This is a genomic window from Saccharothrix sp. NRRL B-16348, from assembly GCF_001280085.1.
Classification (GTDB): domain Bacteria; phylum Actinomycetota; class Actinomycetes; order Mycobacteriales; family Pseudonocardiaceae; genus Actinosynnema.
The window spans coordinates 1-56,793 of sequence record NZ_LGED01000209.1 but is presented as its reverse complement, the minus strand read 5'-3'; the positions used below and the strand labels follow the sequence as shown (position 1 = coordinate 56,793).

General features: G+C 72.3%; 54 protein-coding genes. 30 read left to right on the top strand and 24 right to left on the bottom strand.

The genetic code is table 11. From position 1 onward, the window contains the following. Nucleotides 1-46: 46 nt before the first annotated feature. Nucleotides 47-1,930, top strand: a complete 1,884-nt coding sequence (locus ADK67_RS26290; RefSeq protein ID WP_053719178.1) for an ABC transporter ATP-binding protein — start codon at nt 47-49, stop codon at nt 1,928-1,930. Between the two features lie 62 nt (nt 1,931-1,992). On the opposite strand, the gene ADK67_RS26285 is transcribed toward ADK67_RS26290, so the two are convergent. Together ADK67_RS26285 and ADK67_RS26280 are read right to left on the bottom strand one after the other, a co-directional pair. Continuing rightward, nucleotides 1,993-3,564 carry a penicillin-binding transpeptidase domain-containing protein gene (locus ADK67_RS26285; RefSeq protein WP_082403814.1) on the bottom strand — a complete coding sequence of 524 codons (1,572 nt, stop codon included), beginning with the start codon at nt 3,562-3,564 and terminating at the stop codon, nt 1,993-1,995. Nucleotides 3,565-3,625: 61 nt separating this feature from the next. Beyond that, nucleotides 3,626-4,366, bottom strand: a complete 741-nt coding sequence (locus ADK67_RS26280; RefSeq protein WP_157620843.1) for an SIS domain-containing protein — start codon at nt 4,364-4,366, stop codon at nt 3,626-3,628. A gap of 105 nt (nt 4,367-4,471) precedes the next feature. Here ADK67_RS26280 and ADK67_RS26275 point away from each other — a divergent pair, with 105 nt between their 5' ends. Both ADK67_RS26275 and ADK67_RS26270 read left to right on the top strand, forming a co-directional pair. After that, nucleotides 4,472-5,236: a DeoR/GlpR family DNA-binding transcription regulator gene (locus ADK67_RS26275; protein ID WP_082403812.1), complete on the top strand. Its 765-nt coding sequence runs from the start codon at nt 4,472-4,474 to the stop codon at nt 5,234-5,236. Further along, the gene (locus ADK67_RS26270; RefSeq protein WP_157620842.1) at nt 5,229-6,401 is read left to right on the top strand and encodes an MFS transporter; all 1,173 of its coding nucleotides are present in this window, start codon (nt 5,229-5,231) and stop codon (nt 6,399-6,401) included. The genes ADK67_RS26275 and ADK67_RS26270 overlap by 8 nt, the downstream gene beginning before the upstream one ends. A 452-nt stretch (nt 6,402-6,853) precedes the next feature. Here ADK67_RS26270 and ADK67_RS26265 read toward each other — a convergent pair whose 3' ends face one another. After that, the gene (locus ADK67_RS26265) at nt 6,854-8,986 is read right to left on the bottom strand and encodes a transglycosylase domain-containing protein (RefSeq protein WP_053719175.1); all 2,133 of its coding nucleotides are present in this window, start codon (nt 8,984-8,986) and stop codon (nt 6,854-6,856) included. A gap of 134 nt (nt 8,987-9,120) precedes the next feature. After that, nucleotides 9,121-9,498 (bottom strand): hypothetical protein, encoded by a 378-nt coding sequence (locus ADK67_RS26260; protein WP_157620841.1) that lies wholly within the window; start codon nt 9,496-9,498, stop codon nt 9,121-9,123. Between the two features lie 302 nt (nt 9,499-9,800). On the opposite strand from ADK67_RS26260, the gene ADK67_RS26255 reads away from it, so the two are divergent. Together ADK67_RS26255 and ADK67_RS26250 are read left to right on the top strand one after the other, a co-directional pair. After that, entirely contained in the window at nt 9,801-10,619 is an 819-nt protein-coding gene (locus tag ADK67_RS26255; protein WP_082403807.1) for a lysozyme, read from the top strand. Between the two features lie 22 nt (nt 10,620-10,641). Continuing rightward, nucleotides 10,642-11,265 (top strand): hypothetical protein, encoded by a 624-nt coding sequence (locus tag ADK67_RS26250; protein ID WP_053719173.1) that lies wholly within the window; start codon nt 10,642-10,644, stop codon nt 11,263-11,265. Between the two features lie 4 nt (nt 11,266-11,269). Here the strand turns inward: ADK67_RS26250 and ADK67_RS26245 are convergent, their stop codons facing one another. The 4 genes from ADK67_RS26245 to ADK67_RS26230 are packed head-to-tail and all read right to left on the bottom strand — an operon-like array spanning nt 11,270 to nt 13,563. Then, on the bottom strand, nt 11,270-11,818 hold the full coding sequence (locus ADK67_RS26245) for a hypothetical protein (RefSeq protein WP_157620840.1): 549 nt from the start codon (nt 11,816-11,818) through the stop codon (nt 11,270-11,272). 27 nt (nt 11,819-11,845) lie between these two features. Continuing rightward, nucleotides 11,846-12,508, bottom strand: coding sequence for a nucleotidyltransferase family protein (locus ADK67_RS26240; RefSeq protein ID WP_053719171.1), 663 nt, complete (start codon nt 12,506-12,508; stop codon nt 11,846-11,848). A gap of 4 nt (nt 12,509-12,512) precedes the next feature. Next, nucleotides 12,513-12,698: a response regulator transcription factor gene (locus tag ADK67_RS26235; protein ID WP_053719199.1), complete on the bottom strand. Its 186-nt coding sequence runs from the start codon at nt 12,696-12,698 to the stop codon at nt 12,513-12,515. Between the two features lie 37 nt (nt 12,699-12,735). Next, the gene (locus tag ADK67_RS26230) at nt 12,736-13,563 is read right to left on the bottom strand and encodes an alpha/beta fold hydrolase (protein ID WP_053719198.1); all 828 of its coding nucleotides are present in this window, start codon (nt 13,561-13,563) and stop codon (nt 12,736-12,738) included. A 238-nt stretch (nt 13,564-13,801) separates the two neighbouring features. Between ADK67_RS26230 and ADK67_RS26225 the strand changes: the two genes are divergently transcribed. The 7 genes from ADK67_RS26225 to ADK67_RS26195 all read left to right on the top strand — a co-directional run bounded on the left by ADK67_RS26225 (nt 13,802) and on the right by ADK67_RS26195 (nt 22,546). Continuing rightward, a complete protein-coding gene (locus tag ADK67_RS26225; RefSeq protein ID WP_053719170.1) occupies nt 13,802-15,049 on the top strand; it encodes an SAM-dependent methyltransferase in 1,248 nt (415 codons plus the stop codon). 178 nt (nt 15,050-15,227) lie between these two features. Continuing rightward, nucleotides 15,228-15,926 (top strand): RNA polymerase sigma factor ShbA, encoded by a 699-nt coding sequence (gene shbA, locus ADK67_RS26220; RefSeq protein ID WP_082403805.1) that lies wholly within the window; start codon nt 15,228-15,230, stop codon nt 15,924-15,926. A gap of 22 nt (nt 15,927-15,948) precedes the next feature. Then, nucleotides 15,949-17,073 (top strand): PfkB family carbohydrate kinase, encoded by a 1,125-nt coding sequence (locus ADK67_RS26215; RefSeq protein ID WP_082403803.1) that lies wholly within the window; start codon nt 15,949-15,951, stop codon nt 17,071-17,073. A gap of 425 nt (nt 17,074-17,498) precedes the next feature. Next, nucleotides 17,499-19,613, top strand: coding sequence for a transglycosylase domain-containing protein (locus ADK67_RS26210; protein ID WP_231648363.1), 2,115 nt, complete (start codon nt 17,499-17,501; stop codon nt 19,611-19,613). Between the two features lie 291 nt (nt 19,614-19,904). Beyond that, nucleotides 19,905-20,846 (top strand): M23 family metallopeptidase, encoded by a 942-nt coding sequence (locus tag ADK67_RS26205; protein ID WP_053719169.1) that lies wholly within the window; start codon nt 19,905-19,907, stop codon nt 20,844-20,846. Between the two features lie 162 nt (nt 20,847-21,008). Next, entirely contained in the window at nt 21,009-21,959 is a 951-nt protein-coding gene (locus ADK67_RS26200) for an LLM class F420-dependent oxidoreductase (RefSeq protein ID WP_053719168.1), read from the top strand. Nucleotides 21,960-21,961: 2 nt separating this feature from the next. Continuing rightward, complete coding sequence (locus ADK67_RS26195; RefSeq protein WP_082403801.1) at nt 21,962-22,546, top strand: TetR/AcrR family transcriptional regulator; 585 nt, start codon at nt 21,962-21,964, stop codon at nt 22,544-22,546. Between the two features lie 6 nt (nt 22,547-22,552). Here ADK67_RS26195 and ADK67_RS26190 read toward each other — a convergent pair whose 3' ends face one another. Continuing rightward, nucleotides 22,553-23,017, bottom strand: coding sequence for a peroxiredoxin (locus tag ADK67_RS26190; RefSeq protein ID WP_053719167.1), 465 nt, complete (start codon nt 23,015-23,017; stop codon nt 22,553-22,555). A gap of 109 nt (nt 23,018-23,126) precedes the next feature. Between ADK67_RS26190 and ADK67_RS26185 the strand changes: the two genes are divergently transcribed. The 6 genes from ADK67_RS26185 (at nt 23,127) to treZ (ending at nt 32,761) form a co-directional block, all read left to right on the top strand. Further along, nucleotides 23,127-24,050, top strand: a complete 924-nt coding sequence (locus tag ADK67_RS26185) for a LacI family DNA-binding transcriptional regulator (protein ID WP_053719166.1) — start codon at nt 23,127-23,129, stop codon at nt 24,048-24,050. 128 nt (nt 24,051-24,178) lie between these two features. After that, complete coding sequence (malQ, locus tag ADK67_RS26180) at nt 24,179-26,071, top strand: 4-alpha-glucanotransferase (protein WP_053719165.1); 1,893 nt, start codon at nt 24,179-24,181, stop codon at nt 26,069-26,071. A gap of 88 nt (nt 26,072-26,159) precedes the next feature. Continuing rightward, nucleotides 26,160-26,498 carry a hypothetical protein gene (locus ADK67_RS26175; RefSeq protein WP_053719164.1) on the top strand — a complete coding sequence of 113 codons (339 nt, stop codon included), beginning with the start codon at nt 26,160-26,162 and terminating at the stop codon, nt 26,496-26,498. 49 nt (nt 26,499-26,547) lie between these two features. Then, a complete protein-coding gene (gene glgX / locus ADK67_RS26170; RefSeq protein WP_053719163.1) occupies nt 26,548-28,671 on the top strand; it encodes a glycogen debranching protein GlgX in 2,124 nt (707 codons plus the stop codon). Nucleotides 28,672-28,925: 254 nt separating this feature from the next. Then, nucleotides 28,926-31,013, top strand: coding sequence for a malto-oligosyltrehalose synthase (treY, locus tag ADK67_RS26165; RefSeq protein ID WP_053719193.1), 2,088 nt, complete (start codon nt 28,926-28,928; stop codon nt 31,011-31,013). Beyond that, nucleotides 31,010-32,761, top strand: a complete 1,752-nt coding sequence (gene treZ, locus ADK67_RS26160; RefSeq protein WP_053719162.1) for a malto-oligosyltrehalose trehalohydrolase — start codon at nt 31,010-31,012, stop codon at nt 32,759-32,761. Before treY ends, treZ begins: the two co-directional genes overlap by 4 nt. On the opposite strand, the gene ADK67_RS26155 is transcribed toward treZ, so the two are convergent. After that, nucleotides 32,721-33,224: an ANTAR domain-containing protein gene (locus ADK67_RS26155; RefSeq protein ID WP_053719161.1), complete on the bottom strand. Its 504-nt coding sequence runs from the start codon at nt 33,222-33,224 to the stop codon at nt 32,721-32,723. The two genes, treZ and ADK67_RS26155, sit on opposite strands and share 41 nt — an antisense overlap. A gap of 462 nt (nt 33,225-33,686) precedes the next feature. Here ADK67_RS26155 and ADK67_RS26150 point away from each other — a divergent pair, with 462 nt between their 5' ends. From ADK67_RS26150 to ADK67_RS26140, 3 genes are all read left to right on the top strand, one after another. Beyond that, nucleotides 33,687-33,869, top strand: coding sequence for a CsbD family protein (locus ADK67_RS26150; protein WP_053719160.1), 183 nt, complete (start codon nt 33,687-33,689; stop codon nt 33,867-33,869). After that, on the top strand, nt 33,853-34,485 hold the full coding sequence (locus ADK67_RS26145; protein ID WP_053719159.1) for a UdgX family uracil-DNA binding protein: 633 nt from the start codon (nt 33,853-33,855) through the stop codon (nt 34,483-34,485). The genes ADK67_RS26150 and ADK67_RS26145 overlap by 17 nt, the downstream gene beginning before the upstream one ends. 370 nt (nt 34,486-34,855) lie before the next feature. Continuing rightward, complete coding sequence (locus tag ADK67_RS26140) at nt 34,856-35,584, top strand: SDR family NAD(P)-dependent oxidoreductase (RefSeq protein ID WP_053719158.1); 729 nt, start codon at nt 34,856-34,858, stop codon at nt 35,582-35,584. Nucleotides 35,585-35,737: 153 nt separating this feature from the next. On the opposite strand, the gene ADK67_RS26135 is transcribed toward ADK67_RS26140, so the two are convergent. The 5 genes from ADK67_RS26135 to ADK67_RS26115 all read right to left on the bottom strand — a co-directional run bounded on the left by ADK67_RS26135 (nt 35,738) and on the right by ADK67_RS26115 (nt 40,210). Continuing rightward, entirely contained in the window at nt 35,738-36,253 is a 516-nt protein-coding gene (locus ADK67_RS26135; RefSeq protein WP_053719157.1) for a lytic polysaccharide monooxygenase auxiliary activity family 9 protein, read from the bottom strand. Nucleotides 36,254-36,620: 367 nt separating this feature from the next. Continuing rightward, nucleotides 36,621-37,109: a hypothetical protein gene (locus ADK67_RS26130; RefSeq protein ID WP_053719192.1), complete on the bottom strand. Its 489-nt coding sequence runs from the start codon at nt 37,107-37,109 to the stop codon at nt 36,621-36,623. Between the two features lie 68 nt (nt 37,110-37,177). Continuing rightward, a complete protein-coding gene (locus ADK67_RS26125) occupies nt 37,178-38,068 on the bottom strand; it encodes a DUF4231 domain-containing protein (protein WP_053719156.1) in 891 nt (296 codons plus the stop codon). Next, a complete protein-coding gene (locus tag ADK67_RS26120) occupies nt 38,065-38,700 on the bottom strand; it encodes a hypothetical protein (RefSeq protein WP_053719155.1) in 636 nt (211 codons plus the stop codon). Before ADK67_RS26120 ends, ADK67_RS26125 begins: the two co-directional genes overlap by 4 nt. 79 nt (nt 38,701-38,779) lie before the next feature. Further along, on the bottom strand, nt 38,780-40,210 hold the full coding sequence (locus tag ADK67_RS26115) for an aldehyde dehydrogenase family protein (protein ID WP_053719154.1): 1,431 nt from the start codon (nt 40,208-40,210) through the stop codon (nt 38,780-38,782). A gap of 158 nt (nt 40,211-40,368) precedes the next feature. Between ADK67_RS26115 and ADK67_RS26110 the strand changes: the two genes are divergently transcribed. Both ADK67_RS26110 and ADK67_RS26105 read left to right on the top strand, forming a co-directional pair. Continuing rightward, on the top strand, nt 40,369-41,637 hold the full coding sequence (locus tag ADK67_RS26110; RefSeq protein WP_053719153.1) for a PucR family transcriptional regulator: 1,269 nt from the start codon (nt 40,369-40,371) through the stop codon (nt 41,635-41,637). A 54-nt stretch (nt 41,638-41,691) separates the two neighbouring features. Further along, nucleotides 41,692-42,180: a hypothetical protein gene (locus ADK67_RS26105; protein ID WP_053719152.1), complete on the top strand. Its 489-nt coding sequence runs from the start codon at nt 41,692-41,694 to the stop codon at nt 42,178-42,180. A 60-nt stretch (nt 42,181-42,240) separates the two neighbouring features. Here ADK67_RS26105 and ADK67_RS51180 read toward each other — a convergent pair whose 3' ends face one another. Next, entirely contained in the window at nt 42,241-42,408 is a 168-nt protein-coding gene (locus ADK67_RS51180) for a hypothetical protein (protein WP_157620839.1), read from the bottom strand. A 184-nt stretch (nt 42,409-42,592) separates the two neighbouring features. Between ADK67_RS51180 and ADK67_RS26100 the strand changes: the two genes are divergently transcribed. Beyond that, nucleotides 42,593-43,936 (top strand): serine/threonine-protein kinase, encoded by a 1,344-nt coding sequence (locus ADK67_RS26100; protein ID WP_053719151.1) that lies wholly within the window; start codon nt 42,593-42,595, stop codon nt 43,934-43,936. A gap of 109 nt (nt 43,937-44,045) precedes the next feature. Here the strand turns inward: ADK67_RS26100 and ADK67_RS26095 are convergent, their stop codons facing one another. From ADK67_RS26095 to ADK67_RS26065, 7 genes are all read right to left on the bottom strand, one after another. Further along, nucleotides 44,046-45,002: an LLM class F420-dependent oxidoreductase gene (locus tag ADK67_RS26095; protein ID WP_053719150.1), complete on the bottom strand. Its 957-nt coding sequence runs from the start codon at nt 45,000-45,002 to the stop codon at nt 44,046-44,048. Nucleotides 45,003-45,010: 8 nt separating this feature from the next. Beyond that, a complete protein-coding gene (locus ADK67_RS26090; protein WP_053719149.1) occupies nt 45,011-45,658 on the bottom strand; it encodes an HAD family hydrolase in 648 nt (215 codons plus the stop codon). A gap of 9 nt (nt 45,659-45,667) precedes the next feature. After that, the gene (locus ADK67_RS26085) at nt 45,668-48,106 is read right to left on the bottom strand and encodes an NACHT domain-containing protein (protein ID WP_053719148.1); all 2,439 of its coding nucleotides are present in this window, start codon (nt 48,104-48,106) and stop codon (nt 45,668-45,670) included. 11 nt (nt 48,107-48,117) lie between these two features. Then, on the bottom strand, nt 48,118-48,858 hold the full coding sequence (locus tag ADK67_RS26080) for an alpha/beta fold hydrolase (protein WP_231648361.1): 741 nt from the start codon (nt 48,856-48,858) through the stop codon (nt 48,118-48,120). A gap of 187 nt (nt 48,859-49,045) precedes the next feature. Then, nucleotides 49,046-49,966 carry a sensor histidine kinase gene (locus tag ADK67_RS26075; protein WP_053719147.1) on the bottom strand — a complete coding sequence of 307 codons (921 nt, stop codon included), beginning with the start codon at nt 49,964-49,966 and terminating at the stop codon, nt 49,046-49,048. 43 nt (nt 49,967-50,009) lie between these two features. Beyond that, entirely contained in the window at nt 50,010-50,516 is a 507-nt protein-coding gene (locus tag ADK67_RS26070; RefSeq protein WP_082403799.1) for a GNAT family N-acetyltransferase, read from the bottom strand. 10 nt (nt 50,517-50,526) lie between these two features. Then, entirely contained in the window at nt 50,527-50,898 is a 372-nt protein-coding gene (locus ADK67_RS26065; protein ID WP_157620838.1) for a hypothetical protein, read from the bottom strand. A 51-nt stretch (nt 50,899-50,949) separates the two neighbouring features. On the opposite strand from ADK67_RS26065, the gene ADK67_RS26060 reads away from it, so the two are divergent. Beyond that, on the top strand, nt 50,950-51,198 hold the full coding sequence (locus ADK67_RS26060; RefSeq protein WP_053719144.1) for a hypothetical protein: 249 nt from the start codon (nt 50,950-50,952) through the stop codon (nt 51,196-51,198). Nucleotides 51,199-51,257: 59 nt separating this feature from the next. On the opposite strand, the gene ADK67_RS26055 is transcribed toward ADK67_RS26060, so the two are convergent. Next, nucleotides 51,258-52,055: an SDR family NAD(P)-dependent oxidoreductase gene (locus tag ADK67_RS26055; protein ID WP_053719143.1), complete on the bottom strand. Its 798-nt coding sequence runs from the start codon at nt 52,053-52,055 to the stop codon at nt 51,258-51,260. Between the two features lie 100 nt (nt 52,056-52,155). On the opposite strand from ADK67_RS26055, the gene ADK67_RS26050 reads away from it, so the two are divergent. From ADK67_RS26050 to ADK67_RS26030, 5 genes are all read left to right on the top strand, one after another. Then, a complete protein-coding gene (locus ADK67_RS26050; RefSeq protein WP_053719142.1) occupies nt 52,156-53,112 on the top strand; it encodes a Ppx/GppA phosphatase family protein in 957 nt (318 codons plus the stop codon). Continuing rightward, the gene (locus ADK67_RS53875) at nt 53,084-53,779 is read left to right on the top strand and encodes an STAS domain-containing protein (protein WP_231648360.1); all 696 of its coding nucleotides are present in this window, start codon (nt 53,084-53,086) and stop codon (nt 53,777-53,779) included. Before ADK67_RS26050 ends, ADK67_RS53875 begins: the two co-directional genes overlap by 29 nt. A 6-nt stretch (nt 53,780-53,785) precedes the next feature. After that, nucleotides 53,786-54,226 (top strand): DUF4383 domain-containing protein, encoded by a 441-nt coding sequence (locus tag ADK67_RS26040; protein ID WP_053719141.1) that lies wholly within the window; start codon nt 53,786-53,788, stop codon nt 54,224-54,226. Next, a complete protein-coding gene (locus ADK67_RS26035) occupies nt 54,210-54,848 on the top strand; it encodes a hypothetical protein (RefSeq protein WP_053719140.1) in 639 nt (212 codons plus the stop codon). The genes ADK67_RS26040 and ADK67_RS26035 overlap by 17 nt, the downstream gene beginning before the upstream one ends. A 192-nt stretch (nt 54,849-55,040) precedes the next feature. Beyond that, on the top strand, nt 55,041-56,621 hold the full coding sequence (locus ADK67_RS26030) for a S8 family serine peptidase (RefSeq protein ID WP_053719139.1): 1,581 nt from the start codon (nt 55,041-55,043) through the stop codon (nt 56,619-56,621). Nucleotides 56,622-56,793 lie beyond the last annotated feature (172 nt).

The following is a 56,793-nucleotide window of genomic DNA, read 5'->3' as shown; positions in this document are numbered from 1 at the left end:
CACCCGAACGGGAACGTCGAGCGGGCTGGGGGCGTTACCGTCTGTCGTGGACGGTTCCTGGGGATTGATGCGCAGCGCGATGCGGGCGTCGGACGTGCCAACGGCGGTGCGGCGGGGGACGTTTCGGCGGGTGTTGGGGTTCGCTGGGCCGCACCGGGCGAAGTTGGTCGTGTTCCTGCTGCTGACGGTCGTGTCGGCGGTGCTCGCGGTCAGCACGCCGGTGTTGGCGGGACGCGTGGTGGACGCGATCGTCGGTGGCCGGGACGTGTCGGTCGTCGTGTGGTTGGCCGTGGTGATCGCCGGGATCGCGGTGGTGGACGCGGGGCTCGGGTTGGTCGAGCGGTGGCAGTCGGCGCGGATCGGGGAAGGTCTGATCCACGACCTGAGGCGCGCCGTGTACGAGCACGTGCAGCGGATGCCCATCGCGTTCTTCACCCGAACGCGCACCGGCGCGTTGGTCAGCCGGCTGAACAACGACGTGATCGGCGCGCAGCGGGCGTTCACGTCGACGCTCTCCGGCGTGGTCACCAACGTCATCCAATTGGGGCTCTCGCTCGGCGTGATGTTCACCCTTTCGTGGCAGGTGACCGCGCTCGCCCTGGTGCTGCTGCCGGTGTTCGTGATCCCCGCGCGGCGCATGGGCAACCGGATGGCGGACCTCCAGCGCGAGGCCTCCACGCTGAACGCGGGCATGACCACCCAGATGACCGAACGGTTCTCCGCACCGGGCGCGACGCTGGTGAAGCTGTTCGGCCGACCGGAGGCTGAGACCGAGGAATTCGGCGAACGGGCCGCGCGCGTCCGCGACATCGGCGTCCGCACGGCGATGGCGACCCGCTGGTTCATGACCGGCCTCACCCTGGTCTCCGCCCTGGCCCAAGCCCTGGTCTACGGCCTCGGCGGCTACCTCGCGCTGACCGGCGACCTCGCCGCGGGCACCGTCGTCTCGCTCGCGCTCCTGCTGACCCGCCTCTACTCGCCGCTCACCGCCCTCGCCAACGCGCGCGTCGACGTGATGACCGCGCTCGTGTCGTTCGAACGAGTGTTCGAAGTGCTCGACCTGAAGCCGATGATCGCCGAACCGGACCACCCGCGCCGCGTGCCCGACGGCCCGGTGTCCGTCGAGTTCGACGACGTCCGCTTCGCCTACCCGGCGGCCGACAAGGTCTCCCTGGCCTCATTGGAATCAGTGGCCACATTGGACACGCGCGGTGGCGAGGAAGTGCTGCACGGCATCAGTTTCCGGGCCGAGCCGGGCCAGCTCGTGGCGCTCGTCGGATCGTCCGGCGCGGGCAAGTCGACCATCGCCTCGCTCGTCCCGCGCCTCTACGACGCGGACTCCGGCGCGATCCGGCTGTCCGATGTGGACGTGCGGGAACTGGCGTTCGAGTCGATCCGGAAGACCGTCGGCGTCGTCACCCAGGACGGTCACCTGTTCCACGACACGATCCGCGCGAACCTCGGCTACCCGCGACCGGAGGCGACCGAGGACGAGCTGTGGGACGCGTTGCGCCGCGCCCGCCTGGACCACCTCGTCGAATCGCTGCCCGACGGCCTCGACACGGTGGTCGGCGAGCGCGGCTACCGGCTGTCCGGCGGCGAACGGCAGCGGCTCACCATCGCCCGGCTGCTCCTGGCCCGGCCACGCGTGGTCATCCTGGACGAGGCGACCGCGCACCTGGACTCCGAGTCGGAGGCCGCGGTGCAGGTCGCGCTGACCGAGGCGTTGCGCGGCCGGACCGCGTTGGTGATCGCGCACCGGCTGTCCACGATCCGCGCGGCCGACCAGATCCTGGTCGTGGAGGCCGGGCGCGTGGTGGAACGCGGCACGCACGCCGAACTCCTGGCGGCCGAGGGGCGCTACGCCGAGCTGTACCGCACGCAGTTCGACGAAACGCCCGCCGTCGAGGACCTGGAGACCGCGGTCTGAGCCCTTGAGGGCGCGTCATTCTGGAAAGACGCGCCCTCAAGGCCCGCCCTCGGAGCCCACTCTCAGAGCCCGCCCAGGAACGTGCCGGTGGCGGCGACCGCGACCTTGGACGAGCCGCCGTTCACCACCAGCACGGCGAACGCCAGGTCACCCCGGTAGCCGATGAACCAGCCGTGCGACTGCGTGCCGTCACCGAACTGGGCGGTGCCGGTCTTGCCGCGCACGCCGCCGTAACCGGCCAGTTCCCGCGCCGTGCCGCCGGTGACGACCTCGCCCATCATCGAGCGCAACGCGTTCGCGACCCCACCGGGCAACGCCGCCGGCGCCTGGCCCTCGGTCGGGATCTCCCGGATCAGCTGCGGCACCGGCGTGCGCCCGTTGGCGACCGTCGCCGCGACCAGCGCCATGCCGAACGGCGTCGCCTGCATCTCGCCCTGGCCGATGCCCGCCTCCACCCTGGCCGGCACGGACTCGGCGGGCGGGATCTTGCCGGTGTTCGTGGTGATGCCCGCGACCGTGAAGTCCGACGTCAGCCCGAAGTACGCGGCGGCCTGCGGCAGCGCCGTCGCGGGCATGTCCGCCGCCAACTGGCTGAAGCTGGTGTTGCACGAGGCCGCGAACGCCCGGTGCAACGGCACCGTGCCCAGCTCGAACGAGTCGTCGTTGGTGATCTGCCGGGTGCCGATGGTCGCCTTCCCGGGGCACGCCACCGGTGTGTCGGCCGTCGCCAGACCACCTGTCAACGCCGCCGTCGCCGTGACGACCTTGAACGTCGACCCCGGCTCGTAGTGGCCGTAGAGCGCGAGCGGGTCGTTGCCGGTGGCCGCGTTCTGCGCCACCGCCAGGATCTCGCCGGTCGACGGCTGGAGCGCCACCAGCATGGCCGCCTGACCGCCCACCTGGTCGACCGCGACCTGCGCGGCGGCCTGCGTCTTCGGGTCCAGCGTGACCGTGACCGACTTGGCGGCCTGCGCCTTCTGCTCCTGCAGCACGGCGACCGCGACCCCGGCCTGGTCCACGACGGAGACCTGCCAACCGGGCGTGCCGTTCAAGGCGCCCACGGCCTGGCGCACCGAGTCCAGCACCACCGGCGCGAAGCCCGGCGGCACCGGTTGACCCGTGCGGTCGACCAGCGCGCCGTCGGCGGACGTCGTGGTGTAGGCCAGGCTCTGGCCCTCGGCGAGCTGCGGGTGCAGCACGGCCGGCGACCAGCGCACGCGCCACTGGTCGTCCGCCAGCCGCAGTCCGAGCTTGGCCGCGTGCTTGAGCGGCACGCCGCCCGGCAACGTCCACGTGACGTCGGCGTCGACCTCGGTCGTCGTGGCGTCGTCGGTGACCTGCGGCAGCCGGCCGAGCTGCGCGTGGAACGTCGCGCCCGGCATCCCCTGCTGGGTCCGGGCGATCACCGCCCCCGCCGCGTCCGCCGCGTCGGTGAGCGCCGCCGCCTGTCCCGCCTGACCGGACGCCAACGCGGTGAAGAACCGCTGGGCGACGACTCCCGGAGCCACCCGATCGGGTTTTTTCTCGGCCACCGGATCGTCGCCCGGCCACAGCACCAGCACGCCCGCGACGATCACCGTGACCGCCGCGGCGCCCCCACCGGCCAACACCCAGCGCTTTGTCCTCTTGTTCACGAGTTCCCCCTTTAGCGACCGGAGATTAACCCGGACGTGTGGAGAATTCGTGAACGTCGACTCAGCCCAGCTGCGGCACCCGCGTCTGGTACTTGCGCAGCAGGTCGGCGTTGGCCGCGTCGCCGCCCTCGACGTTCGCGCTGCGCCACAGCGGCAGCGGCACGTCCGCCTCGGCGGCCTTGTCGAACAGGCGCACCATCAACAGGTTCCACAGGAACGCGGTCGCGATCGTGGACACGGCGGCGGTGACGGGGTCGGCGAGCGGGTAGGTCGCGTCGCCGGGCGGCACCAGGTTGTCCAGCACCACGGTGGCGTTCTCGGCGAGCGTGGTGCCCGCGCGGCGCGGTGCGAGCGCGCTCGCGGCGACCGACGTCACCGCGACCACGGGGCAGCCGGCGTCGGCCGCGAGCACCGCCAGCTCCACCGGGTACGGGTTCACCCCGGAGGTGGAGAAGACGAACAGCACGTCGTGCGCGGCCAGGCCCGCTTCGCGCAGCACCTCGGCGGCCAGGCCGGAGCGGCGTTCGGCGGACGTGCTGCTCACCGCGCCGTGCATGGGCAGCAGTTCGGGGTGGTAGATCGGGCGGACGCAGGCCAGGCCGCCGGCGCGGTAGAACGTCTCGGCGACCGCGGCGAGGGAGTGGCCCGCGCCCGCCGTGAGCACCATGCCGTCCGCGCGGACGCTCGCCAGCACCAGCTCGGCCACGTCGTCCAGAGCGGCCGCGTTCTGCTGCTCCACCCTGGTGAGGTGGGTGCGCACGACGTCGCCGTAGTCGGTGTCGGTCACGGGCTCGGTCGTCATGCGGTCCTCCAGTGGTCTATACCAAATGCGGTGCTGGTGCCCAGTCCTACCGGATCGTCCCATCACCCGCCAGGGTGTTGACCACTGAACATATGTGGTGTTCAAATGAACGCCATGGATGTGTCGTGGCGTCACGAGAAGATCCTCCACCGCTTGCGGGGCGGCGAGCGGGTGTCCGTCGGGGTCCTGGCGGACCTGGTGGGCACGTCGGAGATGACGGTGCGGCGCGACCTCGACGTGCTGGAGCGGGAAGGGCTGCTGCGGCGCGTGCGCGGTGCGGCGGTGAGCATGTTGACGGGGGAGGAGACGCCTTATGCGGCACGGGCGCGGCAGCGGTTGGAGGCGAAGCGGCGGATCGGGGCCGCGGTCGCCGCTCTGCTGGACGACGGCGAGACCGTGGTGCTCGACGGTGGCAGCACCACGGTGGAGGTGGCGCGGCGGCTGGTCGACCGGCGGCTGACCGTGCTGCCGCTGTCGTTGCACGCGGCGGACGAGTTGCGCGGCGCGGAGCAGGTGCGGATGGTGTTGCCGGGTGGCGACATCCGGCCCGGTGAGCTGGCGTTCGTCGGGCCGCTGACCGAGCACGCGTTCCAGGTGATGCGGTTCGACACGATGGTGCTCGGCAGCTGCGGGTTGAGCGCGCGCAACGGTGTGTCGGCGCACGACCTGGCCGAGGGCGCGGTGAAGAAGGCGGCCGTCGAGGCGTCGGCGCGGGTGGTGGCGGCGATCGACAGCTCGAAGTTCGGGCGCACCGCGTTCGGCCGGGTGTGCCCGGTGGAGGAGATCGACGTGCTGGTCACGGATTCGGACGCGCCGGAGGAGGAGGTGAGCCGGATCCGTGAGGCGGGGGTGGAGGTGAGGCTTGTCTGACGCCGTCGTCGGGCACGGGGTGCCGCGTCGTGCGCGGGTGGCGACGGCGGTCGTGTTCGCCGTGCACGCCGCCGTGTTCGCCGCGTGGACGCCGCACATACCGGCGGTGAAGGACCGGTTGGAGCTGAACGACGGCACGTTGGGGTTGACGCTGCTCGGCGCGCCGGTGGGTTCGGTGGTCGCGATGCTGCTCGTCGGGCGGTGGGTGGCGCGGTGGGGCAGCAGGCGGGTCGTGCTGGCGATGTTCCTCGGGTACGGGGTGGCGTCGCCGTTGCTCGGATTGGCTTGGGAGCCGTGGGCGTTGTTCGCGGGGCTCGCGGTGTGGGGCGCATTCCAGGGTGCGCTGGACGTGGCGATGAACTCGCAGGGCATCGCGGTCGAGGCGGGGTACGGCCGGCCGATCCTGGCCGGCTTCCACGCGTGGTGGAGCTTCGGCGGGTTCGTCGGCGTGGGGTTGGGTGCGCTGGCGATCGCCGTCGGGCTGGACCTGACCGCGCAGATGGTGGTGGTGACGGGTGTGGTGCTGCTGATCGCGGTGCCGTTGACGCGGGCGATGCTGGGCGACGACCACGCCGTGGACGAGCACCGGCTCGGGCTGCCGTGGCGCGACCGGCGGGTGCTGCTGCTCGGCGGGGTCATGTTCGCGGGGTTGTTGTGCGAGGGCGCGGTCGGCGACTGGGCGGCGTTGTACTTGCGCGACACCGTCGGCGTGTCCGCGGAACGCGCGGGCTGGGGTTACGCCGTGTTCGCCGCGATGATGTTCGTCGGGCGCGTGATGGGCGACCGGTGGGTCGTGCGGTTCGGCGCGGCGCGGGTCGTGGGCGGCTTGGCGGCGGTCGGTGCGGTCGGGCTGGCGGTGGCGTTGGTGGTCGGCGGGTTCTGGCTCGCGCTGGCCGGGTTCGGCGTGTTCGGCTTGGGGCTGGCGTGCATCGTCCCGGTGGCGTTCAGCGCGGCGGCGGCACAGTCCGAGGCGCACGCGGCACAGGCGATCGCGGGCGTCGCGACGGCCGGCTGGGCGGGCTTCCTCCTGGGGCCGCCGCTGATCGGGCTGGTGGCGCACGCGAGTTCGCAGGGCTGGGCGCTGGCCATCCTGCCGGTCCTGTGCCTGGGCGTGGTTCTCGGCGCGAGGTCGTTGGGCGGAGGGCGGCAGGTGGGCGCGAAGTAGCCGGCTCGGGCCGTTGCGCCGGTGCGGGCCAGGTGCGCCGATGCCTGCCGGGTCCGGCCAGGTCCCGCAGTGTCGGCAGGTCCGGCGAGGTCCGGCGGGGTCAGCCAGGTCCAGCGGGGTCGGGCAGGTCCAGCGGGTCAGCCAGGTCCCGCGGGCTCGGGCAGGTCCGGCGGGGTCCGGCCGGGGGTGGCTGGCTGCGGTCAGGTGGCCGGGGGTCGGCGGTCGTCCGGGGTCGGCCTGGTTCGGGCTGGCCGAGTCCGGGGCGGCGGCGGGCGGCGGGCGTGGGTGGTGTGGGTGGTGTGGTCGGGGGCTGGTGGGCGGCGGGGCGGGGTGGTTCGGGGCTCGGTCATATCAACCGATGTGCGGTAACAGTGTTTCCGTACATTTTCGGGCCATGATCACCCGATGGTGTGACGGCGGTGTGCCTGGGCCTTGAGGTCGTGAGGCCGCCGTCAGGGGCGAAGATAGCGCGGTTCCACCGGGGGTAGGGGTTTCTCCGGCAGGTTGGCGTGGGCCTTCATCATGAAGTCGAACCACGTGCGCGCGGGCAACGTGCCGCCGTAGATGTCGCCCTCCCCGCACAAGCGGGGTGCGCCCGTCTTCACGCAGATGCCCCGTGGTGACGTGCTGTCGTTGAACACCTGCACTGCACCGGCGTAGTCCGGGGTCGCGCCGAGGAACGCGGCGGACTTGTACTCCTCCGTCGTCCCGGTCTTGCCCAGCGCCGGCCGAGTCCACCCGAACTGCTTCGCGGCCGCCGCCGCGGTGCCACGTCCCTGGTCGTCCTCGCTCATCCCGACCGCCAGGGCGTTCGCCAACGGCTCCTCCACCACCTGCTCGCACGGCGGCTCGGCGTACCCCACGTCCTTCCCGTGCCGGTCGGTGATCTTCACGATCGGCGTCGGCCGGCACCACACGCCACCCGACATCACGGTCGCCGCCACGTTCGCCAGCTCCAGCGTGCTGGTCGGCGCCGGCCCCAGCGTGAACGACGCGTTCCCCGCCTTCTTGTAGAACTCCGACTGTGTGACCCGCAGCTCCTTCTGCTTCGACTTCGGGTCCGGCGGCACGCCCGCGATGTTCGTCGCCATCGTGTCCCTCATCCCGAGCCGGTGCGCCATGTCGACCACGGCGTCCAACCCGACCCGCTCCTCCAGGATCACGAACGCCGTGTTGGGTGACGTCGCCAACGCCTCCTTCAACGTCATCCGCGGCGGGTAGCTGCCGTCGTGGTTGCGCAGGCAGTACCAGTACGTGAACGGTTCGCCGGTGCCCGGGCACCCCGGCGCGCCACCGCGGTACACCCGTGACGTGTGCGAACCGGGCGACTCGACGATGCTCTCGATCCCGAGCCGGCCCTTCTCCAACGCCGCCGCGGCCGTGAACACCTTGTACACCGACCCCGCGCCGAACTTGTTCTCCACCGCGCTCGGCAGGTCGAACTGCGTCTGGAACTTGGCCTTGTCCAGCCCGTAGTCCCGGTTGGCCACCAGCGCCACCACGTCGTGCCGCTCCTTGCCCGGCCGCACGACCGCCGCCGTGTTCGCGATGCCCTCCGTCGTCTTCGGCACCTGCGCCTCGGCCGCCTGCTTGGCCTGGATCGTGAGCGCGCGGTCCAAAGTGGTCTGGATGGTGTAGCCGCCGACCTTCAGCTCGTTCAGCGAATAACCGTTGCTGGTCAGGTGGTTCACCACGAACGAGCAGAAGAACCCGAACTCCGGCCCCGACCCGACGCACCCGGTCGACAGTGGACGGACCGGCTCGGCCAGGCCCAGCGGCGCGCGCTTGTGCACCTCGGCCTGCTCGCGGGACAGCTTGGCGTTGTCCGTCATCTGGTCGATGACCATGTTCCGCCGCTCGATCGCCTTGTCCGGCCGGGCCTCCGGGTCCAGGAACGTCGGGCTGTTCACCATCCCGGCGAGCATGGCCGCCTGCGGCACGGTCAGCAGGTCCGGCGTGGTGTTGAAGTACGCCTGGGACGCCGCCGCGATGCCGTAGATCGTGCCGCCGAACGGCACCACGTCCAGGTACCGCGACAGGATCTCGTCCTTGCTGAGCTGCGCCTCCACGTGCATCGCGATGCGCGCCTCGCGCAGCTTGCGGGCGATCGTCTGCTCCTGCGCCTCCTTCTGCCCGGCGACGTCCTCCCGCTCCAGCACGTGCACGAGGTGGTTCTTGACGTACTGCTGCGTGATCGTGGACGCGCCCTGCGAGACGGTGCCCTCGGACTGGTTCCGGAACGCCGCGCGCAACGTGGCCAGCCAGTCGACGCCCTTGTGCTCGTAGAACCGGCGGTCCTCGGCGGACACCAGCGCGTCCTTCATGACCTGCGCGACCTTGTCCGGCGGGGTGAGCACGCGGTACTGGTCGTAGAGGTAGGCGAACGGGACGCCGTCCTTGTCGGTGATGGTCGTCATCAACGGCGGCGGCGAGTCCAGCATGCTGAGCGAGGTGGCGGCGACGTGGTCGCTCATCCGGTTGGACACGAGACCTACGGCGCCGACGACCGGGATCGCCATCCCGGCGACCAGCAACCCGGCCACCATGCAGAGGCCGATGAGTTTCGCGAGGGACGCGGTGCGCATGACTGGGGAATGACGCTCGGACGGGCGGCGGAAACACGAACCAACCGGGTTCACCGCAAGTACGGACAATTGCCGACCGACGTTTAACCCCGCTTAGTTCACCCGTTCGTGGACGATTCTACTCAGCGTGTGTGCTACGCGGCGTCGGAGCGGTTGAACGCGGCGCTGGCGAGGTCGGCCGCGTGCCGCATCGCGGCGGCGTGCAGCGCGGTCAGCGACAAGGCGTCCGCCTGCGCCGCCGGGTCGCCCTCGGCGGGCTCCAGCCTCGACTCGGCGGTCACGTAGACGACGCACTCGGCGGCCACGCTCAGCCGGCGCGCGAGGAACGCCACCGCCCTCATCAGCCGTTCCGCCTCGGCCTCGGTGATCGGCACGACCCGCGGCGGTTCGGCGTCGACGTCCTCGTCGACCTGCTGCCGACTGGCCCGGCACGCGAGGCCGCGGTCCCACAGGCCGGCCGCCTCGTGCAGTGATTCGATGAACGGCTCCCAGTCCACTCGGGTCGAGGTCATGGTTCTCACCTTCTGTACGTGGTGCTCACCGGGTGAGTGCCCCCGGAAGTGTCGCTTCATGCCGGATTTCCCCGGTGGTCGGGGGAATCGATCATTACCCACGTGGACCGGGTGGTCACGTGGCGTGCCGCTAAAGACGGCTTCTGTCATTCGTTCAGGTGGAAACGACTTCTTCAGGTTGTCCGGGCACCGGTGGTGGTAGCCGTTCGAGCAGAAGTCACGGCCGCGAGCAAGGCGCGAGCCGCCGCGGGCCGTCGAGCCGAGCACGGCTCCGCCGAGGCGGAGGAAGGGGAGGAAGTCCAATGCCGGCGCGATCCCACAGGTGGCCGTACCGCACGACCGCGTCCGCGGTGGCGCTCCTCTGCCTCGCCGCCCTGCACGTCCCGACGACCGCGGCCGATCCGCGGCCCGACGGCCCCGCCGACCACCACGCGGGCTCCCAGATCGCCAAGCACGAGGGCGCGCACCCGGTCGACGCGGCCGAACTCGTGCGCACCGGTCCCACGGTTCCCGGCATCGACGTCAGCAGCCACCAGGGCGACGTCGACTGGCCGCACTGGTGGAACCAGGGCGTGCGCTTCGCTTACGTCAAGGCCACCGAGGGCACCGGTTACGTCAACCCGAAGTTCGGCCAGCAGTACGGCGGCTCGTACCAGGTGGGGATGGTCCGCGGCGCGTACCACTTCGCGCTGCCCGACAAGTCCGACGGCGCGGCGCAGGCGAACTACTTCGTGGACCACGGCGGCGGCTGGGCATCCGACGGCCGCACGCTGCCCGGCGCCCTCGACGTCGAGTACAACCCGTACGGCGACGACAAGTGCTACGGCCTCGCGCCCGAGGCGATGGTGGCCTGGGTCCGCCAGTTCAGCGAGACCTACCACGCCCGCACCGGCCGCTGGCCGATGATCTACACGTCCACCACGTGGTGGGACAAGTGCACGGGCCGTCTCGGCGACTTCACCGCGACGAACCCGGTGTGGGTGGCCCGGTACGCCGACAGCGTCGGCCCGCTGCCGCACCGCTGGTCGGTGCACGCGATCTGGCAGCACACGTCGACCCCGATCGACCAGAACCTGTTCAACGGCACCATGGACGACCTCGTGGCGCTGGCCCGGGGCTGAGTCGTCCGGAACGGCGGCAGCCATGCACATCGACAAGTCCCAGGGCAGGTCCTTCCCCGTGCGGTGGCGCGGCTACGACCGGCGTGAGGTGGACGGGGAGCTGGCCCGCTCGCGGCAGGAGGTGGCCCGCCTGCGCGAGGAGCTGGAGGTGCTCCGGCTGGACCGGGACGGCGCCGTGGCCACCGCCGACGACCTGATGCGGGAGCTGGAGGACGCGCGCAGCGAGCTGGGCGAGTACCGGGTGCTGCACGCCGGTTACGCGAAGGACAACGCCGTGTCCGGCTGCATCCGCTACCTGATGCACGTGGCCAGGCAGAAGGCGGACGCGTTCGAGACCGACGCGCGGGAGCGCAGCGAGCAGATGCTCAAGCGGGCCGAGGAGGTGGCGCGGCAGCAGGCCGTGCTGCTCGACGAGACCGAGCAGGAGACGCAGCGGCGGCTCGCCGAGGCCGAGCAGCGGGCCCGCGAGATCGTGCAGGAGGCGACCGCGGAGGCACGGGCCCTGCTGGCGGGCCACGTGGACGGGCCGGACCGCTGGACCGCGGACACCGAGCCGCGGCTCGACGTGCCGCTGCCGCGGATCATCTCCGGCCCGCTGCCCGTCGTGCAGCCGGACGCCGAGGAGCAACGCCCGACGTCGGCCTGAGGGGTCAGTACGACACCTTGGCGCACGACCCGTCGCGGGTGGCGCCGTCGACGTCGATCACCACTTGGCCCGGCCGGACGTGCCCCGTCACGCACGCCCGGTCGCCCAGGTGCAGGGTGTAGGCGACGCCGGGCGGTGTGGCGCCGTCGGCCGACGGCGGGAACGGCTGCACGTACACGTCGTTGGCCGGGTAGCCCGCGCCGGTGACCGCCTCGCGCGCCGCGGTCAGCCCGAACTCGCCCAGGCCGCACAGCCGCTCCAACGCCGGCCGCACCCGCCCGGCCGCTTCCAGCGCGGCCGCGTGGTCGCGGGCCGACAGCGGCAGGCGCAGCTTCCTCCGCCGGTCCTCCTCGGCCGGGTCGAGCGGCAGTTCGCGGACCTCGACGCGCAACGACGTCGGCCCGACCGGCTCGCCCACGTCCGCCACGGTGTACGTGGTCGCGCAGGCGGCGGTCGGCCTCGGCGCCGCCTGCTCAGCCGGCGTGCGCGCCCCGCACCCGACCGCCAGCACGCCCACCGCCACCACGAGCGCCCCACCCAGGAGAAGCCCCATGCCGCCGACCTTGGCACAACGCGCGCCTCACCGGGGGAGGTCTCGCGGGTGATCCACGTCGTCGCCGTCGGCCACGTCGCCGCACGGCACGTCGAGCGCGCTGTGCGTACGCAGGTAGTCCCGTGCGCCGGCGTCGCCCACCGCCGAGGCCGCCACACCCGCCCAGTGCTCCGAGCCGATCAGCACGGGGTGGCCGGGCGCGCCGTCGTACGAGGCACGCGCCAGCGCCGTTGGTGATGCCAGCGCCCGCAGCCGCTCGACCGCCGCCGCCGTGACGCCCGGGGTGTCGACCGGCAGCACGACGACAGCGCCGATGTCCGCGCCGACGCCCGGACCGTCGGCAGCGCCGACGTCAGGACCGACGACACGGCCGGCGTCGGCATCGACCCCCGAGACGACCCCAGTGCCGACGCCCGCGCCGGTCAGCGCGGCCAGACCGGCGCGCAGCGACGAGCCCATGCCGGTGGCCCACTCGGGGTTGTCCACCACGACGCAGCCGTCCAGCGCCGCCCGCGCGCGCACCGACGCCGCCGAGGCGCCGAGCACCACGACGACCGGCGCGCACCCGGCGTCCCGCAGCACCGCCGCGGCCCGGTCGACCCACAGCACGCCGTCGTGCGACACGAGCGCCTTCGGCCCGCCGAACCGCCGCCCGGCGCCCGCGGCGAGCAGCAACCCCGCGACCCTCATGCGGTCACACTAGGGCTTGGTGCCCCCTCAACTCGGCCCGGCTGGCCACCGCCAGCTTGCGGTAGACCCTGGTCAGGTGCTGTTCCACGGTGCTCACCGTGATGTGCAACCGCATCGCGATCGCCCGGTTGCTGTGGCCAGACGCGGCGAGGGTCGCGACCCTGCGCTCCGAGTAGGTCAACTCCGTCATACGCGAGAACACGTGCGGCACCGCGGCAGCGGTTCAATCAGGACGAGAAGTGCTCCAAAAGGAGTGCCGTCAACGCCTCCGGCGCCTCCTCCGGCACCCAGTGCGACACGTCCTCCAGCATCTCGAACCGGTACGGGCCGGTCACCCAGTCGCCCGTGCTCAACGCCGCCGTCGACCCGAACGCCACGTCCTCCGTGCTCCACACGTACATCGTGGGCACGGACACCTTCCCGGCCTTGCCGCCCGGACGCCCGGCGCGGTACCAGTTCAGCGCGGCCGTCAGCGCGCCCGGCTCGGACAGCCGCCGCACGTACTCGTCCACCCGGCTCGGCGGCACCCGCCACTCGAACATCTGCCGCAACGCCGCGCCGTCGTCGTCCAGCATCCGCTTCTCGGTGTTGCTGTTGCGCCACTCGGTCATGTAGCCGGACCGCAGGTGCTGGTCCTCGTCGGTGCGCACGGCCTCGGCGAACGCGCCGGGGTGCGGCGTGGACACCACCGCGAGCTTCCGGAGCCGTTCGGGGTGGTCGGACGCGGTCCACCAGGCCACCGCGCCGCCCCAGTCGTGGCCGACCAGGTCGAACACCGACCAGCCGAACGAGTCCGCCACCGCCAGCACGTCGCCGACCAGCGCGTCGACGCCGTACTCGGTCGCGCGCTCGGGCCGCACGCCGGGGGAGTAGCCGCGCTGGTCGAACGCCACCGCCCGGAAGCCCTCCCGGCCCAGCACCGCCACCTGGTGCTCCCACTCGACGGCGGCCTCCGGGAAGCCGTGCAGCAGCAACACCGGCCTGCCGTCCTCGGGGCCTGCCGCGATCGCGTCGAAGTCGCCTTCGTCGGTCCGCACGCTCAGCTGTTCGATCACGGTGATCCTCAGTCCCATCCCTCGGCCGGTGCACGTGTTCCGGTGCGCATTCTCGCGCGCGTCGGCACGCCGAAGTCGCGGCGGGCCGACGCTCCGGCACCGGCTTGCCGGAGCCGCCCGCGGTGCCACCATGAAAGGGCGCCGGCCACGCGTGGGCGGGCGTCACCACCCGTCGACGGCCGCTGACGATCCACGGCGTTGTGGGCCACACGCGCGCCGGCAGTCCCAGGAGTGCCCGATGATGCCCAGAACCACCCGGCGTGCCCTCGACCTGCCCCGCCCCGGCCAGGGGATCTGGCCCGGCCTGTGGAGCCCGCCCCGGTCGGTCGTGCGCGCTCGGGTCGCCGAGTCCCTGTTCCGGCGGGCGGTGCGCACGTTGCCGGTGCGCGTGGTCCTGCCCGGCGGGCACGTGCTCGGCGCGGGCGGTCCGGGCGCGCCGGACATGCGCGTGCACCGGCCGGACGCGTTCTTCAGCCGGCTCGGCGTCGACGTCAAGATCGGGTTCGGCGAGGCGTACATGGTCGGCGACTGGACGTCGACCGCGCTCGCCGACCTGCTCTCCGCGTTCGCGGCGAAGCTGACCACGCTGATCCCGCCGCGGTTGCAGCCGCTGCGCCGCTGGGTCGAGCGCCGCCACCCCGTGTCCGACCGCAACGACGCGGCCAACTCGCGGCGGAACATCCACCGGCACTACGACCTGTCCAACGACCTGTTCCGGGTGTTCCTCGACGACACCATGACCTACTCGTCGGCCTGGTTCGACGGCTCCGACGGCACGCTGTCCGACGCGCAGCTGCGCAAGATCGACGGCGTGCTGGACTACGCGGGCGTGCGCCGGGGCAGCCGGGTGCTGGAGATCGGCACGGGCTGGGGCGCGCTGGCGATCCGGGCGGCGCGGCGCGGGGCCACCGTCACCTCGCTGACGTTGTCCGCCGAGCAACGGGCGCTGGCCGTGCGGCGGGCGGAGGAGGCCGGCGTCGGCGACCGCGTCACCGTGCACCTGCGCGACTACCGGGAGGAACGCGGCCGGTACGACGCCGTGGTGTCGGTCGAGATGATCGAGGCCGTGGGCGCCGAGTACTGGCCCGCGTACTTCTCCGCGGTCGACCGGGCGCTGGTGCCCGGCGGCCGGTTCGGGCTCCAGGCCATCACCATGCCGCACGACCGGATGCTCGCGAGCGCGTCCAGCTACACCTGGATGCACAAGTACATCTTCCCCGGCGGCCTGATCCCGTCCGTCCGGGCGATCGAGGACAACGTCCGCGAGCACACCGCGATGCGGGTCGTGGCGAGCCGCGAGTTCGGCCGCGACTACGCCGAGACCCTGCGCCGCTGGCGGGAGCGGTTCCTGTCCCGGTGGGACGAGGTCGCCTCGCTCGGCTTCGACGACACGTTCCGGCGCATGTGGGAGTTCTACCTGGCTTACTCCGAAGCGGGGTTCCGGGTGGGCCATCTGGGTGTCCACCAGTTCGCCGCGGCCAAGTAGAGGGCGTTCCCACTGCGCCGAACGGCTCGTTTCGCCGTCACAGCCGGGTGCTGTCACGACCACGCTGCGTCGGATCGTGGTCAGCTTTGGCGTGTCCGGTATCAGGAGCCCCGCTGCGTGCTCCTCATCAGTGAGCCGGGATGGCCGGAGGTTCGTCAAAGGGTGAGGAGGTCGCCGGATGGTGCAGCACGCATCCGTGCGAACCGACGTCGAGGTGGGGGTCGGCGCGGTCCGCTACGCCGCAGACGTGCCCGGTCGTCCGGAGGTCAGGCTGGTCGTCGGCGAAGGCAGGCGACCGGTGACCGCCCAGTGGCTGGCCGAGGCCGAGCTGTCCGAACTGGTCGACGAGGCGCTGGTCGGGGACCCGCGCGCGATCGGCCAGCTCCTGGCGCGCATCCAGCCGCTGGTGCTGCGCTACTGCCGGGCCAGGGTGGGGTCGAGGGAGCGCACGCTCGTCTCGGCCGAGGACATCGCCCAGGAGGTGTGCCTGGCCGTGGTGTCGGCGCTCGGCAAGTACCACTACGAGCCGGGCTCGTTCCTGGCCTTCGTGTACGGGATCGCCGCGCACAAGGTGGCCGACGCGCGAAGACGCGCGGTGCGCAGCCGGGCCGAGGTCGTGCCCGAGCTGCCCGACACGCCGACCCTGGAGGACGGTCCGGAGCAGCGGGCCATGACCGGGGAGCTGATCGGGCACATCACGCAGCTGCTGCAGAAGCTGCCGGACCGGCAGCGCGAGATCCTGGTGCTCAGGGTCGCGGTGGGGCTGTCGGCGGAGGAGACGGCGGCGGCCGTCGGCTCGACCGCGGGCGCCGTTCGGGTCGCGCAGCACCGTGCGCTGGCCCGAATGCGAGAGATGTTCGCGGCTGTCAACGGCTGACGCGGACTGGCATCGTTGGGACATGGCCGCCACGCCTCCGCTCGTGCCTCCGCTCGTGCCGCCGTCGGACCAGGCTCCGTCGGACCCGGCTCCGGCACCGTCGCCCGCACCCGGACCGGGGTCCGCGCCGGCGTTCGACGTGCTGCTGTCCGGGACCGTGTTCCTGGACATCATCTTCACCGGACTGCCCCGGCCGCCCGCGCCGGGCACGGAGGTCTGGGCCGAGGGGCTCGGCTCGTGCCCCGGTGGGATCGCCAACCTCGCCGTGGCGCTGAGCAGGCTGCAACTGCGGACCGCGCTGTCCGCCGCGTTCGGCGAGGACGTCTACGGCGACTTCTGCTGGGAGGTCCTGGCCGAGCAGGAGGGCGTCGACCTCACCTACTGCCGCCGGTACTACGGCTGGCACTCGCCGGTGACCGTCTCCATGGCGATGGACCGCGACCGGTCGATGGTGACGCACGGCCACCGGCCGCCCGTGTCGGCCGACGAGATCCTCAACCCACCGCCCCCGACGCGGGCGTGCTTCGTGCACGTGGGCGCCGAGGACGAGCGGTGGGTGACGCAGGCGAAGGCGCAGGGGGCGCTGCTGTTCGCCGACATCGGGTGGGACCGGACCGAGCTGTGGGCGCCCGAGCTGCTGCGGCGGCTGGAGCAGTACGACGTGTTCCTGCCCAACGACGCCGAGGCCCAGCGGTACACGCGGTGCGACACGCCTGAGCGCGCCGCGATGGCGTTGGCCGAGCACGTGCCCGTGGTGGTGGTGACGCGGGGCGGTGGCGGCGCGGTGGCGGTCGACTCGTCCACGGGCGAGGTGGTGGACGTGCCGGGGCTGAACGTCGCGCCGCTGGACTCGACCGGCGCGGGCGACGTGTTCGGCGCCGGGTTCGTGCTCGGGACGCTGTCCGGCTGGCCGCTGGCGGACCGGGTGCGGTTCGCGAACCTGTGCGCCGCGCTGTCGGTGCAGCACTTCGGGGGCTCGCTGTCGGCGCCGGGGTGGGTGGACATCGCCACGTGGTGGCGGACGGTGTCGCGGCGGCCGGACGAGGAGCTGAAGGGGTACGGGTTCCTGGAGGACGTGGTGCCGAACCACACGGGGGTCGAGGTCCGGCGGGCCAGCGCGACGATCCGGCTGCGCGCGTCGAGCTGATCGCCGCTGGGACTGATCGCCGCCCAGGCTGATCACCGCCGGGTTTGGTCGTGCCTGGGTTGATCGCCGCCCTTGGCCGTCGCCGACACGCCGGAGCGCTCGCCGAGACCACCCGATCGTGATCTTGCCGGCGACGAACACGTGTTCGATCATTTGATCGTGTCGCCGTACCGATCGGACCCCGTGCCGAGGGGGCGTGCGGGCCGCCCGCCTGGCGTGAGGCTGATCACCCTCCCGTGCCTGGCGGCGTCCTCCGTCCGGCCCAGCGGGGTTTGACCACGGTCTCCGGTGGGCAGGAGTAACTTCGACGAGCGTCGTCGAAGATCGCGCCGAAACTTCTGCTCCTCGCGGAGCAACCCGCGGTGCTCTTCGTGCGACTTAGTCAGTGGGGGTTCCCGCGGGTTGTGGAAGGGGTTGCTGGTTCAGTGTTCGCCGCGCGCGCGACAGGTCTGGTCAAGTTGGTGGGGTTGTGCCTGATGGCGGGCGTGCTCGTCGCGGCGGTGCTGTTCCCGGTGGTCGGCGGCCTCGGCCTGGCGTCCAACCGGGCCGCGGACACGGTGGACCAGACCTCCGGTGAGTTGACCAAGGCCGAGCTGCCCCTCGTGACCACCGTGCTGGACATGCACGGCCAGCCGATCGCCTACCTCTACGACCAGTACCGCGTGCCCGTGCCGTCCGAGGGCATCGCGGACACCATGAAGGCCGCGATCATCGCGATCGAGGACAAGCGGTTCTTCGAGCACAAGGGCGTCGACTGGCAGGGCATCGCCCGTGCCGCCGCCAAGGCCGGCGTCGAGGGCGAGACCACCCAGGGCGCCTCGACGCTCACCCAGCAGTACGTGAAGAACTACCTCGCCTTCGTGGTCGGCAAGGGCTCCGAGGAGGCGTACGAGAAGGCGACCGAGGTGACGCTGGGCCGCAAGATCAGCGAGGCCCGGATCGCGACCCAGCTCGAGCAGAAGATGAGCAAGGACGAGATCCTCACCGCCTACCTCAACGTCGTCCCCTTCGGCAACGGCGCGTACGGCGTCGGCGCGGCGGCCCGCACCTACTTCGACACCACCCCGGACAAGCTGACCGTGCCGCAGGCCGCGATGCTCGCCGGTCTGGTCAACGAGCCGAGCAGGCTCAACCCGGGCTCCGACGTGGACGCCGCGATCAAGCGCCGCAACACCGTGATCGACCGGATGCGGGACAACGGCGCGTTCGGCCCCGACGCGCGGGTCGCCGAGGAGAAGGCCGCCGAGTACAAGGCGACCGACATCGGCGTCGTGCCCGACCTGAAGCTGCTGCCCAACGGCTGCGTCGGCGCGGGCGACGGCCCGGTCTACGGCTTCTTCTGCCGCTACCTGATCGACTACCTGGAGAAGGCCGGCCTCCCGACCGACGAGCTGCTGCGCGGCGGGTACACGATCACCACCACGATGGACCCGGTCGCCACCCGCGCGGCCAAGGACGCGGCCATGGCGCAGGTGCCCAAGACCCAGCCGGGCATCGCCAACGCGATGGCCGTGGTCGAACCGGGCACGGACAAGCACCGGGTGCGCGCGCTGGCCGCCAACCGCGACTTCGGCAACAACGCCGACGCCGGGCAGAGCGCCTACTCCATCCCCGCCGAGGTGACCAAGTTCGGCGCGGGCTCGATCTACAAGGTGTTCACCGCCGCGTCGGCGCTGGAGCGCGGCGTCGCGCGCATCGACCAGCAGATCGACGTGCCGAAGACCTACACGTCGAAGGTCTACAAGGACGGCAACAAGCCCTACACGGTCAAGAACGCGGGCGACTACAAGGACAAGATGACCTTGACCGAGGCGTTGGCCCAGTCGCCGAACACCGCGTTCATCATCCTGGAGGAGAAGGCCGGGCTGAACAACGTGGTCGACATGGCCTACCGGCTGGGGCTGCGCGAGTCGATGCAGGGCGTCAACAACGAGGGCAACCCGCTCAAGGCCGACGGCTCCAACGGCCCGTCCCAGGGCGACGTCTACAAGCGGGACAACAGCGGCTCGTTCACCCTCGGCGCGGGCCCGACCAGCGTGTTGGAGCTGTCGAACGTCGCGGCGACGATCGTGAGCGGCGGCAAGTGGTGCCCGCCGACGCCGGTGGAGAAGGTCGTCGACCGCAACGGTCGGCCGGTGCCGTTGAAGGAAGCGCCGTGCGACCAGGCCGTCGCGCCCGAGGTGGCGAACGCGCTGGCCGTCGGCATGAGCGCGGACATCAAGCCCGGCGGCACGGCGGCGGGCGCGGCGTCCGGCTGGAACCGGCCGATGATCGGCAAGACCGGCACCACCGAGAACCACTGGTCGGTGGCGTTCATCGGCGCCACTCCGCAGTTCGCCGGAGCGGTCATGACGTTCACCGATGGGGTGGCGCCGCAGGTGATCTGCCACGGCACCCCGCCGAGGCTGTGCGGCAACAACGGCTCGGGCGGCGTTTACGGTGGTCAGGTGGCTGCGCCGACGTGGTTCAACGCCATGCGGGTGATCCACGAGGGCAAGCCGCCGGCGCCCCTGCCGCCGGTCGACCCGCGCTACCGGTAGTCGACCTTCGTCACGGGTTACGTCACGCCCAAAGTTGCGTCTGACCTGGGGTTTTATAACGACCAGATACGGAACTTACGGTTACTCGAACACGCTGAGTGACGATCAGTGGGGTGTGTCACCAAAAAGCACTAGTCGTAGTGCCGAGGCTTGCCCTTTCTTGTTACATCGGGTTACGGTCCCCGCCGCATGTCACGGTTCGGTCACCATAGGGACACGGCGTCGCTCCCCGAAAGCGGCGCCAGCCTGGATCCCCCGCCAGGTGTCCCTGTGACCGGGCCGTGCTCCCCGATGCAGGAAGGCACTACCTTGGCACGGCACACGAAAGCGGACGGTCGACGCGCGTTCCTCGCGCCCCGCACCCCGTCCCGCAACCGCTCCCATCGCGCTGAGTGCGATCGGAAACCCGTCAGCGGCCGCGTCGCGGCCGTAGTGGTCGCGGCAGGCGCCCTCGCCACCGGCGTGGGCGCCGCCGGCGGCGGGTTCGACGCAGGCGACACCCGGTTCCTCCCGGTCGGCGCCAGCTCCGACCTCGCCGCGGCGCTCGTCCACAGCTCGGCGCCCCGACAAGCCGACGTCCGCACGGTGCACGCCGTCGAGCCCGCGCTCGAAGCGGCCAAGCTGATGCGCTCCGAAGGGCTCTTCGCCCGGCAGCACGTCGACCAGGCGATCCGCCACGCGTCCGAGGGCTACGCGGCCCGGCAGGCCGAGCTGAAGCGGCAGCAGGACGCCGCGGCGGCGGAGCAGGCCCGCATCGACGCCGAGAACGCCCGGATCGCCGCGGAGCAGGCCCGCGTCGCCGAGCAGAAGGCCGCCGAGGAGGCCGCCGCGGCGGCGGCCAGGCGTCCGACGGTCGCCAAGCCCGCCGAGGGCTCGTTCACGTCCGGCTTCGGCGCCCGTTGGGGCACGACGCACTACGGCGTGGACATCGCGAACTCCATCGGCACCCCGATCCTGTCCGCGATGGACGGCGTCGTCGTCGAGGCGGGCCCCGCGTCCGGCTTCGGCCTGTGGGTGCGCGTGCAGCACAACGACGGCACGATCACCATCTACGGCCACGTCAACGAGACGCTCGTGTCGGCCGGTCAGCAGGTCCACGCGGGCCAGCAGATCGCCACCATGGGCAACCGCGGCCAGTCCACCGGCCCCCACCTGCACTTCGAGGTGTGGATCAACGGCTCGCAGAAGATCGACCCCGTCGGCTGGCTGGGCGAGCGCGGCATCTCCCTCTGAGACCCGTGCGCTGACCCCGCGCCACCGAGCACTTCGTTCTGCCCCGCCGGGCTCCCCGACCGGCGGGGCAGAGCCACGTCCGGGTGCCTTGCTGCCCGCGGGCATACCGACTGGTCGGTACCTGCGGTACGGTGGCGGTCGGACACCTTCAGGGAGGCGATCGTGGGTCGTTGGGGAATCACCCTGCCGCTGACCGGCGTGCCGGTGCTCGACCACCGCGCGCTGGTCGCCGAACTGGCCGATCTCGGCTACACCGACGTGTGGTCGGCCGAGACCGCGGGCACCGACGCCTTCACGCCGCTGGCGCTCGCCGCCCAGTGGTCCGACCGCGTCCGGCTCGGCACCGCCATCACCCCCGTCTACACGCGCGGACCGGCGACGCTGGCGATGAGCGCCGCGACGCTGGCCGAGGTGTCCGGCGGGCGGTTCGTGCTGGGCATCGGGTCGTCCTCGCCCGCGATCGTCGAACGCTGGAACGGCGTGCCGTTCCACGAGCCGTTCAAGCGCACGCGGGACACGCTGCGGTTCCTCAAGGCCGCGTTGGCGGGCGAGAAGGTGACCGAGGAGTACGAGACGTTCTCCGTGCGCGGCTTCAAGCTGGAGCGCGCGCCCGGGCACCGGGTGCCGATCATGCTGGCCGCGCTGCGCCCCGGGATGCTGCGGCTGGCCGGGCGCGAGGCCGACGGCGCGATCACCAACTGGCTCGGCGCCGACGACGTGCCCAAGGTCCGCGCCGAGATGAACGGCGGCGAGCTGGCCGCCCGGATCTTCGTGTGCCCGACCGAGGACGCCGACGCGGCCCGCGCGCTGGGCCGCATGCTGATCAGCACCTACCTGACCGTCCCCGCGTACGCGGCGTTCCACGACTGGCTCGGCCGCGGCGAGGCGCTGCGCCCGATGCACGAGGCGTGGGCGGCCGGTGACCGGCGAGGCGCGGGCGCGCTCATCCCCGACGAGGTGGTGGACGCGCTGATCGTGCACGGCAGCGTGGACGAGTGCCGCGCGCACGTGGCCAAGTACGCCGCCAACGGCGTCGACACGCCCGTGATCGCCCTGCTGCCCACCGGCGCGGACCAGCTCGACCTGGTGCGCGCGCTGGCGCCAGGGGCCTGACCGTGGCGCGGCGGACCGGGGCGACGCCCGAGCGGATCGTGGGCGCGGCCGTGCGGTTGTTCGCCGCCAAGGGGTTCGACGCGACGACCGTGCAGGAGGTCGTCGAGGCCGCCTCGGTCACCAAGGGCGCGCTCTACCACTACTTCGGGTCCAAGGACGACCTGCTGTTCGAGATCTACCGCGCGCTGATCGGGCGGCAGATGGCCGACCTCGACGGGATCGTGGCGGCCCGGCTCGACGCGGCCACCACGGTGCGGCGGATCGTGGTCAGCCTGGTCGAGACGACCGCGGAGAGCGTGGACGAGACCGCGGTGTTCGTGCGCGAGATGCACCGGCTCGACGCGGACCGGATGGCGGCGTTCCGGTCCGAGCGGCGGCGGTACCACGAGACGTTCCGGTCGGTGGTCGAGCAGGCGCAGCGCGACGGCGGGTTCAGCTCGGCCGTGCCCGCCGACACGGTGGTCCTGATCGCGTTGGGCGTGGTCAACCAGCTGCCGACCTGGTACCGGCCGGACGGGCCCAAGTCGCCGACCCAGCTGGGCGGTGAGATCGCCGACTTCGTCCTCGCCGGGCTGCGGCCCTCGTAGCGGCGGTCAGCTCCCGCGCTTGGCCCGTTCGCGCAGCGCGGTCAGGGCCTTGTCGGCGTGCGCGTTCATGGCGAACTCGGATTTGATGACTTCGATCACGGTGCGGTCGGTGTCGATGACGAACGTGTGCCGCTTCACGGGCAGCGGCCCGAACCGGCGCTTCACGCCGAACTCCGCGGCCACCGCGCCGTCGCCGTCGGACAGCAGCGGGTAGTCGAAGTCGTTCAAGGTGGCGAACTGGTTCTGGCGCTGCACCGAGTCCGGGCTGATGCCCACCCGCTGCGCCCCCACCTCGGCGAACTCGGTCGCCAGGTCGCGGAAGTGACAGCTCTCCGCGGTGCACCCGGCGGTCATCGCGGCGGGGTAGAAGAACAGCACCACGGGACCGTCGGAGAGCAGGTCGGACAGCGTGCGCGACGTGCCGTCCTGGTCGGTCAGGGTGAAGTCGGGTGCCTGGTCGCCGGGCTTCATGGCAGTCCTTCCGCAGGGTGTCGATCACGTCTCGCAGGGTGCTCGCGACGAGGCAACCGTACGGTTCTCGCTAATCTCGTACCAGGCCGGGAGGTGTGAGTTGACGAGCATGTCCGACGTGGCGCGGGCCGCCGGGGTGTCCGCGGCGACGGTGTCGCGGGCGCTGCGCGGCGAGCCCGGCGTGTCCGACGCGACCCGCCGGTACGTGACCGAGGTCGCCAAGCGCATGCGGTACGCGATCGCGCGGGACGCGTCGAGCCTCGCGGGCGGGCGCCGGTACGCCATCGCGGTGCTCACCGCGGACGTCGGCCGTGGCGACCTGCTCGCGGGCGCGGAGGGCGCGTTGCGGCAGGCCGGGTACGACGTGCTGCTCTACGTGCTGCGCGACGCCGACGCGCGCAAGCGGTTCTTCGAGGAGCTGCCGCTGGCCCGGCGGGTCGACGGCGTGCTGGCGCTGGCGGTCAACCTCACCGACGCCGAGGACGCCGCCCTGGCGGGCCTGGACGTGCCCGTGGTCGCGGTGTGGGACGACGACCTGCGCGAGGCGCTGCGGCTGGCCGTCGGCCACCTCACCGGGTCGGGCCACCGGGACGTCGCGCTGGTCCTGGCCGGCGACATCGACGAGTCCTACGACGAGGTGCTGGTCGCGCGGGGACTGCCGGTCCGTCCCGAGTGGACGCTGTGGTCGTCCTCGACGGTGGCGGGCGGCGAGCAGGTGGTGGACGCGCTGCTGGACGGCGAACGCCTGCCGACCGCGGTGATCAGCACGAGCGGCGAGGTGGCGCTGGGCGTGTTCCTGCGGCTGCGCCGCGACGGGCGCGACGTGCCCGGCGACGTGTCGATCGTCAGCCTGGAGGGCACGGACCTGGCGCGCGCCGTCGGCATGACCGCGGTGGAGGGCGCGTGGCGCGAACGCGGCGAGCACGCCGTGGAGGTGCTGCTGGCCAGGCTGCGCGGCGAGGACGACGAGACCGAGCCGCCGTCGGTGCAGCTCGTGGTCCGCGAGTCCACCGGGCCGGCGCGCGAGCGCTGAACGCCCCGGACGCAGGTTTGGACGTCACTCGGCTGGGTTATTAACCACGGGCAACTTCCTGCAACCTTTGGGTGACCACCTGTCACCGCCCTGGATTCACACCGACGGGGAAGGCGAAGCTGTCCGACGTGGACGACGAGCTCGCGGCACTGGCCGAGGCCCACGGCGTGGCCACCCACTACGAGGACGCCGGTCAACGCCGGGCCGACGTCGACCCGGACGTGGTCGTCGCGGTGCTCGCGCAGCTGGACGTGGACGCCTCGACGCCGGAGGAGGTGCGCCGCGCCCTCGCCGCGCCGAAACCGCCCCCGAGCACGGTCGTCCTCCGCGAGGGCGACGTGCTGGACGAGGACGGGACGGTCGAGCTGGAGGACGGCGGCCGGGTCGGGCTGCCCGCCGCGCTGCCGCTCGGCTACCACCGGCTCGGCCGACGGACCGTGATCGTCGCGCCGCGCAAGCTCCCGCCCGTGCCCCGGTCGTGGGGTTGGATGCTCCAGCTCTACGCGATGCGCTCGGCCGAGTCGTGGGGCATGGGCGACTACGCCGACCTGGCGACCCTGGCCCGGCGCAGCGCGGCGGAGCTCGGCGCGGGCGTGCTGCTGGTCAACCCGGTGCAGGCGATCAGCCCGACCCTGCCGGTGGAGCGCTCGCCGTACTCGCCGTCGAGCCGACGCTTCGCCAACCCGCTCTACCTGCGGATCTCCGACATCCCGGCCTACCGGGACGCCGACGCGGCCACACGTGCGGAGATCGACGCGCTGCGCCCGCCCAACGACACCGAGCTGATCGACTACGACGCCGTGTGGACGGCCAAGGCGAAGGCGCTCGAACTGCTCTGGCGGCACGAGGAGCACCGCGCGCCCGAGGGCGACCTGCTGGACTTCGCCCGGTTCTGCGCGCTGGCCGAGGCGCACGGCCCGGACTGGCGCGAGTGGCCCGCCGAGCAGCGGGACCCGGCGACGGCCACCGCCGACCCCGGGCGGGTGGCGTTCCACGCGTGGCTGCAGGAGCTGTGCGAGCAGCAGTTGGCCGCCGCGCGCCGGGCCGCCCACGACGCGGGCATGCCGGTCGGCGTCGTGCACGACCTGCCGGTCGGCGTGCACCCCGGCGGCGCGGACACGTGGGCGGTGCGGGACGCGTTCGCCGCGGACGTCACGGTCGGCGCGCCGCCGGACGCGTTCAGCCGCCTCGGCCAGGACTGGGGCCTGCCGCCGTGGCGGCCCGACCGGCTCGCCGAGCAGGGCTACGAGCCGTTCCGGGCCGTGGTGCGCAGCGTGCTGCGGCACGCGGACGGCATCCGCATCGACCACGTCGCGGGCCTGTGGCGGCTGTGGTGGATCCCGCCGGGCGAGCCGCCCAAGCGCGGCACGTACGTCCACTACGACCCGGACGCGATGCTGGCCGTGCTGACGCTGGAGGCGCACCGGGCGGGCGCCGTGGTCGTGGGCGAGGACCTGGGCACGATCGAGCCGAAGGTCACCGAGGCGTTGCACGAGCACGGGATCCTCAGCTCGGCCGTGCTGTGGTTCCAGCGCGAGTACGACCTGCCGGACCACCCGCTGATCCCGCCGGAGAAGTGGACCGCGTCGGCGATGGCGAGCATCTCCACCCACGACCTACCGACCGTGGCCGGCTTCCTCGCCGCCGAACACGTTCGGGTGCGAGCCGACCTGGGTCAGTTTGACGGGCCCGTGGACGGGGAATATCAGGCAGCCGAGCGAGAGCGCGCCGAGTTGCTCGAACTCCTCAAGCAGGAAGGCCTGCCTGCCGATGACTTGGTTACCGCGTTCCACGCCTTGCTCGCGAAGGTCCGTTCCGTGCTCGTGCTGACATCGCCGCAGGACGCGCTGGGTGAGACACGCCAGCCCAACCTGCCCGGCACCACCGACCAGTACCCGAACTGGCGCATCCCGCTGCCCGTCGCGCTCGCCGACCTGTTCGACGACCCGGGCGTGCGGCGGGTGGCGGCAGCGCTGGCCGGCGGTCGTCCGTCCGCGGTGGACGGGCCCGGTGCGCGATGAAGCGAAACGTGCACGTCACAGCGCGCGGCCCCGCCGCGGAGTATCGTCAGCCAGTCACCCGCGCCATGGTTGGAGGTGGCAGTCACCCGTGAACACCGACTTGATGTCCCGCACCGGGCTGGTGCCGGAGCAGATGGTTCCCCAGAGCAGCCCGGCGGGCCCCCTGGAGACGGCCGTCGAGAAGGTCCTGGTGGACGTCCGGCCGTCGAACCTGGCCGATCCGCTCGCCGGGGTCCAGCAGGCCGAGGAGTCCCTGAGGGACGCCCTGCGGCGCACCGACGCCGGTTCGGACCCCGCGCTGGCGGAGGCGGTGGCCTGCGCCAAGGCCGCCTGCGAGCACCTGCGCTACTGCGAGCTGCAGGAAGCGAGGCTCCTCCTCGTCGCGGCACGCGGGCAGCTCGTCAGGTCGCACGCCGGCCGGACGTGACCTAGAACGGTAGGGGTCGGTTCGTCCCAGTTCGTCCGGAGGAAACCCTGTGCGGCCCTGGCCCGGAACTCCCTACCCGCTCGGCGCCTCCTACGACGGCGTCGGCACCAACTTCACCCTCTTCTCGGAAGTGGCCGACCACGTCGAGCTGTGCCTGTTCGACGAGGACGGGACCGAGACGCGCGTGAGGCTGCCGGAGGTGGACGGCTTCGTCCACCACGGCTACCTGCTCGGCGTCGGTCCCGGGCAGAAGTACGGCTACCGCGTGCACGGGCCGCACGACCCCGAGCGCGGCCTGCGCGGCAACCCGAACAAGCTGCTGATCGACCCGTACGCCAAGGCGATCACCGGCGACGTCGACTGGCACGAGTCGCTGTTCGGCTACCGGTTCGACGACCCGGACGCGCGCAACGACCTCGACTCGGCCGGCCACGTGCCGCTGTCGGTCGTGGTCAACCCGTTCTTCGACTGGGCGAACGACCGGCCGCCGAAGACGCCGTACAACGAGTCGGTCATCTACGAGGCGCACGTGCGCGGCCTGACCATGCAGCACCCCGAGGTGCCGCAGCGGTTGCGCGGCACGTACGCGGGCCTGGCGCACCCGGCGGTGATCGACCACCTCAAGGGGCTCGGCGTCACGGCGATCGAGCTCATGCCGGTGCACCACTTCATCACCGACCACGGACTGGCGCAGCGAGGCCTCGGGAACTACTGGGGCTACAACACGATCGGGTTCTTCGCGCCCCATGCCGGCTACGCGGCGTTGCCGGAGTCGGCGAACCAGGTGCAGGAGTTCAAGGGCATGGTGCGCGCCCTGCACGAGGCGGGCATCGAGGTGATCCTCGACGTGGTCTACAACCACACCGCCGAGGGCAACCACCTCGGGCCCACGGTGTCCATGCGCGGCATCGACAACCAGGCGTACTACCGGCTGGTGGACGACGAGCCGCAGTTCTACACCGACTACACCGGCACCGGGAACTCGCTGAACGTGCGCAGCCCGCACACGTTGCAGCTGATCATGGACTCGCTGCGGTACTGGGTGACCGAGATGCGCGTGGACGGGTTCCGGTTCGACCTGGCCGCCACCCTGGCCCGCGAGTTCTACGACGTCGACCGGCTGTCGACGTTCTTCGACCTGGTGCAGCAGGACCCGGTGGTGTCACAGGTGAAGCTGATCGCCGAGCCGTGGGACGTCGGGCCGGGCGGCTACCAGGTCGGCAACTTCCCGCCGCTGTGGACCGAGTGGAACGGCAAGTTCCGCGACACGGTGCGCGACTTCTGGCGCGGCGAGCCCGCCACGCTCGGCGAGTTCGCGTCCCGCATCACCGGCTCGTCGGACCTGTACCAGGACGACGGCCGCCGCCCGTACGCGTCGATCAACTTCGTCACCGCGCACGACGGGTTCACGCTCAACGACCTCGTGTCGTACAACGCCAAGCACAACGACGCCAACGGCGAGGGCAACCGCGACGGCGCGGACGACAACCGGTCGTGGAACTGCGGCGTCGAGGGGCCGACCGACGACCCTGAGGTCAACGACCTGCGGGCCAGGCAGCGGCGCAACCTGCTGGCCACCACGTTGCTGTCGCAGGGCGTGCCGATGCTGCTGCACGGCGACGAGCTCGGGCGGACGCAGCAGGGCAACAACAACGCGTACTGCCAGGACAACGAGCTGTCCTGGGTGGACTGGACGTTGGCGGAGAAGAACCGCGACCTGCTGGAGTTCGCCTCGGCGTTGACCGCGTTCCGCAGGCAGCACCCCGTGCTGCGGCGGCGCCGGTTCTTCCAGGGCAAGCCGATCCGCAAGGGCGACGAGCTCCGCGACATCGCCTGGTTCACACCTTCGGGTGAAGAGATGACGGAGCAGAACTGGGGTGACGACTTCGGCCGCTGCGTCGTGGTGTTCCTCAACGGCGAAGGCATCCCGGACCTCGACCAGCGGGGCATGCGGGTGCTGGACGACTCGTTCCTGCTCGCGTTCAACGCGCACCACGAGGACATCGAGGTGACCCTCCCCGAGGAGGGCTACGGTCCGCAGTGGACGGTGGTGATCGACACCGCGACCGGCGAGGTGACGCCGCCCGAGCGGGGCGACGTGGTGCCCGGTGGCGGCAGGATGACGCTGGTCGCGCGCTCGCTGGTGGTGCTGCAGCGGCTGGAGCAGGAGTGACCGCCGCGCCCGGGTCGGCTGACGGCTCGACCCCGGAATTGTCGGACCCCGCCGGTAAAATCGAGACAGGGGACCCCCAGGGGGGACCCCTGCGAAGCGATCCGGTCGGTGGTGGCGCGGTTGGCGGCAGTGCGGCCGGCGGTGGCGCGGCCGGTGGCGATGGGGCCGGCGGCGGCGACGGGGTCGGGGCGGCGCCCGCGTCGACCTACCGGGTCCAGTTCACGCCCGACTTCACCTTCGCCGACGCCGAGGCCGTGGTCGACTACCTGGACGCGTTGGGTGTCGGCGCGCTGTACGCCTCACCCGTGCTGGAGGCCGTGCCCGGCTCCACGCACGGCTACGACGTGGTCGACCCGACCCGGGCCCGCGAGGAGCTGGGCGGCGAGGCGGGGCGCGTGGCGCTGCACAAGGCGCTCAAGCGGGCCGGGCTCGGGTTCGTGCTCGACATCGTGCCCAACCACATGGCGGTCGGCCACGACGACGTCAACCCCTGGTGGTGGGACGTCCTGCGGCACGGTCGGGCGTCGCCGCACGCGAAGTTCTTCGACGTCGACTGGGACTCCGGGCCGCTGCTGCTGCCGTTCGCGGGCGACGAGGAGTCCGAGGAGGAGCACGAGCACTACCGGCTGGTGTTCTGGCGGCGCGGCAACACCGAGCTGAACTACCGGCGGTTCTTCGACATCACCACGCTGGCCGCGGTGCGGGTCGAGGACCCCGAGGTGTTCGACGCGACCCACGGCGAGGTGCTGCGCTGGGTCGCGGCGGGCGAGGTGACCGGGCTCCGGGTCGACCACCCCGACGGCCTGGCCGACCCCGGCGGGTACGTGCGGCGGCTCAAGGAGCGCGCCGGCGTGTGGCTGGTGGTGGAGAAGATCCTCGGCGCGGACGAGCGGCTGCCCGCGAGCTGGTCGGTCGACGGCACCACCGGCTACGACGCGTTGCGCGAGGTGTGCGGGCTGTTCGTCGACCCGGCGGGCGAGGCGGCGTTCACCGCGCTGGCCGACGAGTTCGGCGTGCCGACGGACTTCGCCGCTGTCGAGCGCGAGTGCCGTGAGCTGGTGGCCGGGACGATCCTGCGCGCCGAGGTGCGGCGGATCGCGGCCCTGGTGCGTGACGTGGACCGCGCCGAGGCCGAACGGGCGGTCGCCGAGGTCATGGTCAACTTCCCCGTCTACCGCTCCTACCTGCCCGAAGGGCTCGACGCGTGGACGGCGGCGGTGAGCGCGGCGACGTCGCCGGCGGCGCAGGCGCTGGACCGGCAGGTGCGGGCCGAACCGCACGGCGAACTGGCCACCCGTGTCCAGCAGACGTCCGGCATGGTCGTCGCCAAGGGCACCGAGGACACCGCGTTCTACCGGTGCACGCGGTTCGTGGCGCTCAACGAGGTCGGCGGCGCGCCGGACCGGTTCGGGGTGCCGCCCGCCGAGTTCCACGCGCGCGCGGCGCTGCGCGAGGCGGGATCGCCCGCGGCGATGACGGCGTTGTCGACGCACGACACCAAGCGGTCGGAGGACGTGCGGGCACGGCTCGCGGTGCTGGCCGAGCTGCCCGGCGAGTTCGCCGCGTCGGTGCGCCGGTGGACCGCCGCGCACCCGATCGACGAGCCGTCGCTGAACATGCTGGCGTGGCAGTCGCTGGTCGGCGCGTGGCCGATCACCGCCGACCGGATGAGCGCCTACCTGGACAAGGCGGCCAAGGAGTCGAAGGTCCGCACCACGTGGATCGACCACGACGAGGCGTTCGAGGCGGCCGTGGCGGCGTGGCCGGAGCAGGTGCTGTCCGGTCCGGTGGCGGCCGAGGTGGCGTCGTTCGTGGAGCGGATCGTCGGTGCGGGCTGGTCCAACGCGCTGGGCCAGAAGCTGGTGCAGCTCACCGCGCCGGGCGTGCCGGACGTGTACCAGGGCAGCGAGCTGTGGGACCTGTCGCTGGTCGACCCGGACAACCGGCGGCCGGTGGACTACGAGGTGCGGCGGCGGCTGCTGGACCGGATCGAGGACGGCTGGCTGCCGGACGTGGACGACTCGGGCGCGGCCAAGCTGCTCGTGGTGCAGCGCGCGCTGCGGTTGCGCAGGGACCGGCCCGAGCTGTTCCGCGGTTACCGGCCGCTGGAGGCGTCCGGGCGGACCGCACCGCACGTAGTCGCGTTCGAGCGGACCGGTCTGGTCGCGGTGGCGACCCGGCTTCCGGTGGGATTGGCGGACGCGGGCGGCTGGGGCGACGCGGTGCTGCCGCTGCCGCCGGGGGAGTGGACCGACGTGCTCACCTCCCGTCCGGCCGCGCCGCTGTTGGCGGCCCTGCTGGACCGCTACCCGGTGGCTCTGCTGGTTAGAGGAGATCAGTGACTTTCTCGGTGTGGGCGCCGTCGCACGAGCGCGTCCGGGTTCGGGTCGACGGTCGGGACCACGAGATGGCGGCGGGGGACGGCGGGTGGTGGCACGCGGACGTCGGCGGTCTCGACTACGGGTTCCTGCTGGACGACTCCGACGACGTGCTGCCCGACCCGCGGTCGCGGTGGCAGCCGAACGGCGTGCACGCGGCTTCACGGGTGTATGACCACTCGGCGTTCCAGTGGACCGACCAGGCGTGGACCGGGCGCGGGCTGCCCGGCGCGGTGGTCTACGAGCTGCACATCGGCACGTTCACGTCCGCCGGCACGTTCGACGGGGCGGTGGAGCGGCTGGACCACCTGGTCGGGCTGGGCGTCACGCACGTCGAGGTGATGCCGGTGAACTCGTTCGACGGCACGGCGGGCTGGGGCTACGACGGCGTGCTGTGGGGCGCCGTGCACGAGCCGTACGGCGGCCCGGACGGGTTCAAGCGGTTCGTGGACGCCTGCCACGCGCGCGGGCTGGCCGTGCTGCTGGACGTGGTCTACAACCACCTCGGGCCGTCCGGCGCGTACCTCGACCGGTTCGGGCCGTACTTCGCGGGCAGCAACGACTGGGGTCCGGGCCTGAACCTCGACGGCGAGGGCTCCGACGAGGTGCGCCGGTACGTGGTCGACAACGCGGTGGGCTGGCTGCGCGACTTCCACGTGGACGGGCTGCGGCTCGACGCCGTGCACGCCCTCGTGGACCGCAGCGCGCTGCACGTGCTGGAACAGCTGGCCGTCGAGGTGGACGCGCTGTCGGCCGCCGTGCGCAGGCCGTTGACGTTGATCGCCGAGTCGGACCTGAACGACGCCCGGCTGGTGACGGCGCGGGAAGGCGGCGGCCACGGCCTGCACGCCCAGTGGTCCGACGACCTGCACCACGCGCTGCACGTGGCGTTGAGCGGGGAGACGTTCGGCTACTACCCGGACTTCGAGGGTGCGTTGGGCCGGACGCTGCGGGAGGTGTTCTTCCACGCGGGCACGTGGTCGTCGTTCCGGGGCAGGCACCACGGCCGCCCGGTGGACCGCGACCGGCTGCCGGGCTACCGGTTCCTCGCCTACCTGCAGAACCACGACCAGGTCGGCAACCGCGCCACCGGCGACCGGCTGTCGGCGACCGTGCCGTGGCGGCGGCAGGCGGTGGGCGCGGCGATCGTGCTGTGCTCCCCGTACACGCCGATGATCTTCATGGGCGAGGAGTGGGCGGCGAGCACGCCGTGGCAGTTCTTCGCGTCGTTCCCCGACCCCGAGCTGGCCGAGGCGGTGCGCACGGGGCGGCGGCGCGAGTTCGGCCGGCACGGCTGGGGCGAGTCGGAGGTGCCCGACCCGATCGACCCGGAGACCGTGCGGCGGTCGACGCTGCGCTGGGACGAGGTGTCGTCGCCCGGCCACCGGGAGCTGCTCGACGTCTACCGGACGTTGATCGCGCTGCGCCGGTCCCGCCCGGAACTCGCGGACCCGCGGCTGGACCGGTTCGTGGTGCGCGAAGAAGGCCGGGTGCTCGTGCTGCACCGGGGTTCGCTGCGGGTGCTGTGCAACCTGGGACCGGACGCCGAGGTGCGGCTCGACGTCGAGGCGGGCGAGGTGCTGCTCGCGTCGCCGGAGGCGAAGGTGGAGGTGGACGGGCGGGTGGTGCACCTGCCCGCCGACTCCTTCGCCGTCGTCGACCGCGCGTCGGTCACACCCCGGCATCCGGGGCGAGCCAACCCACCTCGGTGAGCTTCTCGGCCAGCAGCCGCCCGGCCGACTCGACCTGGTCGGCCAGTTGTCTTCGCACCTCCGGCCGGTCGTCGCCGGAGTGCCGGGCCGCGTCGTAGGCCGCGACCAGGCCGCGTGCCGCGTTCACCACCTCCACACCGGGCCACTCGGCGACGGCGACGGGACCGTCGTCGGGCTCGGCGGAGACGTGGACGGCGCGCACGGCCTGCCGCGGCCCCAGCTCGGTGGAGAGGTCGAGCAGCTTCAGCGCGATCGTGTGCAGCTTCACGTTGTGGTGCTGTGACATCCGCACGAGCAGCTGGAACCCCTCCTGGGGCGTGCAGCCCTGCACCGCGGATATCAAGCCGGTGGCCTGCCCGATCACGGTGCGCGTCTGCACCGCTCTGCGCAGTCCCACGATCTCGGCCTCGAGGCTGGCGATCCGCGCGGTCAGCGAATCGTCACGCCCGTTGTCCCCGACCACGGTCGGGCTCCTCTCTCGCACGTCGGTACCGGTCAGCCAGGCCAGCAGTGCGAGAACGTCCGGACACGCGGGTGCCAGCACCCGGCAAGCCCACAGCTCTCGCTGACCCTGGTGCCCACGCGGGCGCCGGGTGGCTTGCGGCTGGCTTTTCAACCGCGTAGACGATCACCGTAGTAGAGGGCGGGCGGTCAGGTGCAACTGGAGGGGTTCCAGCGCGGCGGCAGCACGCGGAACTCGTTGCCCGCCGGGTCGGCGCACGCGGTGTCGGACGGCCCCTGCTTCGCGGACGGCGGCCCCGGAGCCGCGCACGAGCAGTCATTCAAGGCGCTGACCTGGTCCGATGGGCGGGCTGCGGCGATGGTTACGAGGCGTGCGGGCGGGTCGTCCGAGTTTCCCCGTCCGGGTGAGGGGTATCCGTTGGTGGACGGAAAAGTCCCGACGATCCCGACGAGAGGAACGGTCATGGGGACCGACGACAAGGTCAGCAACAAGGCCGAGGAGCTCAAGGGCAGGGCGAAGGAAGCGGTCGGCGACGCCACCGACAACGAGCAGTGGCAGGCCGAGGGCCGCGCCGAGAAGGCCAAGGGCTCGCTGAAGCAGGCGGGGGAGAAGGTCAAGGACGCCTTCCGTGGCGACGACCGCTAGCCGGACGTCCAGCGCCGCCGCGTTCGTGCCCGAAGGTGCGGACCTGGCGGCGCTGCGCCGTGCCGCCGCCGGTTGCCAGGGCTGCGACCTGTACAAACCGGCCACGCAGACCGTGTTCGGCGCGGGACCGGAGGACGCCGGGCTGGTGCTCGTCGGCGAGCAGCCCGGTGACGTCGAGGACCGGCAGGGTGAGCCGTTCGTCGGTCCTGCCGGCCGGTTGCTGGACAAGGCGCTGCACGAGGCGGACCTGGCCCGTGAGGGCGTCTACCTGACCAACGCGGTCAAGCACTTCAAGTTCGTGCCCGCCGAGCGCGGGAAGCGGCGCATCCACAAGACGCCGTCGCGCGGCGAGGTCGTGGCCTGCCTGCCGTGGTTGCGGGCGGAGCTGGCGCAGGTGCGGCCGGGGCTCGTGGTGTGCTTGGGCGCGACGGCGGCGAAGGCCGTGCTGGGCAACGCGTTCAAGGTCAGCGAACGCCGTGGTCAGGTGGAGCGCTTCGAGGACTACGACGTGATCGCGACCGTGCACCCGTCGTCGGTGCTCCGCGCTCCCGACCGTGACGAGGCGTACCGGAGCTTCCTCGCCGACCTGCGGGTCGTGCGCGCCCACCTGGGCTGATGGCCCGTGAACGTGAAACGGCCCCCTGACCGCTTCCCGCACTCGGTGCGGGCCGAGCTGGACTGGGCTCGGGGTCACGGGGGCCGGGTGGCTGCCTGGGATTCGCCCAGACCACCTGGGAAAGGTCGGTCCTAGCGGACAGCCACCTCACGACGAGTCCTATAGCTATTCAACTTCGGACCACCTCCTTCCTCGTGTACTTCGAACCTATGCGAGCGCGCGCGACCCTCGCAACGTAAATTCCGGTTCGATCCAGTGGTCCGGCGCACTCCTGCCGGCGCGGGGCGTTGTCGTGGTCGTTGTCGTGGTCGTGCAAGGTGACGTCCGATTCCCGCCGGACTGGAATGCGTTGGGGCGGCACGATCGTGGCATGAACTTCGAAGGCAAGGTCGCTCTGGTCACGGGCGGCAGCAGGGGTATCGGCGCGGCGATCGCGGTGCGGTTGGCGGAGTTGGGGGCGGACGTCGCGATCACCTACCGGACCAGCCCGGGTGACGTGGTGGACCGGGTGAAGGGGCTTGGGCGGCGGGTGGTGGCCGTTCAGGCGGACAGCGGTGACGCGGAGGCGGTGGTCGCGGCGGTGGAGGAGACCGTCGCGGTGCTGGGGCGGTTGGACGTGCTGGTGAACAACGCGGGCGAGTTCATCGTCGGGCCGGTGGAGGAGTTGGGGGTGGCGGAGTTCGACCGGACCTTCGACGTGAACGTGCGGGCGGCGTTCGTGGCGGTCAAGGCGGCGTTGCCGCACTTGGGCGCTGGTGGTCGGGTGATCGGCATCGGCAGCAACGTGGCCGAGCGGGCGGTGTTCCCCGGGTTCTCGCTGTACGCGGCGTCGAAGGCGGCGTTGGCGGGGATGACGAAGGCGTTGGCGCGCGAGCTGGGGCCGCGGGGGATCACGGTGAACCTGGTGCACCCCGGTGCGACGGACACCGACTCGAACCCGGCGGACGGTGGTGGCGCCGACGTCGTGCGCGGCTTCACGGCGGTCGGGCGTTACGCGGAGCCGGCGGAGATCGCGGCGGCGGTGGCTTTCTTGGCGTCCGACGAGGCGCGTTACGTGACGGGGGCCCAACTGCACGTCGACGGCGGCTTCACCAGCTGACCCCGCGAGAGTCCTACGTTCGCGCCGCGAGAGTCCTACGTCCAGGACACCTGAGTTCAACGCTCAGCGCAGGGTCGGTGGAACCTGAGCGTTGAATTCGGGGTGCGGGAACGTAGGACTCTCGCGTGCTGGACGTAGGACTCTCGCGGTCGGTCAGCTCGCGTTCACGTCGATGCAGGCGTAGAACGCGTTGGAGGTGTCGCCGATGTTCCAGATGGCGAGCACCGTCTGGCGGCCGGACGCGCCCAGGTTCACCGTGTGCGACACGGTGGCCGGGGGTTGCTGCATGCCGCCGTCGACGAAGCCGACCCGCCTGCCGCTCACGTAGTACTCGTAGTTCGCGGTGCGGTGGCGTGCGGTGAACGTCCAGGTGAAGGTGACGGTCCGGCCGGTGTTCGCGACCTGCCAGCCCTTGTTGTTGTCGTTCAGCTCGGCGAACCGGGCGACGCCGCCGTTGCAGCTGCGCAGACCCTTCGGGCCTTCGACGCTCTGCGGCTCCCACTTGACGTCGCCGCACGACACGACGCCGCGGGCGCACTGCGCCTGACGACTGGCCGGCGACGAGACGTACCCGTGCGCGTACGCGGGCGCCGAGGGCAGGGCGACCGTCACGAGCGGCGCGGCGAGCACGCCTGCCGCCACCGCGGCGATCCTTCGGCGGAGTGACATGTGGACTCCTCTGATCGGATGGGCGGAAACGCTTGTGGCGAACGCCAACCCGAGTGCGCTGGGTGGAGCGTTCACCCAAACGCGGCGGCAGGTCTAGACCATACTCTCTGTGATTGCCCTGTGACAACCGTCAACGTGACGACCGTCGTGTCGTGTCCGGCTGAAGTTGTCGGTGTCCGGACCTAGTTGTCGGTGAGGGTTTCGGCGTCCGGAGGTACTTGTCGGGGGTGGTGAGTCGGCTTTGGCGTCGCCCGAGAGAATGCGGCCGTGCCGACGCTTGATCTTGTACCCGGCGGCGCGCGGGCGTCGCCGGCTGAGCGGTTCGAACTCGCGTACGTGTGGTGAACAGCGCGTTCGTCTCGGGAACTCAGCGGACCAGCGGATCAGCCAGCAGTACCACTCGGTCAAGCACCGGATCGAACCCGAGGACCGGATGGGCCTGGCTTCCGCCCTCCGACGTCATGAGCACCGGCTTGCCCAGTTTCCGCCCGATCTCGCCGAGGAACCTGCATAGGGTGTCGACGCCATCCTGCCCCTGCAACTCCCGCAGATCGATGTCGAAGTCGATCTCTTCGGCCGACATGAGACGGAAGATCGCGAGCATCCCCGGAACCGGCCGGACTTTCAGCTCCACCAATTCGGCATCGGGCGGGCGGGCGAGCGCGTCAGTGGCCAAGGGCAGCGGCAGCGCCGTGTCGCCCTGGACGAATTCCCACTGCCAGCCACGCGCCTCGACCAGGTCGAACACAGCCTGCCAGTCCTCCGCCGAGGTGTCCGGGACGAACACGTCAGGAAGCGACCCCATCAGGTCCGGATCGAAGAAGCTCCTGACCTGGTCCCAGTGAAGATCCGACACGCGGCCATGGTTCCTCTCGGTCAACTTCAGCCGGACAGGACACGTGACAACCGTCAACGGGAGCGACGTCAACTGGACGGTCGGGTGCGGGAGGCGCGCCACATTGTGTGCTCACGGCTCACTGCCTCCTCCGCGTCGGCCACCTCGTTCGCCCACGACGGCTCGTCCTCGACCAGCTCCAACCGGCTGCGCACGATCGCCAGTTCGTTGGCGGCGAACGTGTAGGCGCGGGCCAGGGTGGAGAGTTGGCGCAGGCTGATCCAGGCCGTGCCCGCCGCGATCACCGCCGCCACGACGCCCGCCAGGTCGAAACGCACCGCGCCGACCGCCTTGCCCAACGCCGCGCAGATGCCGATCACCTCGATCGACAGCAGCCCGGCCCGCCACCACCCGGCCAGCCGCTCGTTGCGTGCCGCCTTCGCCGTGTACCAGCGCTGCTGGTCGGCGATCCGCGCCTCCAGGTACGCGGCCTTGCGCTCGGCGAACGGTGCGGCCCTCAGGGTTCGCATGCCCTTGGTGACGACGGGCCGTTGCGACGGTCGGATGCTCGTCGACGGCGCGTCCTCCAGCAGCTTGTGCAGCTGCTGGATGAACCGGCGTTCGGTCGCCTGGTCGTCGCCGGTCTTCTCGAACGGCAGGCCGCCGACGCCGAACTTCCACGCCAGGCTCTTCGCCGACTCCGCCAACGCCCTGCCGTCGTACCAGCGGTCCTCGGGGCGGGCGGCCTTCAGGTTCAGCTCGGTGATCGACACCGCGGCCAGCGCGATCGCGGTGCCGATCGCGGCCACGTCGACCCGACCCACGATGAACGGCACGGCGCCGGTCGCGGCGGCGGCCACGGCGAGCAGCAGGCGCAGCCGGACCCCGCGGACGTAGCGGTGCTGGCCGTCCAACGACGCGCTGTCCGCCGCCTCGAACAGGCCCGGCAGGTCGTCGTCACCCAAGCCCTTCGCTGTCATCGCCGCCCTCCCGGTCGGAACACGCGTTCGACGTGCGCACGCAACTCGTCGGAGTCGAGCACGGTGGTCAACGGCGACGTGGCGATCGCGGTGGACCGATCGTCCGCGCTCTCGGCGATGGCGTCCGCGGTCCGCCCGCTGCCGCGCAGCACGACCAGCGGCCGGTTGCGGCCCAGGCTGTGCTCGGCGTCGTCGTACGTGATCGCGCCACCGTTGACCAGCACGGTCAGCGACGGCTCCGGCCCGGCGACCACGTCCGCCACCTCGGCCAGCCACGGCGACTCGTCACCCCACTCGCCACCGGGCACCAGCACCAGGTGGGTGTGGTTCGGCTCGAACGCGGCCAGGTCCACCGCGACCTCGGCGGCCACCCCGACCAGCGGGAACCGCCCACCCGCCGCCGCCCGCGCCCGACCGACGGCCCGCATCACGCCGACGTCCGTGCCGCCGTCCACCACCACCGCGCCGCACGCGTCGAGCAGCGGCACCAACTCGCGCAGCACCACCCCCAACGCCTCCAGCCCGTCCCGCTCCATCCCGCCGGCGCCGCCGACCAGCACGAGCACCGGCCGGCCGACGGGCAACCCGGCCCCACCCAACTCCGCCTTCGACCTGACCCGCACCCTGTCCACGATCGGCGACCGTACCGGCGCGCGCCCCGCACCACCGCCGTGACGCTGCCGAGGGCGCGACGACGGCGTGCGTCAAGCGCTACAGGTCCAGTTCGGTGAGCACGAGGACCCGTTGTTCGGTCAGGTCGTCCATCGCCGAACGCACCCCCTCGCGGCCCGTTCCCGACTCCTTGATGCCGCCGTACGGCATCTGGTCGGCGCGGAAGCTCGGGACGTCGCCCACGATCACCCCGCCGACGGCCAGCCGCTTGGCGGCGCGGAACGCCACCCGGACGTCGTGCGTGAACACGCCGGCCTGCAGCCCGAACCGGGACGCGTTCACCCGGTCGAACGCCTCGTCGACCGACGGCACGGAGTCCAGCACCACCACCGGCCCGAACACCTCCTCGTCCACCACCTTGCACGCCGGCGGCACGTCGGCCAGCACGGTCGGCTCGTAGGTCGCGCCCGCCCGCCGCCCGCCGGTGAGGACGCGAGCCCCCGCGGCCACGGCCTCGTCCACCCAAGCCTCGACCCGCCGCGCGGCGGCCTCGTTGATCAGCGGGCCGACGTCGGTGTCCGGGTCGGTCGGGTCGCCCGTGCCGAGCTTGCGCACGTGCGCCACCACGGCTTCGGCCAACGCCGGGTACACGTCCTCGCGCGCGTACACGCGTTGCACCGAGATGCACGACTGGCCACCTTGGTACATCGAGAACGTGGCGATCCGCTGCGCCGCCCGGTCCAGGTCCGTCCAATCCGGACAGACGACGGCCGCCGCGTTGCCGCCCAGCTCCAGCACGACGTGCTTGCGCGGCACCCGGTCCAGGATCGAGTAGCCGACCGGGCCGGACCCGGTGAACGACACCACCGGCAGCCGGGGGTCCTCGGCGAGCGCGCCCGCGACCTCGTTGGGCACCGGCAGCACCGACCACGACCCGGCGGGCAGGTCGGTCTCCGCCAGCAGTTCGCCCAGCAGCAACGCGACCAGCGGCGTCGCCGGCGCGGGCTTGACCACGATCGGCGCGCCGACCGCCAACGCGGGCGCGACCTTGTGCGCCACCAGGTTCAGCGGGAAGTTGAACGGCGCGATGCCGAGCACGGGGCCGCGCGGCGCCCGTCGGACCAGCGCCAGCCTGCCGTTCGCCGCCGGGTCGGTGTCCAGCCGCTGGAGCTCGCCGGAGAACCGGCGGGCCTCCTCGGCGGCCCAGCGGAACGTCGACACCGCCCGGGCGACCTCGATCCGCGACCACTTCACCGGCTTGCCCGACTCGGCGGTGATCAGCTCGGCCACCTCGTCCGCGCGCTCGGCGAGCCGGCGCGACACGTGGTCCAGCGCCGCAGACCTGGCGTGCGCGGGCAGGTCGGCGAACTCGCCGGCCACGGCGTGCGCGGAGGCGACGGCCCGTTCCACGTCCTCGGCGGTCGCGTGGGACGTCACGCCGGCCACCGCGCCGTCGTGCGGCGTGCGGATCTCGACCAGGTCCTGGCCGGTCGCGGGCTGTCCCGCGACCCAGTACGGCGTCGTCGTCACTGAAGGGCTCCTTCAAGCACGTCCAGGCCTCATCGGCTCGTCCGGGAGGACGAGCGGTGGTGGCAGGCGGATCACCGGGATCCAGCATCGACCGGTCGGCCGTAAGACGACAGTATCCACAGTGGCGAGCGGGTGCTCGGAGGCTGTACACAGTGTCCATGGCGTTGACGGTCGGGGAGTTGGCCCACCAGGTTGGGTTGACGGTGCACGTGGACGCGGGGCTGGGCCGGGTGGTGGCGTGGGCGCACAGCACCGAGCTGGCCGACCCCACGCCGTTCCTGGAGGGCGGCGAGCTGCTGCTGACCACGGGCATCGCGCTCGGCCCGCCCGACGGGTACGTGCGGCGGCTGGTCGCGGCGGGCGCGGTCGGGCTCGGGTTCGGCACCGGGCTCAGCCACGACCACGTGCCGGAAGACCTGCTCCGGGCCGCTCGGGACGTCGGGCTGGCGTTGCTGGAGGTGCCGCGGGCCACGCCGTTCATCGCGATCGCCAAGGCGGTGTCGCGGGCCGTCGCGGCGGACGAGTACGCGGCGCTGGCCCACACCGGCGCGGCGCAGCGGGCGCTGACCAGGGCGGCGGTCGGCGACGGGCCGCCGGGTGTCGTGCGGCGGCTGGCGCGGCTCATCGACGGCGCGGCGGCGTTGCTGGACCCGCACGGCACGCCGGTGCACGTCGTCGGCTCGCTGCCGGACCTCGCCGGGCACGTGCGGCGGCTCGCGTCGACGGGCGGACCGGCCGGCGCGGCGTGGCAGGCGGGGGAGCGGCACGTCGCCATGCAGGTGCTGGGTCGGCGCGGCTACCTCGCCGTCGCGGCCGCCCGGCCGCTGGACGCGGGCGTGGTCAACACCGCGGCGTCCCTGCTGACGGTGGCCCTGGCCCGGTCGGACGAGGTCGACGCGGTGCGCCGCGAGCTGCGGGAGGCGCGGTTCCGGCTGGCGCTGGCAGGTGTGCCGGTGGCGGGTGTGCCCGAGGGGACGTTCCGGGTGTTCGTGCTGCGTGAGGAGGCCGAACCGGAGGGTTTCTGGGCGGAGGTGGACGGGCGGGTCGTCGTGCTGGCCCGTGAGGTGGACGTGCCCGCCGCCGCGTCCGGCCCGGTGGACGCGACCGGCGTCGCCCGCGGCTACCGGGAGGCGTTGCGGGCGCTGGAGGCGGGCGTGGACACGTTCGAGGAGGTCGCCGGGGCCGGTCTGCTCGCGCCGGACGCGGCGGAGTTCGCCGCCGCGCTGCTCGCGCCGCTGGACGACGTGCTGCGCGAGACGGTGCGGGTGTGGCTGGCGTGCCACGGCCAGGCCGACCCGGCCGCCGCCCGGCTGGGCGTGCACCGGCACACCGTGCGCAACCGGCTCGAACGGGTGGAGCGACTGCTCGGGCGTTCCCTGGAATCCGCAGGTGCGCGCGCCGAACTCTGGCTTGCGCTGCACGCGTGACCGTACGCTGGGTCGACACCGCCGCCGACCACTCCTTTCCACGAGGGGGATCCCTTGGCGCGCTTCCGGTTCTTAGCCCACGCGGCCGGCGTCGTCACCGTCGTCGCCGCCCTGCTCACCGCCGTGTTCACCAGTCCCGCCAGCGCCTGCAGCTGCCTGCCCAGCACCGAGGGGCAGCGCTTCTACGACGCGAGCTACGTCTTCGCCGGTGTCGTGCTGAGCGAGGCGGTGGAGGTGGGCGATCCGTCCTACCCCTACGACGACAAGTACCGCTACACCCTCGCCGTCGGCCGGGTCTACAAGGCCAACGTGCCGTCCCAGGTCGACGTGATCACGTCCACCAGCGGCGGGATGTGCGGCATCAGGCTCTACCCCGGCGTCGAGTACGTCGTGTTCGCGTACGGCGACGTGGCCGACGGGCGGGTGGAGTCGCACCTGTGCAGCGGCACCCGGCCCGCCTCCGCCGGTCCGCCGGTGACCACCCTGCCGTCCAGCAGCACCACCACCCCGCCGACGACGACTTGCGCAACCGCCGCGCCGTAACGGGTGGGAATTTCCCCCGGCCGTGCGCCGGAGGTCACTCAACCGGGTGGTCTTCGGCGCTCAGCCGGTGGGCTCGGCGCCGTCCGCGGGCCCGTGCTCGTACTCTTCATCGGGGTCGTCCCCGTACTGCGCGGGCCTGACCTCGTTCACCTCGCCGAGGGCGTCCACCTTCGCGGCGGGGTCGTCGATGAACTCGTCGATCGTGGGCTCGTGCTCGCGTTCGGTCATGTCGCGGATGTACCCGGAGGCCGGTGGGTCGACACGACTTCGGCACCCCGAAGAAATCGGTGGTTTGTGACGGCAGTGCTACGGGTAGGTGGACGCGGAACGGCAAACCGGGTGGCTGACCGTGCCTGGCGACGGGTAGCTTCCGGCGTCCGGGCCGTCGTCGACACAGCGGAGGTTCAACCGGATGTGGGACGGTGACCTGACCGGAGAGGTGGTCGACGGCAGGTACGCCCTCGGCAGCCTGTACGGATCGGGCGGCATGGCCGAGGTGTACCGGGCGGTGGACACCCGCCTCGACCGGAACGTCGCGATCAAGTTCTTCCTGGGCGAGGCCTCGGGCGAGGACCGGATCCGGCTCGACCGCGAGGCGCAGGTGCTCGGCGGCATGCGGTTCCCCGGCCTGGTCGAGGTGTACGGCACCGGCAGCTTCCGCGGCAGGCCCTACTTCGTGATGCAGCCCGTCGACGGCGGCACGCTGCGCCGTCGGATGCGCGGCGCGATGTCGCCCGAGGTGGTGGCCGCGATCGGGTCGCAGATCGCCGGCGTGCTGGCCCACGTGCACGCCAACGACGTGGTGCACCGGGACGTGAAGCCGTCCAACATCCTGCTCGACACGACCGGGCGGCGGGCGTACCTGGCCGACTTCGGGCTCGCGCTGCAGGCCCAGGTCACCCGCGTGACGAGGTCCGGGATCCTGGTCGGCACGGCCGGCTACCTCGCGCCCGAGCAGGTGCGCGGCGGCGACGTGCTGCCGGCCGCCGACGTCTACGCGCTCGGGCTGGTGCTGCTCGAGTGCCTGACCGGGCGGCCCGAGTACCCGGGCGGCGACACGGAGGCGGCGCTGTCGCGGCTGCACCGGGAGCCGCGCATCCCGGCGAACCTGCCCGACCCGTGGGCGGGCGTGCTGACCGCGATGACCGCGTCCGACCCGGCCAAGCGGCCGTCGGCGGCGGAGTGCGAGCGGCTGCTGGCCGAGGCGCAGCGGGCGAGCGCGGGACTGTCGCCGCTGGTCGAGGTGGCGGTGGTGGACCGGCCCGAGGCGGTCGTCGAGCCGGAGCCGAAGTCGGACAACCGGGTGCCGCTGCTGCTGGGCGCGGCCGCCGCGGCGGTGGCGTTGACCCTGGTCGGCTTCCTGGCGATGAGTGACCCGTTCGGGGCGGAGCCCGGTGAGCGCGTCGGCGGACCGGCGACGACCACGGCGGCCGAGCCGGTCGCCGAGCAGGCGCCGCAGACCGGTGCGGTGGTGCCGGGCGACCCGTCCACGGTGACCGTGGTGAGGGACGCGCCGGAGGCGGGACTACCGGCCGGGAACAGCGGGAACTCCGGGGACTCCGGGGACGACGCCGGCGGTGGTCAGGACACGGCGACCGAGACCGCGCCCACCACGACGACCACCAAGGTCCAGCGGGAGACGCCCGTCCACACGTCGCCGAACACGCCGATCGTGATCGTGCCGGACCCCGGCCCGCCCACGGTCGTGACGGGACCGCCGTCGAGGGACCGCGGCAGCGAGTCCGGGCGGGGCTGACCACCGACGGTCGGTGGGTGGTGACGTCGGCTGGGTGGCGCGGGCGCGGTCGGCAGAGCGGTCAGTGCGGCGGTGGCAGTGGCGGTGGCGGTGCGGTCGGTTGGGGCGGTCAGCGGAGGGCGGGGAGCAGCTCGCCCTTGGCGAAGTCCAGGAACTCCGGCTGGTGGTCGCCGCCGATCTGCACCAGCGCCAGGTCGGTGAAGCCCGCGTCGCGGAACTTCGCCACCGCCTCCACCACCGGGCCGACGTCCGGGCCGCACGGGATCCGCCCGGCCACGTCCTCCGGCCGCACGAACTGCGTCGCGCCGGCGAAACCGGACGTGCCGGGCAGCTCCGAGTTGACCTTCCACCCGCCCGCGAACCAGCGGAACTGCTCGTGGGCGCGCTCGACCGCCGCGTCGCGGTCGGTGTCCCAGCAGATCGGCAGCTGGCCGATCTTGCGCGACCGCCCGCCCTGGAAGACGTCCCACTCCTGGCTCAGCGACGCGTCCGGCTCGGTCGCCACCATGGCGTCGGCCAGCGGCGCGAACGTGCGCACCGACTGACCGCCCGACACCGCCACCGCGATCGGCACGCGCTGCTCGGGCAGGTCCCACAGCTTCGCCGAGTCGACCCGGAAGTGCTGGCCCGAGTAGTTGACGTACCCGCCGTCGAACAGCTGGGAGATGATCTCCACGGCTTCGCGCAGCAACTCGTGCCGCACGTTCACCGGCGGCCAGCCGCGGCCGACCACGTGCTCGTTCAGGTTCTCGCCCGCGCCGATGCCCAGCGTGAACCGGTTGCCCGACAGCAGCTGCACGGTCGCCGCCTTCTGCGCCACCACCGCCGGGTGGTAGCGCACGGTCGGGCAGGTCACGTACGTCATCAGCTCGACCCGCTCGGTCGCCTGCGTGACCGCGCCGAGCACGCTCCACGCGTACGGCGCGTGCCCCTGCTCGTCCAGCCACGGCGAGTAGTGGTCGCTCATCACCTCGAAGTCGAAACCGGCCTGCTCGGCCAGCCCGGCGTGCTCGACCAGCTCGCGTGGCCCGGCCTGCTCGGTCATCAGTGTGTAGCCGATCCGCACGACTCCTCCTACGCCATCGGCAGGTCGGTCAGGTCCGCCCGCAACTCGTCGAGTTCCTCGTAGACTGCCGACGCGCCGGCGTCCCGCAACTCGGCCTCGCCGAAACCACCCGTGCGAAGGCACACCGAGGGCAGCCCGGCCCGTGCGGCGGCCTCGCAGTCCCACACCGAGTCGCCGATGACCACGGCCCGACCGCTGTTGTCCACGCGCCGCAGCGCCACCTCGATCAGGTCCGGCGCGGGCTTGCTGTCGCCGACGTCGTCCGAGGAGGTCGACGTGATGCCCGACGCGTCGATCAACTTCAGGTAGTGGTCGACGTGGTGGCGCTTGCCGGAACTGGCCAGCACCACCGTGAAGTCCTGCTCCAGCGCCGAGGAGACGAGCCGGTGCGCGCCCTCCAGCGGCCTGACCTCGGCCAGCATCGGCTCGAACGCCACCTCCCACGCCTTGCGCAGGTCGTCGCCGTGCTCCCGTTCCACGTGCTCGCCCGCGACGGCGGCGACGAGCTTGTCGCCGCCCATCCCGATGGCCCGGTGCAGGCGCCACGTCGGCACGGTGATGTCGAAGCGGCGGAACGCGCGGAACCAGGCCACCGCGTGGTGGTAGTTCGTGTCCACCAGCGTGCCGTCCACGTCCAGGACGAGCGTGTTGGTCATGGGGCCTGGTTAGCCCGGCCGGGAGACCCGCAAACCGGCCGACCTCGCGAACCGCGCCAGCGCCCGTTCCAGGTCCGGGTGCTGCCCGGCGGTGACGCCGAGCGGCCACACGACGAGCCAGCCGTCGTCTCCGACCGGCCGGATCCGGGCCCTGGTGCGCACGTGCAGGTAGTAGGTCCGGTCGTCGAGCGGCCGGATCTCCAGCCGACCGACCTCGCGGGCGGTGAACTCGCGCGAGGAGCCGTGCCACGACACGACCAGGCGGGTCGGCTCCACCCGCAGCCGGTTGGGCCGCAACGGCACGCCGCGCACGTGCCAGTGCAGCGCCGCGGCGCTCAGGGCCAGGACGACCACCGGCACCCAGGTCGGGATGATCAACCGGGCCATGGTGCCGAGCCCGACGAACGCCACGAAGGCCACCGCGCCGCCGATGGACAGCGCCGCCCGCGCCGGCGTGACCGTGTTCGCCTGCCGGAACAGCACCTCGCTGCCCCGGACCGGCACCGTGGTGAGCGCGCGGTCCGGCGCGGGCGCCACCGTGGCCAGCCGGTCCCGCAGCCGCACGTGCCGGAACTGGTAGACGCCGCCGACCCGGCGCAGCACGCCCGCCCGGTGCGCCTCGCGCAGGAACGCCATGGCCGCCCACGGCAACCGCCCGGTCAGCGCCAGGCCCATCCTGGTCACGACCCACCGGCCCGACGCGCTGACCAGCAGCACCACCGCGCCGCAGCCGGCCCACGAGCCGACCATGAACGCCGCGCCCAGCAGCAGTTGCACCGCGACCGGTTTGCCCGCGTGCAGCGTCGGCAGGTACATGAGCGAGCCGACCTGCGGCGCGACGAGCAGCAGCGTCGCGAGCACGGCCTTGCGGTCGCCGCGCAGCAGCGCGTCCGGGTCGACGGCGCGGTCCGCGTCGACCGGTGACATCAACACCGACTTGGTCAACCCGAGCAGCAGGGCCGCGGGCAGCAGGAACCACCCGAAGTTGTCGCCGACGGACGCCAGCGGCAGGCCGATCAAGGCCGTGCCGCCCACCCAGCCGACCACGGCGAGCGCCGCGCCACGCGGTCGGTGCCTGGCTTCCTGCGCCAGCGCCCGGAGCCGCCTGCGCCACGCCAGCGGGCCGGGTCTGCCGGTGGGCGGGCGGCCGTCGGCCTCCACCCCGCCCGACGTGAACTCGACGACCGTCCAGACGACCGCGCCCACCGGGAAACCGAGGGCGGTCGCGAACCAGCCGAGCCGGTCCAGGTCGGTGAAGTTGACGTCCGCGATCACCAGCGCCGCCAGGACCACCCCGGTGACCAGCGAGGCCAGCGAGAGGAACGCGACGCGGGCCGGGCGCGCCCGGCTCAGCCGCCACCAGGCGACGTCCTGCTCACGGCGTGCCGTCAGGTGGTCGGCCAGGAACCTCAGGTACCGGGTGGCCTGCCCGACGTCCCACCGGCCGCGGTGCTCGTCGTCGAACGCGGCCGGGATCAGCCCGTCCAGCAGGTGCTCTTCGACGGCGGCACGGTCGGGCAGGCGGACCAGTTCGGCGGGATCGGTGGCGGGCGCGCGGTAGACGCGGCGCGCGAGCCACACCATCAACGGCGTGGACAGCGCGGCGGCCAGGTCACCGCCGGGGTCGGCCGCCACCGCGTCCAGCACGGGCCGCCAAGCCGGTAACCGGGCCGGTGTGACGGCCGTGCGCAGGTGCGCGACGACGGCGGACGGGGTGAGCGGCGCGGCACGCAGCACCGCCGCCGACCGCAGCACCTCGCCGTCGGCCACGGCCGCCGCGTACTCCGCGGCACGCGACGTGACGATCACCTCGCCCAGCCCCTTGTGCAACGCCGCCAACGCCCGGCCGCGCACCGCCGCCGGCAGCTCGTCCAACCCGTCCAGCACCGGCAGCACCCGCCGGTCGCGCACCAGCCGTTCGACGGCGGCCCGGCCGTGCGTGACGTGCAGACCGGGGTACTCCTCGTTGAGCCGGCGCAGCAGCCACTCGGCGGGCCGCTCGTGGAGCGGGTCCCAGGACGCGATCGACAGCAGCACCGGCACGGTCTGCTTGTCCCGCAGGTCCACCAGCAGCTGCTGCACCATCAGCATGGCGAACGTGGTCTTGCCCGACCCCGGCTCGCCGAGCACCACCAGCCTGCCGCGGGGCAGCGCGCGGAACGCCTCCGCCAGCCGTGCCAGGTCGTCGCCCTCGGGGACGGCGCCGCCGATGTTCTCCTGGTGGTCGGCGTGCTTGCGGCCCGCCCGCCACCGCACCGGCAGCGGCGCGGGGTCGAACACGTCGCGGGCGGCGGACTCGTCGCGCCACTGCGCCAGCACCAGGGCGGCCAGCTCCGCCGCCGCGAGGTCGACCGGGCCGGCCGCAGGCGGCAGGTGGACGTGCACGTCGCCGTGCACGTCCCGGGCCTGCAGCACGAACGACGCCGTGCCGTCGAAGCTGTTGTGCACGCGGGCGGCGCTCAGCCGCGGACGGGGACGGAGTCCAGGAACTCCTCGATCAGCCGGACCCACTCGGCGGGCGCCTCCACCGCGGGCGAGTGGCCGCTGTCCAGCTCCGCCCACCGCGCGCCGGGGATCAGGTCGGCCAGCTCACGGGTGGTGCCGGGCGCGATCAGCCGGTCGTGCTTGGTGCCGATCACCAGCGTCGGCACGGTCAGCGACGGCAGCTCGGCACGCAGGTCGATCCGCTGCACCAGGTCGACGTGCTCCGGCGTGCCCGGCGGGATGGTGAGCGCGATCAGCTCCAGGAAACCCTCGGTCTGCTCGGCGGTCATCCGCCGCAGGAACGGCTCGCCCAGCGCGATCGAGAGCAGGAAGCGGGCCAGCTCCGCGCGGTCGGCGTCCACCAGCCGACGCCACTCCCGCATCCGTTCCCGGGTCTCGTCGTCGATGCGGGCGAACCCGGCGGTGAGCACCAGGGCCGTCACGCGTTCGGGGTGCCGCTGAGCCACGCGCACGGCGACCGCGCAGCCCATCGAGTAGCCGACGACCGCGAACCGCTCCTCGCCTTCGGCGGCGGCCACCAGCCGGTCGGCGAGGTCGTCCAGGTCGAGGGGGCCGGGCACGCGGGGGGTGGTCCCGGAGCCCGGGAAGTCCACCGCGTGCACCTTGCGCTTGCGCGACAGCCGCGGGATGAGCGGGCTGAAGTTGGCGCGGACCGTGCCACCGGCCCCGTGGGCGAGCAGAAGTGCGGGAGTCACGTGGCCGATTCTGCCGGTCGGGGCGTGTGCGGCGGCGGCGTTTTCGCGCGAAGGGCGATTCGTGACCAGGGCGAATCCGGCATCGGGGTTCGGTTGGTGGGCAAGCACACACGCGAACCGCTTCGGGACGCCGACGGCGTGGGGTCGGGCGGACGTGGGCGGGCGAGGTGCGGTGGCGGCGAGGGGGTCAGCCGATGTACACGCGGATCGAGGTGCCGGCTTCGTGGGTGTGCACGCGGACCAGGTCACAGAGCAGGTTCACCAGCATCACGCCGTAGCCGCCGCGTGCGTTCGCGCCAGGGTTGCGCCGGCCCACCATGGGGCTCGCGATCCGGCCCGCGTCACGCACCTCGCACACCACGGCACCGCCCTCGCGCCACAGCAGCAGCGTGCCGAACCCGCCGCCGTGCACCACGCTGTTGGTGGTCAGCTCGTTCACCGCGAGGACCAGGTCCTCCACCTGGTCGGCGGTCAGGCCCGTGTCCACGGCGAACGCGGCCACCAGCCGCCGGGTGACGCCCAGGGCGTCCAGGTCGAACCGGCGGGTCACCGCGTCCGGCGGGGGCGTCGGCAGCGGTCGGTTGAACTCCTCGGCGATCAGGAACGGCTCGCGGTAGCCGACGCTGGTCCTGCGCCGCTGCCCCTCGACCACGATCGGGTGGGTGGTCTCGGCGTCGCGCACCGCCTCCGGCGAGAGGTTCGTCGTGTCGTACGGGCACAGGATCCAGGCGGGCCGGTCCTCGAACGCGGTGTTGATCAGCGCCTCGTGCTGCACGCAGGCCGGGTACTCGAGTTCCGTGCGGTCCGGCCAGATCGGCTCGCCGACGATCCGCACCCGACCCGTGGAGGTGGAGTTGTTGTCGGTGAACGCCGCCAGCACGCCGGGGATGATCCGGCCCGGGTTGCGCCCGGCGCGTCTCATGTCCAGGAACTCGACCTGCTCCGCCTGCCGGCCCAGCGCGCGCCGCAGGAGGTCGATGCCGTACTGCGGCACGGCGACCAGCACCGGCTCACCGGCGGCGAGGCCGTCGCGCACGAACGGCACTGTTCCCGCGAGGTAGTCCTCGTCGTCGCGGTAGAGCAGTGCCTCGTGCACGAAGTCGACCACCGGGGGAACCCTCCGAACGGTTGCTGGCGGGAGGTCTGCCCGTTCAGTATCGCGCCCGAACACCGTTGCGGAGCGGTCTGCGCAGGCAAACGCGTGTCGCCGGGTCAAGACCACGTGCGGTTTCGGCCGCGACGACGGCCGCCAGACCCGGCGTGAGGTCCGCCACGTCGTGGAACCCGAGTCGTCGATAATAGGGGCCGTTCCACGGGATGTCGCGGAACGTGGTCAAGGTCAACGCGGCCAGCCCGCGCGTCGCCGCCCAGCGCTCGACGTGATCGAGCAGCGCCGCCCCGATACCGCGCCGTGAGTGGTCGGGGTGCACGCAGAGCTGCTCGACGTGAGCCGCGCCGTCCACCTCCTCGACCGCGGCCCAGGCGATCGGGTGCGGGTCGGCGGCCACCCAGACGTGCAGGTGGGCCAGGGTGCTCAGCGGCATCGGGTCGTCGTCGGCGATCTCGGGCATGCCGAACTCGCGGAACGGCTCACCGGAAGCGCGTTCGATCGGGGGCAGCAGCGGCAGTTCGTCCGGCCGGGCGGTGCGGAAGTCCACCGGGGCATGATCAGCCGGCGGTGAGGTTCTGCTCAACCTCATTCGCGAGCGCTTCGAGCAGGCGTGACGGCAGCTGGTCGTCGGGGCAGTCGTCGACCTGCAGCTCGGCGACGCTGCCCGCCACGCCCGCCAGCGACACGCGCAGCTCGCCCCGGCAGCCGTGCCCGGCCAGTGGTTCCCACGTCAGGAGCAGCTGGTCGTAGTCGGCGGCGAGGCTGACCTGGTGCGGCTCGCCGTTGGCGCGCAGGATCAGCACGTCGTCCGTGCGGCCGACGACCTGGTACGGGTCGGGCAGCCAGGAGGCCAGGCGGGCGGGGTCGGCGGCGGCGTTGAACACCAGGTCGGGCAGGGCGGGGACGTCTCGTCTCGCGTGGATGGTCACGGCGTCACGGTTACCCCGTTCGAGCGTCCGCACACTGGGTAACCAGCGGTCATGACAGCAGCACAGGAACCACCGGAGCCGCGGGAACCGGTCGATCCGGACGAGATCGCCGAGGAAGCGCCGATCGACCCGACCCCGCAGGAGGTCGACGAGTACCGGTCGCTGATCGGGGACGAGACGCCGGAGCCGGGTGCGACGCGTGATCGCGATGAGGGACAGGGACAGGCGCATGCACCGGCGCACGCGTCTGGGGAGAGGTCGAGGTCGAAGAGGCGGGTGCCGGACATCCCGGAGTTCTAGCCCGTGGGTTTCGGGGTCGGCGGCTCTGGTCGGCGGCTTTGACCAGTGCGGATCCGAGGCTAGGAACCCGAGCCCGGTTCGGTCATCAAGCGCGTCGCCCGCGCCTTCACTGGGTCCGGCAGGACGCGGCCCGCTGCCGCTTGCGCCTTGTTCCGCAGCGAACCGGCCACCACGTGGTCGTCGCCGTCCATCAGCGCCTTGAACCCCGCCCGCGCGACGTCCGCCGGGTCGTCCTTCGGGCCGGTCGCGACCTTCGTGTCGGTCATGCCGGCCCGGCGGAAGAAGTCGGTGTCCGTCGGCCCCGGCATCAGCGCCGTCACCGTCACCCCGCTGTCGCGCAGCTCCTCCCGCAACGCCTGCGAGAACGACGCCAGGAACGCCTTCGACGCCGCGTACACCGAGTGGAACGGCCCCGGCGCGGTCGCCGCCACCGACGACGTGAACAGCACCCGGCCGGTGCCGCGTTCCACCATCGCGGGCACCAGCCGCTTCGCCAGGTGCACCGCCGACCCGATGTTGAGGTCCACCACCCGCAGGTGGGTGCGCAGGTCGCTGTCGTCGACGAAGTCCCCGCCGACGCCGACCCCGGCGTTCACGGCCAACGCGTCCACCGGCCGCCCGACACCCTCGACCACCGCGACCAGGTCCTCGTTGCCCTCGAACGTGGCCAGGTCCGCCCGCACCGGGTCGACCCGCGCCCCACCGGCGGCCAACGCGCGCGCCACGTCGTGCACCACATCGTTCTCCGCCGCCACGACCAGGTCGAACCCGTGCTCGACGAACACCTTCGCCAGTTCCAGCCCGATCCCGCTGGACGCGCCGGTCACCACCGCCAGCGGCCTCTCCGAAGCAGTCATGGTCGTGAACTACCCGCAGTCGGATCACCCAATCCGGTTTCACCCGATGCGATTTTGGGCACCCCTCTCTGTACCTCTCGCTCCTGGATGGTGGTGACGTATGTCCGGACGACCTGGCCAGGTCGGCGTGCTCGACGTCGGCTGCTTCAGCGCCCACCTGGTCGTCGTGTCCGGTTCACCACTGCACCCCGTCCTCGCGCACAAGACCCGGCTCCGGCTCGACCGGGCGCTCGACCGGGACAACCGACTCCGCCCGGAGGGCGTGGAACAGGTTGTGACCGCCGTCCAAGGCGCGCACCGGATCGCCGAACGCGCCGGGGTCTCCGCCGTAGTGCCGTTCGCCACCTCCGTCATCCGCGACGCGCCCAACGCCGACCAGGTCATCGCCGAGGTCGCCCGCCGCACCGGCACCCAACTGCGCGTGCTGCCCGGCCAGGAGGAGGCGCGGCTGGCCTACCGGGCCGCGCGGCACTGGTTCGGCTGGCGCGTCGGCCCGCTGCTGGTGCTGGACGTCGGCGGCGGCACGGTGGAGCTGGCGGCAGGGGATGACGTGGAGCCGTCGTTCACGCTCTCGCTGCCGTTCGGCGCCCGCACGATGACGCGACGGCTCGAGTTCAACCGGACCGCGCCGCGCGACCACCGAGGCCTGGCCCGGGAGCAGGTGCTGGTGCACGACCGGGTGGTGGTCGCGCTGGAGGGCACGGCCGTCGCCGCGCACCGGGCCGTCGGGTGCTCGAAGGTGTTCCAGCAGTTGGCGCGGCTGGCCGGGGCACGTCCGCAGCACGAGGGGCCGTTCGTGCCGCGCACGTTGCGCCTGGCCGACCTGCGCGGCTGGATACCCCGGCTGGCCCGGATGCCGGTGCCCCGGCGCGCACGGCTGCCGGGCATCTCGCGACATCGGGCGGAGCAGTCGTTGGCGGGTGCCTTGGTGGCGGAGGCGTTGATGGTGGCCACGGGGCACGAGCAGGTGGAGATATGCCCCTGGTCGACCAGGGAAGGGTTGCTGCTCAGCCTGATCGGGGCTGGCGATGACGACGAGTACTGCCGGGTGGCGTGAAGGGATCGGGATGCTGGCGCTGTCGGTCGAGGCCCACCGGACGGGGTGCGCGGTGGTCGTGGCGACCGGGGAGTTGGACCTGGCGGGCGCGCGCCGGGTGCTGGATCGGATGGATCGCCTGGTGAGCGAGGGACGTGACCGGATCGTGCTCGACATGTCGGGGGTGGCGTTCTGCGGCGCCCAGGCGATGAGCGCGCTGGTCCGCACCAGGGCGAGGGCTCAGCGGGCGGGCGGTTGGCTGCGGCTGGCCGCCGTGCCGCCGCACGTGCGGCGGGTGTTCGAGCGCACGGACCTGGACCGGTTGTTCCCGCGCTACCCCGATGTGGCGTCGGCGGCGAGCGGGCGGGTGGCGGCGAGTGAGGTGGTGGCGGCGAGTGGGGAGGAGCGTGGTGCGGCGAGCGGGCGGCCGGTGGGTGGTGCGGCGAGTGGGCGGCCGGTGGGTGGTGCGGTGGGTGGTGCGGTGAGTGGGCGGCCCGTGGGTGGTCGTGCGGTCGGTGATGCGGTGATCGGTGATGGGGTGGTGGGTGCTGGTGCGGTGAGTGATGGTTCGGCGGGTGACGGTGCGGGCGGTGATCCGGCGGACGGTCGTCGTCGGAGGGTGTCGCGTGCCGTTTCGAGCGGTGATCGCGGGGTAGTCGAGCGGGAGCCACCGTCACAGGCGAGGTGATCCGCTATGAGTGCGACCACGCGGTTGCCGCACCCGGTCCGTGCGGCGGCGATGGCGGTCGCGGTCGTGTTCCTGGTCGTCGGCGTGCTCGGGTTCGTGCCCGGGATCACCACGCACCTCGACCGGATCACGTTCGCGGGCCCCGAGTCCGGCGCGCATCTGATCGGCGTGTTCCACGTGTCCGTGCTGCACAACCTGGTGCACCTGCTGTTCGGCGCGCTGGGCCTGGCGATGGCGCGGACCGCGTCGGCCGCGCGGGCGTTCCTGATCGGCGGCGGAGCGGTGTACCTGGTGCTGTGGCTGTACGGGCTGATCGTGGACAAGGCGGGCGCGGCGAACTTCGTGCCGGTCAACGCCGCCGACGACTGGCTGCACCTCGGTCTCGGCCTCGGGATGGTGGCGTTGGGCTTGGCGCTCAAGGGCAATCCGCATGCGCGTAGCGCCTGACCTCGTGGAACCCGCCTTCCGCGTGCTGGCAGGCGCGCGGGACGCCAAGGCGTTCCACCCGCGCGGCCGGTGGTTCGACGGCACGGTGACCGCGACGTTCGACCCCGGGCTGCCGCTGCCGGTCGGCGTGACGGAGGTGTCCGGTCGGCTGTCGAAGGGCGCGGGCACACCGGGCGGGCTGCCCGACGTGCTCGGGTTGGCGTTCAGGCTGCCCGGTCCCTGGGACGTGCTGCTGTCCACCTGTGCGGCCCGAGTGCTGCCGAGACCCGCGCGGACGTGGACCAGCTCCCGGTACGGCAGCATCACCCCGTTCCGCTGGCGCGACCGGTTGGTGTGGCTGGCCGCCGTCCCCGATTCCCGTCGGCTGTGCTCGGCGGCGTTGGCCTGCCTGCCGGCGGAACTGGGGTTCACGCTGGAGATCGGCGCGCCGTGGCGACCGGTCGGCAGGCTCGTCGTCCGACCGCTGGACGTCGACCGCGACCTGCCCGCGCTCGACCCGGTCCTGAACCGCCCGGCGGGCCTCGACCTGGCGCCGGCCGTTCTCGCCAGGGCGCGGGAGAGGGCCTATCGGGGCAGTCGACGCGGCCGATCGCCCGATCCGGTGACTGCTCCGGACGCATGATCGCGTACTGGGCCGGGTAGTCGAGGTCGTGACGAGCCGGTCGAGGTCCGGAGGCCACCGCCCGATGAGTTCGCGTAGCCCTACGCACCCGCTATCCGGACCGCAGACGTCCGTCGTCACCGGAGGGTGGTTCCACGTGGCCGCCAGTCTTCAACCGATTGCCGGGCGGCCGAGTGGAACGGAGAACGACCGATGCGACACGATCGCTCGACCCGGCGACGGGTCGTCACCGCAACCCTGACGACGTCGGCCTTGCTGTTGGCCGGAGCCGGTTCTGGTTACGCCGTCGGGAGGCAAGGCGAGGGCGACATCCTCGGCGCGGACCAGCCCGGCGCGGTGAAGGACAGCTACATCGTCGCGCTGCGCGAGACCGCGGTCAGCGTGCAGCAGACGCCCGCCGTGGCACAGGCACTGGTCGGCACGTACGGCGGCGAGGTCAAACTGACCTACACCGCCGCGTTGCGCGGCTTCGCGGCCGCGATGAACGAGGCGCAGGCGCGGAGGCTGGCCGCCGACCCGGCGGTCGAGTACGTCGAGCAGGACGGCATCGCGCACGCCACCGACACCCAGGACAACCCGACCTGGGGCCTGGACCGGGTGGACCAGAAGAACCTGCCGCTGGACCGGAAGTACACGTACAACAGCACCGGATCGGGCGCGACCGCGTACGTGGTCGACACCGGGATCCACAAGGCGCACGCCGACTTCGGCGGCCGGGCCGTCGACGGGCACGACTTCATCGACGACGACGCGGAGGCGCAGGACTGCCACGGTCACGGCACGCACGTCGCGGGCACCATCGGCTCGACCACGTACGGCGTGGCCAAGGCCGTGAAGCTGGTCGGCGTGCGGGTGCTCGACTGCCGAGGTTCCGGACAGTGGTCGCAGATCATCGCCGGCCTGGACTGGGTGGCGCAACAAGCGGCCAAGCAGGCGGTGGCCAACATGAGCCTCGGCGGTCCGCGCAGCACGTCGGTGGACGACGCGGTGAAGAAGCTGGTCGCGGCCGGCGTCACCGTCGTCGTGGCCTCGGGCAACGACAACCGCGACGCGTGCAACACCTCGCCGGCGCGTGCCCCCGAGGCGATCACGACGAACGCGACGGACAACACGGACACCCGGTCGTCCTTCTCCAACTTCGGCCGCTGCACCGACATCTTCGCGCCCGGCACCAACATCACGTCGACGTGGAACAACGGTGGTGAGCGCACGATCAGCGGCACGTCCATGGCGTCACCGCACGTGGCGGGGGCGGCGGCGTTGTACCTGGGCGCGAACCCGGCCGGCGCCGCGGCCACGCCGGCGGAGGTGGCGAAGGCGTTGATCGACAACGCGACGGACGGGGTGGTGAAGAACTCCGGGCCGGGTACGCCGAACAAGCTGCTGTACACGGCGTTCATCGGCGGCGACGACCCGAACCCGCCGGCGTGCGAGGGAGCCAACACCGATGACGTCGCGATCCCGGACGCCGGTGACGCGGTCACGTCGGAGATCGTGCTGTCCGAATGCGACGGTCGTGGCACGGCGGCGACGTCGGTGAAGGTGGACGTCGTGCACCCGTACACCGCGGATCTGGCGGTGGAGCTGGTCGCTCCGAGCGGTGCGGTGTTCGTGCTGCGGAAGGCCGGTGGGGAGAGTTCGGCGGACGGTATCCACGAGACGTTCAAGGTGGACGCGTCGGCGGAGGAGAAGAACGGGACGTGGAAGTTGCGGGTGAAGGACGTGTACACGTATGACACCGGCAAGATCGATGGGTGGGGTATCGCGTTCTGAGGTTGGGTTTGGTGGTCGGGTTGGTGGTCGGGTTTGGGGTTGGTCGGTCCAGTCGCGGCTCGGTGGTTGAGTTCGGCTCGATTTGACATGGGGCCCTTACGGGCACTCCAGGCAGGGTGGATTCCAGTGGTCGTTGCAACACGGATGATCAACCGCTGTCGGTGAGGAGTTT

Excerpts from the sequence above, each read along its gene's own strand:
- ADK67_RS26280 (WP_157620843.1), bottom strand. The coding sequence starts at position 4,366 with ATGACGACCGAGCCCGTGACCGACACCGACTACGGCGACGTCGTGCGC.
- ADK67_RS26275 (WP_082403812.1), top strand. The coding sequence starts at position 4,472 with ATGAACGCCATGGATGTGTCGTGGCGTCACGAGAAGATCCTCCACCGC.
- ADK67_RS26265 (WP_053719175.1), bottom strand. The coding sequence starts at position 8,986 with ATGCGCACCGCGTCCCTCGCGAAACTCATCGGCCTCTGCATGGTGGCC.
- ADK67_RS26260 (WP_157620841.1), bottom strand. The coding sequence starts at position 9,498 with ATGACCTCGACCCGAGTGGACTGGGAGCCGTTCATCGAATCACTGCAC.
- ADK67_RS26255 (WP_082403807.1), top strand. The coding sequence starts at position 9,801 with ATGCCGGCGCGATCCCACAGGTGGCCGTACCGCACGACCGCGTCCGCG.
- ADK67_RS26250 (WP_053719173.1), top strand. The coding sequence starts at position 10,642 with ATGCACATCGACAAGTCCCAGGGCAGGTCCTTCCCCGTGCGGTGGCGC.
- ADK67_RS26245 (WP_157620840.1), bottom strand. The coding sequence starts at position 11,818 with ATGGGGCTTCTCCTGGGTGGGGCGCTCGTGGTGGCGGTGGGCGTGCTG.
- ADK67_RS26240 (WP_053719171.1), bottom strand. The coding sequence starts at position 12,508 with ATGAGGGTCGCGGGGTTGCTGCTCGCCGCGGGCGCCGGGCGGCGGTTC.
- ADK67_RS26235 (WP_053719199.1), bottom strand. The coding sequence starts at position 12,698 with ATGACGGAGTTGACCTACTCGGAGCGCAGGGTCGCGACCCTCGCCGCG.
- ADK67_RS26225 (WP_053719170.1), top strand. The coding sequence starts at position 13,802 with ATGATGCCCAGAACCACCCGGCGTGCCCTCGACCTGCCCCGCCCCGGC.
- shbA (WP_082403805.1), top strand. The coding sequence starts at position 15,228 with ATGGTGCAGCACGCATCCGTGCGAACCGACGTCGAGGTGGGGGTCGGC.
- ADK67_RS26215 (WP_082403803.1), top strand. The coding sequence starts at position 15,949 with ATGGCCGCCACGCCTCCGCTCGTGCCTCCGCTCGTGCCGCCGTCGGAC.
- ADK67_RS26205 (WP_053719169.1), top strand. The coding sequence starts at position 19,905 with ATGCAGGAAGGCACTACCTTGGCACGGCACACGAAAGCGGACGGTCGA.
- ADK67_RS26190 (WP_053719167.1), bottom strand. The coding sequence starts at position 23,017 with ATGAAGCCCGGCGACCAGGCACCCGACTTCACCCTGACCGACCAGGAC.
- ADK67_RS26185 (WP_053719166.1), top strand. The coding sequence starts at position 23,127 with ATGTCCGACGTGGCGCGGGCCGCCGGGGTGTCCGCGGCGACGGTGTCG.
- ADK67_RS26150 (WP_053719160.1), top strand. The coding sequence starts at position 33,687 with ATGGGGACCGACGACAAGGTCAGCAACAAGGCCGAGGAGCTCAAGGGC.
- ADK67_RS26140 (WP_053719158.1), top strand. The coding sequence starts at position 34,856 with ATGAACTTCGAAGGCAAGGTCGCTCTGGTCACGGGCGGCAGCAGGGGT.
- ADK67_RS26135 (WP_053719157.1), bottom strand. The coding sequence starts at position 36,253 with ATGTCACTCCGCCGAAGGATCGCCGCGGTGGCGGCAGGCGTGCTCGCC.
- ADK67_RS26125 (WP_053719156.1), bottom strand. The coding sequence starts at position 38,068 with ATGACAGCGAAGGGCTTGGGTGACGACGACCTGCCGGGCCTGTTCGAG.
- ADK67_RS26110 (WP_053719153.1), top strand. The coding sequence starts at position 40,369 with ATGGCGTTGACGGTCGGGGAGTTGGCCCACCAGGTTGGGTTGACGGTG.
- ADK67_RS51180 (WP_157620839.1), bottom strand. The coding sequence starts at position 42,408 with ATGACCGAACGCGAGCACGAGCCCACGATCGACGAGTTCATCGACGAC.
- ADK67_RS26100 (WP_053719151.1), top strand. The coding sequence starts at position 42,593 with ATGTGGGACGGTGACCTGACCGGAGAGGTGGTCGACGGCAGGTACGCC.
- ADK67_RS26090 (WP_053719149.1), bottom strand. The coding sequence starts at position 45,658 with ATGACCAACACGCTCGTCCTGGACGTGGACGGCACGCTGGTGGACACG.
- ADK67_RS26060 (WP_053719144.1), top strand. The coding sequence starts at position 50,950 with ATGACAGCAGCACAGGAACCACCGGAGCCGCGGGAACCGGTCGATCCG.
- ADK67_RS26055 (WP_053719143.1), bottom strand. The coding sequence starts at position 52,055 with ATGACTGCTTCGGAGAGGCCGCTGGCGGTGGTGACCGGCGCGTCCAGC.
- ADK67_RS26050 (WP_053719142.1), top strand. The coding sequence starts at position 52,156 with ATGTCCGGACGACCTGGCCAGGTCGGCGTGCTCGACGTCGGCTGCTTC.
- ADK67_RS53875 (WP_231648360.1), top strand. The coding sequence starts at position 53,084 with ATGACGACGAGTACTGCCGGGTGGCGTGAAGGGATCGGGATGCTGGCG.
- ADK67_RS26040 (WP_053719141.1), top strand. The coding sequence starts at position 53,786 with ATGAGTGCGACCACGCGGTTGCCGCACCCGGTCCGTGCGGCGGCGATG.
- ADK67_RS26035 (WP_053719140.1), top strand. The coding sequence starts at position 54,210 with ATGCGCGTAGCGCCTGACCTCGTGGAACCCGCCTTCCGCGTGCTGGCA.
- ADK67_RS26030 (WP_053719139.1), top strand. The coding sequence starts at position 55,041 with ATGCGACACGATCGCTCGACCCGGCGACGGGTCGTCACCGCAACCCTG.